This is a genomic window from Pseudomonas sp. RIT-To-2, assembly GCF_029623465.1.
Taxonomy (GTDB): Bacteria; Pseudomonadota; Gammaproteobacteria; order Pseudomonadales; family Pseudomonadaceae; genus Aquipseudomonas; species Aquipseudomonas silvicola.
Genome location: NZ_JAPYKM010000036.1, coordinates 1 through 57671, shown reverse-complemented (window position 1 = coordinate 57671; position 57671 = coordinate 1). Strand labels below are relative to the sequence as shown.

General features: G+C 64.7%; 43 protein-coding genes, 1 tRNA gene and 1 pseudogene (1 of these 45 running past the window's edge). 26 read left to right on the top strand and 19 right to left on the bottom strand.

All coding sequences use genetic code 11. The annotated features are described in order from the left end of the window. Together QBK88_RS25155 and QBK88_RS25150 are read left to right on the top strand one after the other, a co-directional pair. On the top strand, nt 1-161 hold the final stretch of the coding sequence (locus tag QBK88_RS25155; RefSeq protein WP_277964153.1) for a LysR family transcriptional regulator. The gene continues 718 nt to the left of window position 1, outside the view; only the last 161 of its 879 coding nucleotides appear in the window; its start codon lies off the left edge, out of view; it ends in the stop codon at nt 159-161. A gap of 129 nt (nt 162-290) precedes the next feature. Continuing rightward, on the top strand, nt 291-704 hold the full coding sequence (locus QBK88_RS25150) for a PA0061/PA0062 family lipoprotein (RefSeq protein ID WP_277964152.1): 414 nt from the start codon (nt 291-293) through the stop codon (nt 702-704). 113 nt (nt 705-817) lie between these two features. On the opposite strand, the gene QBK88_RS25145 is transcribed toward QBK88_RS25150, so the two are convergent. Further along, nucleotides 818-1606: an SDR family NAD(P)-dependent oxidoreductase gene (locus tag QBK88_RS25145; protein ID WP_277964151.1), complete on the bottom strand. Its 789-nt coding sequence runs from the start codon at nt 1604-1606 to the stop codon at nt 818-820. Nucleotides 1607-1745: 139 nt separating this feature from the next. On the opposite strand from QBK88_RS25145, the gene QBK88_RS25140 reads away from it, so the two are divergent. Next, nucleotides 1746-2297, top strand: coding sequence for a TetR/AcrR family transcriptional regulator (locus QBK88_RS25140; protein ID WP_277964150.1), 552 nt, complete (start codon nt 1746-1748; stop codon nt 2295-2297). 718 nt (nt 2298-3015) lie between these two features. Here QBK88_RS25140 and QBK88_RS25135 read toward each other — a convergent pair. Both QBK88_RS25135 and QBK88_RS25130 read right to left on the bottom strand, forming a co-directional pair. Continuing rightward, nucleotides 3016-3585, bottom strand: coding sequence for a YceI family protein (locus tag QBK88_RS25135; RefSeq protein WP_277964149.1), 570 nt, complete (start codon nt 3583-3585; stop codon nt 3016-3018). A 131-nt stretch (nt 3586-3716) separates the two neighbouring features. Further along, complete coding sequence (locus tag QBK88_RS25130; RefSeq protein WP_277964148.1) at nt 3717-5921, bottom strand: OsmC domain/YcaO domain-containing protein; 2205 nt, start codon at nt 5919-5921, stop codon at nt 3717-3719. A gap of 292 nt (nt 5922-6213) precedes the next feature. Here QBK88_RS25130 and QBK88_RS25125 point away from each other — a divergent pair. Together QBK88_RS25125 and QBK88_RS25120 are read left to right on the top strand one after the other, a co-directional pair. Beyond that, nucleotides 6214-6456 (top strand): annotated as a pseudogene (locus QBK88_RS25125) (hypothetical protein); the annotation flags it as partial. A gap of 62 nt (nt 6457-6518) precedes the next feature. Beyond that, a complete protein-coding gene (locus QBK88_RS25120; RefSeq protein ID WP_277964147.1) occupies nt 6519-6644 on the top strand; it encodes a hypothetical protein in 126 nt (41 codons plus the stop codon). 32 nt (nt 6645-6676) lie between these two features. On the opposite strand, the gene QBK88_RS25115 is transcribed toward QBK88_RS25120, so the two are convergent. Beyond that, nucleotides 6677-7414 (bottom strand): SDR family oxidoreductase, encoded by a 738-nt coding sequence (locus QBK88_RS25115; RefSeq protein WP_277964146.1) that lies wholly within the window; start codon nt 7412-7414, stop codon nt 6677-6679. A gap of 108 nt (nt 7415-7522) precedes the next feature. Here QBK88_RS25115 and QBK88_RS25110 point away from each other — a divergent pair, with 108 nt between their 5' ends. The 8 genes from QBK88_RS25110 (at nt 7523) to QBK88_RS25075 (ending at nt 22800) form a co-directional block, all read left to right on the top strand. Then, nucleotides 7523-8443, top strand: a complete 921-nt coding sequence (locus QBK88_RS25110) for a LysR family transcriptional regulator (protein ID WP_277964145.1) — start codon at nt 7523-7525, stop codon at nt 8441-8443. 224 nt (nt 8444-8667) lie between these two features. Beyond that, nucleotides 8668-9870: a M48 family metalloprotease gene (locus QBK88_RS25105; RefSeq protein WP_277964144.1), complete on the top strand. Its 1203-nt coding sequence runs from the start codon at nt 8668-8670 to the stop codon at nt 9868-9870. Continuing rightward, entirely contained in the window at nt 9858-15275 is a 5418-nt protein-coding gene (locus QBK88_RS25100; protein WP_277964143.1) for an AAA domain-containing protein, read from the top strand. Before QBK88_RS25105 ends, QBK88_RS25100 begins: the two co-directional genes overlap by 13 nt. 88 nt (nt 15276-15363) lie before the next feature. Then, entirely contained in the window at nt 15364-16584 is a 1221-nt protein-coding gene (locus tag QBK88_RS25095) for a multidrug effflux MFS transporter (protein ID WP_277964142.1), read from the top strand. An 89-nt stretch (nt 16585-16673) separates the two neighbouring features. Continuing rightward, nucleotides 16674-19028, top strand: a complete 2355-nt coding sequence (locus QBK88_RS25090; RefSeq protein WP_277964141.1) for an AAA family ATPase — start codon at nt 16674-16676, stop codon at nt 19026-19028. Next, entirely contained in the window at nt 19025-19849 is an 825-nt protein-coding gene (locus tag QBK88_RS25085) for a hypothetical protein (RefSeq protein ID WP_277964140.1), read from the top strand. The genes QBK88_RS25090 and QBK88_RS25085 overlap by 4 nt, the downstream gene beginning before the upstream one ends. 414 nt (nt 19850-20263) lie before the next feature. Beyond that, complete coding sequence (locus QBK88_RS25080) at nt 20264-20644, top strand: RidA family protein (protein ID WP_277964139.1); 381 nt, start codon at nt 20264-20266, stop codon at nt 20642-20644. Between the two features lie 158 nt (nt 20645-20802). Then, complete coding sequence (locus tag QBK88_RS25075; RefSeq protein WP_277964138.1) at nt 20803-22800, top strand: peptidase U32 family protein; 1998 nt, start codon at nt 20803-20805, stop codon at nt 22798-22800. Nucleotides 22801-22861: 61 nt separating this feature from the next. On the opposite strand, the gene QBK88_RS25070 is transcribed toward QBK88_RS25075, so the two are convergent. Beyond that, a complete protein-coding gene (locus QBK88_RS25070) occupies nt 22862-23416 on the bottom strand; it encodes a thioredoxin (RefSeq protein ID WP_277964137.1) in 555 nt (184 codons plus the stop codon). Between the two features lie 248 nt (nt 23417-23664). Between QBK88_RS25070 and QBK88_RS25065 the strand changes: the two genes are divergently transcribed. From QBK88_RS25065 to QBK88_RS25055, 3 genes are all read left to right on the top strand, one after another. Then, nucleotides 23665-24702 (top strand): ABC transporter substrate-binding protein, encoded by a 1038-nt coding sequence (locus QBK88_RS25065; protein WP_277964136.1) that lies wholly within the window; start codon nt 23665-23667, stop codon nt 24700-24702. Nucleotides 24703-25561: 859 nt separating this feature from the next. Beyond that, nucleotides 25562-26260, top strand: coding sequence for a peroxiredoxin-like family protein (locus tag QBK88_RS25060; protein WP_277964135.1), 699 nt, complete (start codon nt 25562-25564; stop codon nt 26258-26260). Between the two features lie 15 nt (nt 26261-26275). After that, on the top strand, nt 26276-27124 hold the full coding sequence (locus tag QBK88_RS25055) for a TauD/TfdA dioxygenase family protein (protein WP_268142012.1): 849 nt from the start codon (nt 26276-26278) through the stop codon (nt 27122-27124). 52 nt (nt 27125-27176) lie between these two features. Here the strand turns inward: QBK88_RS25055 and QBK88_RS25050 are convergent, their stop codons facing one another. From QBK88_RS25050 to QBK88_RS25000, 11 genes are all read right to left on the bottom strand, one after another. Further along, the gene (locus QBK88_RS25050) at nt 27177-29639 is read right to left on the bottom strand and encodes a hypothetical protein (RefSeq protein WP_277964134.1); all 2463 of its coding nucleotides are present in this window, start codon (nt 29637-29639) and stop codon (nt 27177-27179) included. An 81-nt stretch (nt 29640-29720) separates the two neighbouring features. Next, the gene (locus tag QBK88_RS25045; protein WP_277964133.1) at nt 29721-30854 is read right to left on the bottom strand and encodes a GGDEF domain-containing protein; all 1134 of its coding nucleotides are present in this window, start codon (nt 30852-30854) and stop codon (nt 29721-29723) included. Nucleotides 30855-30992: 138 nt separating this feature from the next. Then, nucleotides 30993-31427, bottom strand: coding sequence for a RidA family protein (locus QBK88_RS25040; protein ID WP_277964132.1), 435 nt, complete (start codon nt 31425-31427; stop codon nt 30993-30995). Nucleotides 31428-31463: 36 nt separating this feature from the next. Further along, nucleotides 31464-33041, bottom strand: a complete 1578-nt coding sequence (locus QBK88_RS25035; RefSeq protein WP_277964131.1) for an FAD-dependent oxidoreductase — start codon at nt 33039-33041, stop codon at nt 31464-31466. 13 nt (nt 33042-33054) lie between these two features. Beyond that, nucleotides 33055-33993, bottom strand: coding sequence for an ABC transporter substrate-binding protein (locus tag QBK88_RS25030; protein ID WP_277964130.1), 939 nt, complete (start codon nt 33991-33993; stop codon nt 33055-33057). After that, nucleotides 33990-34775 carry an amino acid ABC transporter ATP-binding protein gene (locus QBK88_RS25025; RefSeq protein WP_268142006.1) on the bottom strand — a complete coding sequence of 262 codons (786 nt, stop codon included), beginning with the start codon at nt 34773-34775 and terminating at the stop codon, nt 33990-33992. Before QBK88_RS25025 ends, QBK88_RS25030 begins: the two co-directional genes overlap by 4 nt. Beyond that, nucleotides 34768-35721: an amino acid ABC transporter permease gene (locus tag QBK88_RS25020; RefSeq protein ID WP_277964129.1), complete on the bottom strand. Its 954-nt coding sequence runs from the start codon at nt 35719-35721 to the stop codon at nt 34768-34770. Before QBK88_RS25020 ends, QBK88_RS25025 begins: the two co-directional genes overlap by 8 nt. A 12-nt stretch (nt 35722-35733) precedes the next feature. Further along, complete coding sequence (locus QBK88_RS25015; protein WP_277964128.1) at nt 35734-38169, bottom strand: TonB-dependent receptor; 2436 nt, start codon at nt 38167-38169, stop codon at nt 35734-35736. 347 nt (nt 38170-38516) lie between these two features. Next, nucleotides 38517-39860, bottom strand: a complete 1344-nt coding sequence (locus QBK88_RS25010) for an LLM class flavin-dependent oxidoreductase (protein WP_277964127.1) — start codon at nt 39858-39860, stop codon at nt 38517-38519. 13 nt (nt 39861-39873) lie between these two features. After that, nucleotides 39874-40674: a class II aldolase/adducin family protein gene (locus QBK88_RS25005; protein WP_277964126.1), complete on the bottom strand. Its 801-nt coding sequence runs from the start codon at nt 40672-40674 to the stop codon at nt 39874-39876. A 112-nt stretch (nt 40675-40786) separates the two neighbouring features. Further along, nucleotides 40787-41692 carry a LysR family transcriptional regulator gene (locus tag QBK88_RS25000; protein ID WP_268141999.1) on the bottom strand — a complete coding sequence of 302 codons (906 nt, stop codon included), beginning with the start codon at nt 41690-41692 and terminating at the stop codon, nt 40787-40789. A 284-nt stretch (nt 41693-41976) separates the two neighbouring features. Between QBK88_RS25000 and QBK88_RS24995 the strand changes: the two genes are divergently transcribed. From QBK88_RS24995 to QBK88_RS24960, 8 genes are all read left to right on the top strand, one after another. Further along, nucleotides 41977-43047, top strand: a complete 1071-nt coding sequence (locus QBK88_RS24995) for an LLM class flavin-dependent oxidoreductase (RefSeq protein WP_277964125.1) — start codon at nt 41977-41979, stop codon at nt 43045-43047. A 15-nt stretch (nt 43048-43062) separates the two neighbouring features. Then, the gene (locus tag QBK88_RS24990) at nt 43063-43671 is read left to right on the top strand and encodes a cysteine dioxygenase (RefSeq protein WP_277964124.1); all 609 of its coding nucleotides are present in this window, start codon (nt 43063-43065) and stop codon (nt 43669-43671) included. Next, nucleotides 43668-45251: a rhodanese-related sulfurtransferase gene (locus tag QBK88_RS24985; protein ID WP_277964123.1), complete on the top strand. Its 1584-nt coding sequence runs from the start codon at nt 43668-43670 to the stop codon at nt 45249-45251. Before QBK88_RS24990 ends, QBK88_RS24985 begins: the two co-directional genes overlap by 4 nt. 284 nt (nt 45252-45535) lie before the next feature. Continuing rightward, complete coding sequence (locus tag QBK88_RS24980; protein WP_277964122.1) at nt 45536-46489, top strand: ABC transporter substrate-binding protein; 954 nt, start codon at nt 45536-45538, stop codon at nt 46487-46489. Between the two features lie 20 nt (nt 46490-46509). Beyond that, nucleotides 46510-47862 (top strand): LLM class flavin-dependent oxidoreductase, encoded by a 1353-nt coding sequence (locus tag QBK88_RS24975; protein WP_277964121.1) that lies wholly within the window; start codon nt 46510-46512, stop codon nt 47860-47862. Beyond that, a complete protein-coding gene (locus QBK88_RS24970; protein WP_277964120.1) occupies nt 47859-49004 on the top strand; it encodes an acyl-CoA dehydrogenase family protein in 1146 nt (381 codons plus the stop codon). The genes QBK88_RS24975 and QBK88_RS24970 overlap by 4 nt, the downstream gene beginning before the upstream one ends. After that, nucleotides 49001-49960 carry a D-isomer specific 2-hydroxyacid dehydrogenase family protein gene (locus QBK88_RS24965; RefSeq protein ID WP_277964119.1) on the top strand — a complete coding sequence of 320 codons (960 nt, stop codon included), beginning with the start codon at nt 49001-49003 and terminating at the stop codon, nt 49958-49960. Before QBK88_RS24970 ends, QBK88_RS24965 begins: the two co-directional genes overlap by 4 nt. A gap of 237 nt (nt 49961-50197) precedes the next feature. Then, on the top strand, nt 50198-52282 hold the full coding sequence (locus tag QBK88_RS24960; protein WP_277964160.1) for a TonB-dependent receptor: 2085 nt from the start codon (nt 50198-50200) through the stop codon (nt 52280-52282). A 20-nt stretch (nt 52283-52302) separates the two neighbouring features. Here the strand turns inward: QBK88_RS24960 and QBK88_RS24955 are convergent. The 3 genes from QBK88_RS24955 to selA form a co-directional block, all read right to left on the bottom strand. Then, a tRNA-Sec gene (locus QBK88_RS24955) sits at nt 52303-52398 on the bottom strand. Nucleotides 52399-52407: 9 nt separating this feature from the next. Further along, nucleotides 52408-54321, bottom strand: coding sequence for a selenocysteine-specific translation elongation factor (selB, locus tag QBK88_RS24950; protein ID WP_277964118.1), 1914 nt, complete (start codon nt 54319-54321; stop codon nt 52408-52410). Continuing rightward, entirely contained in the window at nt 54318-55715 is a 1398-nt protein-coding gene (selA, locus tag QBK88_RS24945) for an L-seryl-tRNA(Sec) selenium transferase (protein ID WP_277964117.1), read from the bottom strand. The genes selB and selA overlap by 4 nt, the downstream gene beginning before the upstream one ends. Nucleotides 55716-55862: 147 nt before the next feature. Between selA and QBK88_RS24940 the strand changes: the two genes are divergently transcribed. Together QBK88_RS24940 and QBK88_RS24935 are read left to right on the top strand one after the other, a co-directional pair. Further along, nucleotides 55863-56696 (top strand): crotonase/enoyl-CoA hydratase family protein, encoded by an 834-nt coding sequence (locus tag QBK88_RS24940; RefSeq protein WP_277964116.1) that lies wholly within the window; start codon nt 55863-55865, stop codon nt 56694-56696. A gap of 17 nt (nt 56697-56713) precedes the next feature. Then, nucleotides 56714-57565, top strand: coding sequence for a class I SAM-dependent methyltransferase (locus QBK88_RS24935; RefSeq protein WP_277964115.1), 852 nt, complete (start codon nt 56714-56716; stop codon nt 57563-57565). The last annotated feature ends 106 nt before the right edge of the window (nt 57566-57671 follow it).

The following is a 57671-nucleotide window of genomic DNA, read 5'->3' as shown; positions in this document are numbered from 1 at the left end:
AGACTCTTGCTGCGCAGGAGGTGGCACAGGGACGGTTGGTGGCCGTGGGCAACGGGCTGCAGAACATCTCCGCGCAGATCCGCGTGTTTCGGCCGCGGATGCCGTTGGGGGATCATGGCGAGCGCTTCTGGACGAGCCTTCAGGACGTACAGACCGCGTAGGCATGGCCCCTGCGGCCGAGTCCAGGGCGCTGCGGTACACCCGGCAAAACGCGTGAAGCGCGACGCGGCCTTGCGGCCACTGCTACGCTCACGTAGTTACCTGCCCACAAAAGAAAAAAGGAAGTGCCCATGCTGAAAACGACGCGCCCAGCCAAAGCCGTTCTTTGCGCCCTGACCCTGTCCCTCGGCGCCTGTGCCACCCCGCCGCCCAACCCCGGGCCGGATTTTTCCGTGGTGCGTTTCAGCCACGACAACCAGGATGAGGTGCTCGGGCAAAAACTGGATGGCAAGACCACGGAAGATGGCAGGACCTTCAAGATCCCGGCCGGCTCGCACGACCTGGTGGTCATCGTCGAGCGACGCGACCCCAATGGTAAAATGCAATTCTGCTACGCCAAGATCGAGTACGCGCAATTCAAGGATGGCGAGGTGTACAACATCCATGAACAGCGCATAGCCGACAAGGTCAGCCTGCAGTTGCGCCGTCACCAGGAAGTGCTGGCGACCAACACGGGTGGGCTGAACTGCTCGCCGGGCAGCTGATACCACGGCAGGATTTCATGCTGTGGGAGCTGGCTTGCCAGCGAGCTTTCAAGCCCTGAACAGCTCACTGGCAGGCCGGTCTCCACAGCCTGATCTTTCGCTCTCGTCCGAGGTCAATCGGCGGTGCGATAACGCTCGGCCGGCTGCGCCTGGCGCAGGTCCGACAACAACAGCCGGCGCGCCCCATCCAGCGCGTCCCAACGCTCGGCGACATGCAGCGGCGGGATGGTCACCCATTCGCGACGGTCGTAACCGACCAGGGCCGCATCCACCAGGTCACCGACCTCCATCACTTCCGGCAGTGCATCGATGTCCATGCCCGAGCGCTCCCAGATCTCGGTACGGGTGGCGGCCGGCAGCACCGCCTGGACGTAGACCCCTTTGGGCCCCAGCTCAAGTTGCAAGCCTTGAGACAGGAACAGCACATAGGCCTTGCTCGCCCCATACACGGACATGTTCAACTCCGGCGCCAAACCCACCACCGAACCAATGTTGACGATAGCGCCCTCGCCCGCCTGGGCCAGCCTTGGAGCGATGGCCGCCGCCAGCCGGGTCAGCGCGGTGATGTTGAGGCCGACCAGGCCATCGATGCTGGCGGCCGTCTGTTGCAGGAAGCCACCGGGCTGGCCTACGCCGGCGTTGTTGATCAGCACACCGATGCGCGTATCTTCCCGCAGACGCTGCTCCACCCTGGCCAGGTCATCGGGTTGGGTGAGGTCGGCCTGAATCACGTCGATGCTGATGGCACCTGCTTCACGCAGTTGCGCGGCGAGCACGTCCAGGCGCGCCTTGTCGCGGGCCACCAATACCAGGTCATGGCCACGTCGGGCGAAACGCTCGGCGTAGGTAGCGCCAATGCCGCTGGAAGCGCCGGTGATCAGAACCGCAGGAAGCTTGCTCATGGGTGTTGCTCCAAATGGACATGGGGGGTAAGGCATGGACTTATGATGATGACCACAATCTAAACCGTCAAGCATTTTGATGTTGAACGACATCAATGTATGATGAACGCATCCTGGCAATAATTTTGTGAGCTTGAACATGAAGGTCAGCAAAGCGCAGGTGCAGGCAAACCGCGCGCATATCGTCGAAACCGCCGCCACCCTGTTCCGCGAACGCGGCTACGACGGGGTCAGCGTGGCCGACCTGATGAATGCGGCCGGCTTCACCCATGGCGGTTTCTACAAACATTTCACGTCCAAGGCGGCCCTGATGACGGAAGCAGCCGCCTGTGGCATCGCGCAGATGGAAGCCCGTACGTCACAGGCCGAACGCAGCGCCCTGGTGTGCCAATACCTGTCGCGGGAGCACCGGGACTCGCCTGGGGATGGCTGCGTAATGGCGGCGCTGTCCGCCGACGCCGGTCGCCAGCCCGACGAGGTAAAGCAGGTATTTGCCGATGGCATCGAACGCCAGTTGGCGGCGGTAGCTGAAGTGGATGGGCCAGAGGCGCGGGCCAGGCGGATCGACGCCATGGCGCAACTGGTGGGTGCCGTGATGCTCTCCAGGGCTTGCCCGGACGACTCGGCGCTAGCGGATGAAATCCTGCAGGCCTGTTGCGCCGCAGCGTTGTCGAGGTTGGCGCCAACCTGACACCCACCGCATCGCCCCGCCCACAGCGGGTCGCGGAGCCTGCCCGAACACGGTCCCCTGCAGGACCGGGTGAAGCTCGGGAAGGCAGCACCGCGTACAACCCTGCCCACCGCGCCGTCCTTTTCCCGAGCTGGCGCCCGGTCCCACACAGGTTCGCGGAGGCTGTTTGGATACGGTACACCTGTGGGACCGGGCGAAGCTCGGGAAGGCAGCACCGCGTAAAACCCTGCCGATCGCGCCGTCCTTTTCCCGAGCTGGCGCCCGGCCCCACACAGGTTCGCGGAGGCTGCTTGGACACGGTCCACCTATGGGACCGGGCGAAGCTCGGGAAGGCAGCACCGCGTACAACCCTGCCCACCGCGCCGTCCTTTTCCCGAGCTGGCGCCCGGTCCCACACGGGTTCGCGGAGGCTGTTTGGACACGGTCCACCTGTGGGACCGGGCGAAGCTCGGGAAGGCAACACCGCGTTCAACCCTGCCCACCGCGCCGTCCTTTTCCCGAGCTGGCGCCCGGTCCTACACGGGTTCGCGGAGGCTGTTTGGATACGGTCCACCTGTGGGACCGGGCGAAGCTCGGGAAGGCAGTACCACGTACAACCCTGCCCACCGCGCCGTCCTTTTCCCGAGCTGGCGCCCGGTCCCACACAGGTTCGCGGAGGCTGTTTGGATACGGTCCACCTGTGGGACCGGGCGAAGCTCGGGAAGGCTGCACCGCGCGCTCAGTGCTGCGGCGCTACCATGCGAAAGCGAATTTCGATGTCATCGGATACCACGGTGTCGGCCCACTCGCCCGCGCCAATGCTGAACGCGCTGCGCTTGACCACCAACTCACCGTCGAAGATGCCGATGCCTCCCTCCGATTTCAGCAGCACCGGCACGCTGACCTCACGGGTGATGCCGCGCAGGGTGAGATTGCCCGTGATCCGGTAGCGTTGCTCACCCAGGTCTTCGACTCGGCTGGACTCGAAGGTAGCCACCGGGTAATTCGCCGTGTCGAACCAGGCTGGGGTTTGCAACTGGCGATTGGCGTCATCACTGCCGGCATCGATGCTGTTGAGCTCGATCGTCAGCGCCGCATGGGCGGTATCGGGGTGGGCCGTGTCAAAATCGAGGGTGCCGACAAAGCGGGCAAAGGTGCCGTACACCCGCGAACCCATCTGGTTGAAGGTGAAGCTCAGGGTGCTGGCGGCCGGGTTGACGGTGGTGTACTCGGCTGCTTGCAGCCGGCCTGAATGGCTGAACAGCGCAGTGCTCAGCAGGACAGTGCCAATCAGCGATCGAAGGCTCATGGAACGCTCCCAGGCCACCCGGGCAGATGGGCAAGGCCGTTCACGCACTATGCCTGGGTCTCTGCCGTACCGCCATGGCCGCCTGTGGGGCCAGCCGAAGCTCGGCCCCACAGGCGACTGCGGCGCTGTCGTCAGCCTGTCAGGCCAGCAGCCCGCGCGCGCGCCGCGTGCAGCTTCTTGTAGCTGTCGATCAAGCGCTGGTGGCGCTCCAACCCTTCCAGCTTCATGCTGGTGGGCGTCAGGCCATGGAAGCGCACGCTACCGTCCACCGAACCCAGTACCGCATCCATGCGCGGGCCACCGAACATGCGGCGGAAGTTGACTTCGTAATCGGCCATGTCCAGGTCGCTGTCCAGCTCCACTTCCAGCGCCACGTTCAAGGCCTGGTAGAACAGGCCTCGCTCCACCGTGTTGTCGTTGTACTGCAGGAACATTTCCACCAGCTCCTTGGCTTCATCGTAATGCTTGAGCGCCAGGTGGATCAGCAGCTTCAACTCCAGGACAGTCAACTGCCCCCACGCGGTGTTGTCGTCGAACGCGATACCGATCAGCGTAGTGATATCGGTGTACTCGTCCAGCTCGCTCTCTTCCAGGCGCTCGACCAACGCCTGCAGCTCATCATCGTCCAGGCTGTGCAGGTTGAGGATGTCTTCACGGAAGAACAGCGCCTTGTTGGTGTTGTCCCAGATCAGGTCGTCGACCGGGTAGATCTCCGAATAGTCCGGCACCAGAATCCGGCAGCCGGTGGCGCCCAACTGATCGTAGACCGCCATGTAGACTTCCTTGCCCAGGCCTTCGAGGATGCCCATCAGCGTCTCGACTTCCTCGGCGTTGGAGTTTTCGCCTTTGCCGGAGAAATCCCACTCCACGAATTCGAAGTTCGACCTGGCGCTGAAGAAACGCCACGACACCACACCGCTGGAATCGATGAAGTGCTCGACGAAGTTGTTCGGCTCCATCAAGGCCTGGCTTTCGAAGGTCGGCTGCGGCAGGTCGTTCAGGCCCTCGAAACTGCGGCCTTGCAGCAGCTCGGTGAGGCTGCGCTCCAGCGCCACTTCAAAGCTTGGGTGGGCGCCGAACGAAGCAAACACACCGCCGGTGCGCGGGTTCATCAGGGTCACGCACATCACGGGGAATTCACCGCCCAGCGATGCATCCTTGACCAGCACCGGAAAGCCCTGCTCTTCCAGGCCCTGGATGCCGGCGAGAATACCGGGGAACTTGGCCAACACCTCCTGGGGCACATCCGGCAGGGTGATCTCGCCCTCGAGGATCTCACGCTTCACCGCGCGCTCGAAAATCTCCGACAGGCACTGCACCTGCGCTTCGGCCAGGGTGTTGCCGGCGCTCATGCCGTTGCTCAGGTACAGGTTCTCGATCAGGTTGGAGGGGAAGTACACCACCTCGCCGTCCGACTGGCGCACGAACGGCAGCGAGCAGATGCCGCGCTCTTCGTTGCCCGAGTTGGTGTCGATCAGGTGCGAGCCACGCAGCTCGCCGTCGGGGTTGTAGATAGCCAGGCAGTACTCGTCGAGAATGTCCTTGGGCAAGGCATCCTTGCGGCCAGGCTTGAACCAGCGCTCGTCGGGGTAGTGCACGAATGGCGCGTTGGCGATGTCCTCGCCCCAGAACTGATCGTTGTAGAAGAAGTTGCAGTTGAGGCGTTCGATGAACTCGCCCAGGGCCGAGGCCAGCGCGCCCTCCTTCGTGGCGCCCTTGCCGTTGGTGAAGCACATCGGCGACTGTGCGTCGCGGATGTGCAACGACCACACGTTGGGGACGATATTGCGCCACGAGGCGATCTCGATCTTCATGCCCAACCCGGCCAGAATGCCCGACAGGTTGGTGATGGTCTGCTCCAGGGGCAGGTCCTTGCCGGCGATGAAGGTGCTGGCCTGGGAATCGGCATTCAGCATCAACAATGCCTGGGCATCGGCGTCGAGGTTTTCAACTTCCTCGATAATGAACTCGGGCCCGGTCTGCACGACTTTCTTCACGGTGCAACGGTCGATGGAACGCAAGATACCCTGACGGTCCTTGGCAGAAATATCCGCCGGCAACTCGACTTGAATCTTGAAAATCTGGTTATAACGATTTTCCGGGTCGACAATATTGTTCTGCGACAAGCGGATATTGTCGGTTGGGATATTGCGGGTCTCGCAGTACAACTTCACGAAGTAAGCCGCGCACAGTGCCGACGATGCCAGGAAGTAATCAAATGGCCCCGGTGCAGAGCCATCGCCTTTATAGCGGATAGGCTGGTCGGCCACCACCGTGAAGTCATCGAACTTGGCTTCAAGCCGGAGGTTGTCGAGAAAGTTGACCTTGATTTCCATGCGGGAATTACCATAACCGAGCGAAACAAAATGGCGCGCATTATCCGGTTTTTCACGCGGGAAGTCTTGCCCTTTCGCGCAGGGCCCAGCCCGTAGCGCGCTCAAGGGCGTGGACGCCTGGCAACGCGGCCCGCCCGGTATGTTCGCCAGGCTCGTTGCATAATTAGCCCACCCCGTCCGTGCTCCCCCTGCAACCTCGCCGTCACCTGCTAGTGTCTATTCGCGGCACCTCAAGCAGTGGAACGCCCGCATTTTCTATAACGGCCTGGAGCCCGTGATGGACAAATCCACGATGTACACTGCGCTCATGTTCGGCGCGGCATTGTGCACTGCCCACTCTGCCCTGGCCGACAATGCCGAAACAGCCAACAAGAGCAACAACCCGCTGAATCTGGCGCCCGGCCTGAATATCCAGGACTATTACACCCCCGAACTTTTCGGCAGTAATAAGCACACTAACGATTCACTCTTGCGTGGCACTTTTCCAGTTGCCCCGGGTGATCTTGTCGGCGGTCCGCAATTACTGCGCGCGACCCCGGCTTTCTACCCGCCGTGGTCAGCCTCAGGCAGTGGTTGGAGCAACCGGGCAACCGTGAGGTGCGCCTGACGCTGGCGCAGTATTATCAGGAACAGGGCCAGGCTGGACAGGCGGCACACTTGTTGGCCGAGCTGAACGGCATCAACCCGGACGACCCGGCCGTTGCCGCGCCGGCCAGGCAATGAGGACCTGGGTGTAGGGCGAGACTCGGCAGGTATCAGGCAAAGCCACCATTGGCCCGCACTACCTGCCCATTCACCCAGCCGCCATCGGGCCCGGCCAGAAACGCCACCACCGCGGCGATATCCTCAGGTTCACCCAGCCGCTCCAATGGCGCCGCACGGCCCAACTGAGCGATCTGCTCTGCGCTCTTGCCTTCCAGGAACAGCTCGGTTCCCACCGGCCCGGGCGCTACGGCATTGACGCTGATGCGGCGGCCACGCAGCTCGTTGGCCAGCACCCGCGCCAGGCCCTCCACACCCGCCTTGGACGCGATATAGGGCCCGTACTGCGGAAATGATTTGGCGATCACGCTGCTGGAGAGGGCAATCACCCGCCCTGCGTCGCGTACGTGCCGCGCCGCCTCGGCCAGCACCAGAAACGCCCCACGCAGGTTGACGTGCAGCATGCGGTCGAAGGCGTCGAGACTGTCGGTGGCGATCGGCGCCATCGCCATCACCCCCGCACTGTGCACTACCACATCGACGCCACCGAACGCCTGCTGGGTGCTGGCGAACAGGCGCTGCACATCATCGGGTTGGCTGACATCCGCCTGCACGGCCACGGCCTGGCCACCACTGGCCTGAATGGCCGCGACTACCTCCTGGGCCTTCGCCGTGTTGCCGGCATAATTGATGACCACCTGGAAACCATCGGCGGCCAGCCGCAAGGCAATGGCGCGGCCAATGCCCCGGGAAGCCCCTGTGACGATAGCGGAACGGGATGACGGGTTCATGCGGTGATCCTCTGATGGGGGTGGGTTCATCATGGCAATTGACGCCTGACGAATAAATGGGCTTTGATGGGTTTGTCTGTTCAATGAACATCAACAATGCGGAGCTCCATGGACCGTTTCGATGCCATGCATCTGTTCACCCGCATCGTCGAGCTCGGCAGCTTCACCGAAGCGGCTGGCGTGCTGGCGCTGCCCCGCGCCACCGCCACACACGCCATTAAGCAACTGGAGCAACGCCTGGGTGCGCGGCTGCTGGACCGCACCACCCGCCAGGTCACCCCCACCCTGGACGGCCTGGCCTTCTATGATCGCTGCAAGCGCTTGCTGGCTGACCTGGAGGACGCCGAGACAGCCCTCAGCACTCAGGTCGGCAACCCCCACGGCACCTTGCGCCTGGATGTTCACGGCGCCCATGCCACGGCGATCATCCTGCCGCGCATCGGCGAGTTTCGGGCACGCTACCCACACATCGAACTGGTGATAAGCAGCGGCGACCGCCTGGTCGACCTGGTCAAGGAAGGCATCGACTGCGTGATTCGCGCCGGCCAGCCGGGGGACTCGTCGCTGGTGGCGAGAAAACTCGCCGATATGCCGCAGATCATCTGCGCCAGCCCGCAGTACCTGCGTGAGCATGGCGAGCCCCGTCACCCGGCCGAGCTGGAGGCGCACGCGGGCATCGGCTTCTTTTCCCGCGGCTACGAGCACCGGTACCCCTTCACCGCTGTGGTCGAAGGGGTTGTCAGCGAATTTCAGGCCAGCGGCTGGGTCACGGTGAGCGATTCAGAATGCTACCTGGCGGCAGCGCTGGCCGGTTGCGGGTTGATTCAGGTGCCACGCTTCCGGCTGGAAGACCACCTCAAGGCCGGCCGCCTGGTGCAGGTACTCCAGCAGTGGCCCTGCCCGGACCTGCCCGTCTCGGCGCTGTACCCCTTCCACCGCCAGCTATCACCGCGGGTCAGGGTATTCATCGACTGGGCGCGGGAACTGTACACCGACCGATTCGGCCCCCTGGCCCCGCTCGCCACGTAACGTCACGCGCCGCTTCTGCCACAACGCGGCCTATGGGACGCGATCAGGGCAGCGTCGGCCGCGAACGTTCGCTGGCAAGCCAGCCCCAGCACTTTCACAAGTATTTTGCCCCTGCAATGGGTATGCTCCGCAGCCATGACCTGCCGCTCGATATCGGGATGCCGGCCCTCCGCGCGTCTTCCAGGCGCGCCCGATGGAACGGTATCCTCAAGGACGTTTGAACGATGACGACACCCGCGCTGGACCTCGCCAGCCTGACCCCACTGCCTTACCACCAGCAGGTGGTCGACTACCTGAAGACCCGCGAGCCCGCCGTGTGGAGCTGGGCATCGTCACTGGTGGTACAGCAGGAACACGCCCAGGACGTTCGCGCGCAACTGCTGCGCGACACCTACCGGCTCAGCCCCGACAGCCACCCGGACGCCTACCACGCCTGCGCCACGGCCCTGCAGCAGTTGCAGATCGAGGCACCGGCCACACTGTACCAGGCCGGCGATGGCGCGATGAATGCCAGCCTGTTCTACCTGGCCGGCGAAGTGCACGTGGTGTTCCACGGCCCGATTCTGCAACGCCTGGACGCCCAGGAGCTGTTGGCGCTGCTGGGCCACGAATTGGCGCATTACCGCCTGTGGTCGGAGCAGGACGGTGACTACCTGACTGCCGACCGTGTGCTCAACCATGCCCTGGCCAATGTCCTGGCACCGCCCAGCCTGGAGCAGACGGCACGCCTGTACAGCCTGCACACGGAGATCTACGCCGACCGCGGCGCGGCACTGGTGGCCGGCGGCCCGGGCCCGGCGATCACCTCACTGGTGAAGGTGCACACGGGCCTGGTTACGGTCGACGCCGCCAGCTACCTGGCCCAGGCGCAGGAGCTGGACGGCAAGGATGCGCCCGTGTCCCAGGGCGTCTCGCACCCGGAAACCTTCTTGCGCTCGCACGCGCTGGACAGTTGGTGGCAACAAGCCCCTGACATGGAAGCCTGGTTGCAGCGGCGCTTGCGCGGCCCACTGGCCCTCGACCGCCTGGACCTGGTCGGGCAAGTTGACCTCACCGCCCTGACCCGGGGTTTCATCGCCGCCTTCGTCAACGCCCCGGCCATGCAGTCCGAAGCCATCGGCCACCAGGTGCGCAGCTTCTTCCCCGACTGGAAGGACACGGAACCGGCCCTGGACCTCAACACCCTGGATATCGAACGCATCGACGCCAGCGTCCACGAATACCTGCATTTCGTCATGCTCGACCTGTGCCTGGTGGACCCCGACCTGCGCGAGGGCGCCTTGCTGCATGCCCTGCGCACGGCGCAGAGAATAGGCAGCGCTGACGCATTCATCACCCGGCTGAAGCAGGACCTCAAGCTGCAGAAACGCGAGCTCGACCCGCTCACCCGTGCCCTCAAGGCGGAGGTCGACACATGGACCCAATGAATCAGGACATCACCTTCGAGCAATTGCTGACCCATCACGACGGCGCTGCCGTGCCCATCGACGATGTACTGTTCCTGATGCTGCCGCTGCTGCGCGAAGTCGCCCGCCTGCACGAACAGGCGCACGTCGCGCGGCTAGGCTACCAGGCTATCGTTCAGGGCCCGGAGCGCAGCCTGGTGTTGCGCGAGGCCCAGGGCCAAGCGCCACGCCTGGCCCTGGAGGCCATCAAGCAGGTGCAACCCAGCCCTGAGTCGGCCCTGAACATCGTCGGCACGGTACGCCTCACCCATGACTCCGAATCAGGCACCGCAGTCACCGACCTGCAGGTGCAGGAAGACCCGCACGCGCCTATCGCCCACCCCGTCTACCTTACGGGGCTGCATACCTGGGAACAGCAGCTGGGGCATCACGATGAAATCACCGACATCTTCCAGCTGGGCTTGCTGCTGGCGGCCCTGGCCTGCGGGCTGGACATCGCCGAGCTGGAAGACCTGAAAACCTTCTCCCGGCACCGCCGCAACCTGTTCCAGCTCAATGGCCGGTTGAACCCGGTGCTGGCCAACGTCATCGTTGAAATGACCGAGCTCAACCGCCACCAACGGGCCACCGACCTTGCCTCGCTGATCCGGCGCCTGGAAACCTGGCGCGACCAGCCCGCCGCGCTGGATGTGGAGTGGGTGCTGTCCCAGGCCCAGGGCCCCGGTTCACGGCGCACGGTGGTGCTGGAACACCTGCGCAACCGTTTGTTCGACCTGTCCCGGCGCAACCGCCTGCTGCATTTCCGCCCCACCCAGGCCACCATCAACCTGACCGTGGCCAGCGTGCCCCTGGTCATGCGCGTGGAAAGCATCCGCCCCGAAGCCCTGTGTACCTGGCAGGCCACCTTCGGCGGTTTCTCCGAGCAGGTACTCAGTGGCAAGCCCGTGGGCCTGCAGCAGTGGCTGCGCTTCGAAGACCAGGCCTGGCTGCAGACGTCGCTGGAACGGCTGATACAGGATACCCGCCGCGACCGCGCCGAGTTCGGTTTCAGCAACCTGCGCCTGGTGGTGGCGTTCATGCGCTGGCACAACCTCAAGGATGACCCGCAGGAGCGCATTGTCACGCCGCTGCTGTGGCTGCCGGTGGAACTGAGCCGCAAGAAAGGCGTGCGCGACCAGTTCGTGCTGCAATGCGATGAAACCGAAGCGCAGTTCAACCCGGTGCTGCGCCACCAGTTGCGCCAGCTTTACGACATTCAGCTACCGGAAACCGTGGACCTGCAGAAAACCTCCCTGGAACAGATTCACCAGGACATCGCCCGGCAGATCAAGCTGACCGAACCCGGGGTGGAGCTGCGCCTGCAAAGCAAGCCGCAGATCGAGATGATTCACCAGAAAGCGGTGCAGCACCTGCACCACTTTCAGCGCCGCCGTGCCCGTCAGCGTGCCACCGGGCCGTCGGTGCGGCCGGATTTCAGCTATGCCCGCGATGACTACCGGCCCCTGGGCCTGCAACTGTTCCGCCAGAAGGTACTGCCCAGCGCATTGCCGCTACGCGGTGCGGTAGGCAGCAAACCCGCGGCCCGCACCCACCAGATGGCCGCCAGTACCACCGAGAACAGCACGTTCAGCCTGCCCCAGGACCTGGGCCACCGCTATGCCTGGGACATCGACCTGACCCAGGTGACCCTGGCCAACTTCAACTACCGCAAGATGTCGCTGGTGCGCGACTACGCGCAACTGATCGACGAGCCGGCGCAGAACCAGGCATTCGACCGGCTGTTCTCCATCGAGCCGCGCGAGGTGGACGTACCAGCGCCCGCCCCCATCGCCCTGGCCGAACAGTGGAACGTGGTGGCCGCGGATGCGACGCAGAACGCCGCCGTGAGCCTGGCCCGCAGCGGCCGCCACTTCATCATCCAGGGGCCGCCAGGTACGGGTAAATCGCAGACCATCACCAACCTGATCGCCGACTACGCGGGCCGCGGCTTGCGCGTGCTGTTCGTGTGCGAAAAGCGCGCGGCGCTGGACGTGGTGTTCCACCGCCTGCAACAGAGTGAACTGGGCGACCTGTGCTGCCTGATCCATGACTCGCAGACAGACAAGAAGGCCTTCGTCAGCGACCTGCGCGAATGCTATGAACGCTGGATCGGCAACGACCCCCAGGCACCGCAATTGCAGGCCCGGCGCGACGCCACACTGGCCACTGCCCGCCAGCAACTGGGCCTGATCGAACAGTTCGAGCAGGCCATGGCCAGCGTTCCCGAGGTGCTGGCCTGCTCCATCCGCGAGTTGGTGCGCTACCTGATCGAGCAGCCTTCAAGTGGGCTGCAACTGCCCCCTGAGGTGCTCGAACGCCTGCCCCGCTGGGACACCTGGCAGGCGCAGCGCGACCTGACCAGCCGGCTGTTCACGACCATGGCCCAACAGTTCGGCCTCGACAGTTTCGCCCTTCACCCCTTCAGCCGCCTGGCTGGCGCAGTCGTGGGCCACGACCATGCCTATGGCCAGGTCAAGGCGTTCCTCGACGAGGCGGGCCCACTGATGGACCGCGTCGAGCAGTTCCTGGAAACGTCCAGCGGCCTGCTGAACAGCGAAACCCGCCTGGTCGATGCCCAGCACCTGACCCATGCGGCGCAACAACTGACCCAAGCCAACCTCGCGGCGCACCTGGACCTGCTGCAGCCCGGTTCTGCTGCCGCCAAGGCCTTGCAGGCTGAACAGGCCACTCTGCATACCCTGGCCGTGCAGGTACACGGCGCCAGCGAAGCCAACCGCCACTGGCGCGACAAACTCGATGCCCAGGACACCCAGGCCGCCCAAGCCCTGGTGCAGCGCCTGGGGCAGTCGCCGCTGCGCTGGCTGCAGCCGGCCTGGTGGCGCCTGCGCGGGGAGTTGCAGCGGCGCTACGACTTCAGCCAGCACGCCATCGACCCGGGCTACGCTAGCGTGCTGGCGGCCCTGGCCGCCGAGCACAGCGCCCAGGCGCACCTGCAGGCCGAGAAAGCACGCCTGCAGGGCCACTACGGCATCGACGATGTCGAACGGCTGGTGCACGGCCTGGACGCCCTGCTGCAGCAACTGGCCGAGTCGCCCCTGCTGCGCCAGTGGCTGGAGCGCTTGCACACCCAGCCCCAGGCGTTGGCCGAAGCCCGTGAAGAAGCCAGTCTGCACAGTGTCGTGGAACGCCTGGCGGTTCAGGTGCAGCATGGCTGCGCCTTCGCTCCGACGTTGACCCTGGGGGAACTGGCCGAATACCTGCGCGACCTGCAGGAAGCATTGGATGAGTTGCCCGATACCCTGCCGCTGCTGGCCGAGCTGCACGGCGCCGATCCCGCCTGCCTGTGGGTGGTGCAACACCAGCCGCTGCCACAACGGACGCTGGACGGGCTGATCGCCGGCGAAAACCTCGCTCGCCTGTACCGTGCCAACCCATCCGTGGCGCGCTTCGACGGCCAAGCCTTGAGCGCCGCGAGCCGCCAGGTCAGCCAGGCCGAAGCCAGCCTGCTGACCCACAACGCCCGCGTGCTCAATGCCACCGTGCACCAGCGCTTCCTCGACCATGTGAAACACTCGGCGCTGTCCGTGAGCCAACTGGATGCGGACGCCCGGGAGTTCAAGAAACAGTACGCCAAGGGGCGCCGCGAGCTTGAACACGAGCTGGGCAAGACCATGCGCTACCGAGCGATCCGCGAGCTGGCCAGCGGCGACAGCGGCCTGGTCATCAACGACCTCAAGCCTATCTGGCTGATGAGCCCGCTGTCGGTGTCGGACACCCTGCCCCTGACCGCCGACCTGTTTGACGTGGTGATCTTCGACGAGGCCAGCCAGATCCCCAGCGAAGAAGCCGTGCCGGCTCTGAGCCGGGCACAGCAGGTGGTCGTGGTGGGCGACGAGATGCAGTTGCCCCCTACCCGCTTCTTCTCCGGGGCTGGTGAGCAGGACGAGCATGAACTGATTGCCGTGGAGGACGGCGAACAGGTCGCTATCAACCTGGACGCCGACAGCCTGTTGAGCCAGGCCGCCCGCAACCTGCCGGCCACCTTGCTGGCCTGGCACTACCGCAGCCGTCACGAAGCGCTGATCAGCTTCTCCAACGCGGCCTTCTACGAGGGCCGCCTGATCACCATTCCCGACCGCCGCATCGAACAACCCGGCCAGCTTGCGGCCCCCCTGGACGCCAGCGATGAAGCCGTGGCCCAGGGCGCTGATGCGCTGCTGGCCAGCCCCATCAGTTACCTGAAAATGGCCGATGGCGTATACGTGAGCCGCAGCAACGTCGCCGAAGCGCGCTACATCGCGCAACTGGTGCGTGAACTGCTGCAACGCGAGACGGGCCTGAGCCTGGGTATCGTGGCGTTTTCCGAGGCCCAGCAAGGGGAAATCGAGCAAGCCCTGGAAAACCTGGCCAGCAGCGACTCGGCGTTCGCCACTCGCCTGGAGCAGGAGTACGTGCGCGAGGACGCCGGGCAGTTCAACGGGCTGTTCGTCAAGAACCTGGAAAACGTGCAGGGCGACGAGCGCGACGTGATCATCCTCAGCATCTGCTATGCCCCCGGGCCCAACGGCAAGATGCTGATGAACTTCGGCCCCATCAACCAGCGCGGTGGCGAAAAGCGCCTGAACGTGATTTTCAGCCGCGCGCGCAAGCGCATGGCGGTGGTCTCCAGCATCGACGCCGAAGCCATCACCAATACCCATAACGAGGGGGCCGCGGCGTTACGGGCCTTCCTGCAGTTTGCCCAGGCCAGCGCAGTGGGCGACGCGGCACGGTCCCAAGGCATCCTGGCCAACCTCAACCAGGGGGCCAAGCAGTCGTTCGCCGTGACACTGCCGCGCGACAGCCTGCGTGCTGCCCTGGCCGCCGCCCTGCGCCAGCGTGGCCATCAGGTGGCCGAATACGTGGGCCGTTCGCAGTTTCGCTGCGATCTGGCCATTGCCGACGAGGGCGGCGCGCAGTTCAACCTGGGCATCCTGCTCGATGGCGACACTGACGCCATGGCCAACGTGCGCGAACGCTACATCTTCCGCCCGACGGTGCTGCGCAGCTTCGGCTGGAAAATCATCGATGTGCTCAGCCATGACTGGCTGCACGACCGTGAAACGGTGCTCAACCGCATCGAAGCGGCGCTGCGCGGCGAGGAGCCGCTCGCGCAGGAACCCGAGGCCGACGTGGAGCCGCCGGCGCCCCCGCCTGCCGCGGCGAAGGCCGATCCGGCCCTGCGCGAATTCACCTTCGGTGAGGGCAGCGCCAACAAGTTCTGGCGCATCGGCACCGCTGACGCCGACGTGGTCGTGCATTTTGGCCGAATCGGTACCAAGGGGCAGACATTGATCAAGACCATGGACAGCCCGGAACGCGCGCTGCGCGAGGTGGAAAAACTGGTCGCGGAGAAGCTGCGCAAGGGCTACCAGCCAACGCCTTGATACCCCTTGGGTCAGCCTGTTGAACGGAGGGGGCCGCGGGCCCTCTCCTGCACACCTTTCCTTCACTCATTGCCACGAGCCAGTGCCCATGCCCCACTCCACCACCCCCTGGCGCTACATCCTGCTGCTGGGCGCCTGCACCGCACTGCCGCCGCTGTCCATCGACATGGCCCTGCCCGCCATCAGCCAACTGGGCGGCGCGCTGCACAGCACGTCAGCCGCGGCGGCGCAGAGTATCAGCCTGTTCATCCTCGGTTTCGTCCTGGGCCCACTGCTTTTCGGGCCGTTGTCGGACCGCATCGGCAGGCGGCCGATCCTGCTGGTGGGGCTGGCGTTGTTCACGCTGGCGGGACTGGCCTGCACCCTGGCGCCGAACATGCCGGTGCTGCTAGTGAGCCGCCTGTTGCAGGGCGCCGCCGCCGGGGCGGCAGCGGCCATGCCGGTCGCTATCGTGCGCGATGCCTTCAGCGGACAGCAGGGCCGCGCGTTGCAAAGCTCGCTGGTGGCCATCAACAACGTCGCGCCACTGCTGGCGCCCCTGCTGGGCGCGGCTATCCTGGCGTTCAGTGACTGGCGGGCGATCTACGCCGCCCTGGTGCTGGCCGGGTTGGCGTTGCTGGTGGCCGCCAGGGGCATCCTGCACGAGTCCCACCCGCCGCAGGCCCGGCGCCAGCAAGCGCTGATCGCCACTTACCGGCAGGTACTGGGCAACCGCCGTTTCACCCTGTGCGCATTGATTCTGGCGCTGAATTTCGCCGGCATGTTCGCCTACATCACGGCCTCGCCGCTAGTGTTCATGGAAGGCCTGGGCATGAGCAGCCAAGGCTTTGCCGTGCTGTTCGCGGTCACTGCCCTGGGCACCCTGGGCGGCTCGTGGCTCAACAACCGGCTGGTGCACGCCGGCTGGAGCGAAACGCGGCTGATCGGCATCAGCCTGTTGGCAAGCCTGGGCAGCAGCCTGGGCCTGGTGCTCCTGGCCACCTTCGGCACCGCGCCGTTACTGGGGCTGGCGGCCCTGGTGGTAGTGAGCAACCTGTGCACCGGCCTGGTCATGCCCAATGCCACCCACCTGTCCCTGGAACAACTGGCCCACACCGCCGGCGCCGGCGCGGCCCTGCTGCGGGCCATCCAGATGGCCGGGGGCGCCCTGGCGAGCCTGCTGGTCGGGCACTTCTATGACGGCCACTCCGCCCATGCGATGGCCTGGGTGATGCTGGGTTGCGCGGCGCTGGCGCTGCTGTGCTTTGCCGGCGGGATACGGGCCCTGGCCGGCGCGCCACCACCTGCCCACAGTGCCGGCGCGCCGTAGCGAAGCAGGGAGAACCTGATAGCCGAGAAGTCAAAACGCCACTATCCTGTCGGCCGTTTTCGAATACTCAGGCTTTCAAAGGACTCGACATGCTTGATGCAGCAGAACAGCTCGACGAAATGCAGCGGTTGGACGAGCGCAATATCCACGCAAACCGTTTTTTTCAAGCGCTTCGGCAGGATTCCGTACGCGGCGACTTTCCAGAAAAGTACTTTCCGTCGGTGCTACTTTATTTTGTCGCACGTCTGATCCTGGATGCGCCGAAGGCCCCGAGGAACGACGCGGAACGCGTGTTCATTCGCACTGATATAGCCTCGCTGATTGATCGCATGGTCGTTTTGATCAAGCACTGCAGCGATGACGCCACCTACAGCGCGGAGCTGGCTGCCGCGCTGAACGTTGATTTCGTCACACGACTTTTCGATCAGTTCGATTACCTCGAACCTGCGGTAGCCCGCCAACATGGCTTCGCCCGACGCGTGTTCGATGTCATGCTGCGACGTATTCTCAGTGAACAGCACAACATCAGCCTTTATCACGCTCATGTCGTCGCTTCACTAGTTGTCAGCCTGAGCAAGGTCAATGCCACCATCATTGAGGCGTTTCCTTGTAGCGGGGCCATGCAAGTCACCGCCAAAGTCCTGAAAAAGGATGTCGCCACTTATCACTGGGAACAATACGGTTACCCCTACGCCCATCAGGATCTGATTCGGTTGCGGTTGGAGCTGCGTGGTCTTTCGCACGATGCGATGCCGGTTGAGCATGATGAGTTCGAGGCGCAGGATATGACAGTCATTGATGGTGGTCAGCGCTCAAAGCCCGAGAGGTTCCCCACGGTTGAAACCCTGAGGGACCTGATAAAACGTGACGACCTGAGCGGTCTCACCCTTATTGTCCTGGACCGGGAAGACGATCGGAACCTGCCCGATGATGTGCGCGACTTCATTGCCCGCCATGATCTTCTGGAGGCCGTGATCGACCTACCAAGCCTGGATCGGTGGGAAAACCAGACAGCTTTCACCGCCTGGCTGCTCAATACTCGCAAAACCAATCCGAACGAAACGCTTCTCATCGATGCCACTCACCTGACCGACGCGAGTAATTTCGAGGCCACGTGGTTCGCGGCGGCAGTGGTTGAGCGATGGCGCTTACCCAACCACAAGATCAGCTCCAAACTGTTCAAGCAAGTGCTGAATAGCAGTCTCGAGGGCTTGTTTCTCAACTACCTGGAAGGAGACTACAAAGACATCCGCGGCGTATGCAAAAGTGCCAGGACTACAGCACTCTTGAGATCCCGACGCCTGACCGCACAGGAATTCGTTGGGCAAGAAGGCTTGAAAAGCGCCCCAAAACGCCTCAAGTCCGATGCGCTATCGGAGGTCCTGAGGCCTGAAACAGGACCAACCTGCTCCTATGTCATCGGTAACAACGGAGCCGGAAAAAGCCTGTTACTCAGGAGCCTCATTGATGAATTGAGCCAACAACGCATTACCTCCGTTGGCATCGCTTTCGGTCCGAGGGATAGGTTTCCAACAGAAGACAGGGATGATTGCTTCTTCATCTACGAAGGTGCACGCACGCTCGTTGATCCAAGAATATTCCTCGCGGACCTCTGCCAGCGGCTTTTCGATATTTATCAATCACAGCCGAATCTGCAGATGTTGACTCGAGTCATCGAGATGTTGAGCGTCCACCATCCACGCCTCCTCATGCCTATCAAAGAAGTCCGGAGTGCATTGACCCAGTTAGATCAGGCAATTGCCACTCATGATCTGGCGTACGACAGCAGCCGCTTCTCCACTCAGGGGTATGAGCCTGGGGTGGTAGGCAAAGGCGAGACAGAAATGACGCCCTTCAGCGACCTGAGCTCCGGTGAGCAGCAGATTCTCTCTCTGATGATCAGAGTCTGCGCCACGGCCGATCGGCACAAGGTTTTCCTGATCGACGAACCGGAAATCAGCCTGCATGTACGCTGGCAACAGCAGCTCCCCGGGTTGCTATCGATCATCGCCAAGGAGTTCGAGTGCTCGTTCGTCGTCGCTACGCATTCGCCCATCATCGTCGCCAATGCAAGCGATGAGATCAGCCACTGCTTCCTGGCAAAAGACCAGCGGCTGACTCCCATTGCCCCCCATCAACGTCACTCCGTGGAGTCGATCCTGCTGGATGGGTTCGATACCTACCCCCCTGATACCGGGGAAATCAACGAGCGTTGCGCGGTACTGGTCTCACGGGCCATCCGCGCCACCAACCAACCAGGCCGCGTGGACCCGGCCTTGCACAAAGCGCTCGACAAGTCGCTGGACGATTTGAAGAAGAAAATGAAACAGAGCCCTGGTGGAAAGGATTCCCAACACTTCACCCAGGACATCAAGTTGATCGAGCAGGCCAAGGCCGCCATCAACGAACTGTTCGAGCGTGCAACGACGAGAACACGGCGATGAAGGGCTGCCTGGATGAAATCGAGCAACAAAGACAATGTGCGCAGTACCAGCTTCAGGCCCATGAAGTAGAAGGTAACAACGATGAGACACTGCGTTTTCTGCGCGACCTGTACGCCAGGTCACGGCGCGGGGAGGATGTCTGGGACGAGCTGTCGAACTACCAGAAATCGCGTAAAAGCGGCGTTACAGGCCCCCTGATCAAGAACGCGTTTCGCCGGTTCGTCGGCGCTCTGCAAGGCAACCGCTGCTGCTATTGCCGCCGCTGGTTGCTGAATATCGCCCATGCCAAACCGATCGAACATGTTCTGCCGCGCAACAGCTACCCGCAGTTTTCATTGCAGTTCTGGAACCTGGCGGTCGCTTGCTTCGACTGCAACCAGTTGAAGAAAGAAGCTGTCTGGGGCTCGTTTCTCCCTGACCTGCCCGAATACCCCTGCGCCACTGCATTCACCGAATTCTTTCACCCCCGTTTTCACCCTTATGCAGACCACGTCAGCTTCGAGCGCCGGGAGACCAACCATGTCAGCCATGTGACCTACACCGGCCATACCCCTCAGGGCGAACATTTGTGCAGCGAGTTGCTGTACATCATCGCCGCCCGCGAAAATCTTTACCGCAACAACCCGTCATTGGCTGAAGCCGTGGCGACGCTTCAGGACTTCCAGGAGCAGCACCCGGAGGGGGATTTACCGGCGTTGGAAGCGTTTCGCAGCAGTTTGAACGACTCGCTGCAATGCCAGCTTGATGACAGCGGTCTGGATGAATGGCCTTTGAAGGGGCCAGAGCCTGAGACGCGACCCTCCAGACGCCACGCGCGCTGACGGCAGGAAGCGGCCTCCATCACTGAACGTGATAACCGTAATCTGCTTATTCGATTACGTTTTGGCGGGCAGCTTTTTTACACTGCCCGCTCCTTCCCCTGCGCGGTCCACTGACATGAATGTCCACCTCACCCTTGCCGCTATCCTGGTGTTGTTCTTTTCCGTGGCACTGGTCCACGCCTAGGCACTGCGTGTGCGAGCTACCTTGCCAGCGACCCGTTGCGCCTGAAAAGCTCGGTGGCGAGCCAGGTCTCATAGAAGGCCGGCGCTCCGGGCGGGGTACCTGACGCTGCGTGGCGGCTGTGACGTGGCCAGGTCCGCTGCGGGCCTGCGCTTATCCGGCTGCCGGGCTTGGCACCGCCCGCCCGTTGCGGCTATGGTGCCGATCCTCGATACGCCAACCCGGAGTGCCCCATGGCCAACAGCGACCTGACCTTCCTGCCCGACCCTGACCCCGAGTCCATTTCTTCGGACGTGGCCAGTTTCAACGGCATCCTGGTCTCCACCCAGATCCCCACCCACGCCGACGGCAGCCTTGAGCTGGGCGGTATCGTCGAGCAGAGCGAGTGCACCCTGCAGGCGCTGAAAGTGGCCCTTGAGCGGGCCGGCAGTTCCCTGGACCGGGTGATGCACCTGACCATCTACCTGACCGACATGGCCGACCGCGCGGCGTTCAACCAGGTGTACCAGCGCTTCTTCGCCAAACCCTGGCCCGTGCGCGCGGCAGTGGGCGTGGCGTCGCTGGCGGTGGAAGGCATGCGCGTTGAAGTGACCGCGATGGCGGCCAAAGGCTGAACGAGCCGCGGACCTGGGTGCGGTGGGCCTGGTGTTGCGCAGCGCCTACGACGCGGCCAGGTCCGCTGCTACGGGCCGCCTGGCAGGCTTTGGGTGCCTGCCGGGCCAATGCCCGCTACAATGCACGCCTTGACCGTGATCACCCAGACCAGAAAAACATGTCCCTACCCAAGCACCACCTGGAATTGCTCAGCCCTGCCCGTGATGTGGAGATCGCCCGCGAGGCCATCCTGCACGGTGCCGATGCCATCTACATTGGCGGCCCAAGCTTTGGCGCACGGCACAACGCCTGCAACGAAGTGGCCGATATCGCCAGGCTGGTGGAGTTCGCCCGCCGCTACCACGCGCGCGTGTTCACCACCATCAATACCATCCTGCACGATGATGAGCTGGAGCCGGCGCGCAAACTGATCCATCAGTTGTACGACGCCGGGGTAGATGCGCTGATCGTCCAGGACCTGGGGGTAATGGAACTCGACATTCCGCCCATCGAGCTGCACGCCAGCACCCAGACCGACATCCGCACCCTGGACCGGGCCAAGTTCCTCGACCAGGCCGGCTTTTCGCAGCTGGTACTGGCGCGCGAGCTGAACCTGCAGGAAATCCGCGCCATCGCCGACGAGACCGACGCGGCCATCGAGTTCTTCATTCACGGTGCCCTGTGCGTCGCATTTTCCGGGCAGTGCAACATTTCCCACGCCCAGAACGGCCGCAGCGCCAACCGCGGCGACTGCTCCCAGGCGTGCCGCCTGCCCTACACGCTCAAGGATGACCAGGGCCGCGTGGTCGCCTTTGAAAAGCATCTGCTGTCGATGAAAGACAACAACCAGAGCGCCAACCTGCGCGCTCTGGTCGAGGCCGGCGTGCGTTCCTTCAAGATCGAAGGCCGCTACAAGGACATGGGCTATGTGAAGAACATCACGGCCTACTACCGCCAGCGCCTGGACGACATCCTCGAAGGGCGCCCGGACCTGGCCCGCGCGTCCAGCGGCCGCACCGCGCACTTCTTCGTGCCCGACCCGGACAAGACCTTCCACCGCGGCAGCACCGACTACTTCGTCACCGACCGCAAGGTGGATATCGGCGCCTTTGACACCCCGACCTTCACCGGGCTGGCCGTGGGCGTGGTGGAGAAGGTTGGCAAGCGTGACCTGCAGGTGGTCACCCATGAGCCGTTGACCAACGGTGACGGCCTCAACGTGCTGATCAAGCGCGAAGTGGTGGGTTTCCGCGCCAACATCGCCGAGCCAAAGGGCGAGTTCGAAGAAGAAGGCGAAAAGCGCTACCGCTACCGCGTGGAACCCAACGAGATGCCGGCCGACCTGTACAAGGCGCGCCCCAACCATCCGTTGAACCGCAACCTGGACCACAACTGGCAGCAAGCCCTGCAGAAGACCTCCGCCGAGCGTCGTATTGGCCTGGCGTGGAAGGCCCAGTTGCGCGAGCACCGGCTGGAATTGACCGCCACCAGCGAGGAAGGCATCAGCGCCAGCGTCGCGCTGGATGGCCCGTTCGGCGTGGCCAACAAGCCTGAGCAGGCACTGGATCAACTGCACGACCTGCTTGGCCAACTGGGCACCACCCCGTACCACGCCACCGACATCAAGCTGGACGCGCCTCAGGCCTACTTCATTCCCAATTCGCAACTCAAGGCCCTGCGCCGCGAAGTGATCGAAGCCCTGACCGCCGCCCGCGTCGCCGCCCACCCACGCGGTGGCCGCAAGCCCGAGACGGATCCGGCACCGCTGTACCCTGATTCGCACCTGTCGTTCCTGGCCAACGTCTACAACCAGAAAGCCCGCGACTTCTACCACCGTCATGGGGTGAAACTGATCGACGCCGCCTACGAGGCCCATGAAGAAGCGGGCGAAGTACCGGTGATGATCACCAAGCACTGCCTGCGTTTCTCCTTCAACCTGTGCCCCAAGCAGGCCAAGGGCGTGACCGGCGTACGCACCAAGGTCGCGCCGATGCAACTGATTCACGGCGATGAAGTGCTGACCCTGAAGTTCGACTGCAAGCCGTGCGAGATGCACGTCATCGGCAAGATGAAGGGCCACATCCTCGACCTGGCGCCGCCAGGCAGCAAGAAGAGCGTGGTGGGGCATATCACCCCCGAGGACCTGCTCAAGACCATTCCCCGCGCCCCGCACTGAGGCCTCGACCGCGGTGTAGCAGTGGCCGCCAGGCCGCTGCCACAGGCCCTGGGTCTGGACTTCAGGCCAGGTGCCTGGCCCAGTCCGCGACTGAGTCGCCGCTGCTGATGCTTCCCTGCACCAGACCGTCGACCATGAAGGTGGGCGAAACGTGGATGCCGTTCTGACGCGCATACTTGCAATGCCATTTTACTTCCCGGTCCAGGTCGGGAATGGCAAACGCGTGCGCGAGGAGGACGCCGCTGTACTGCTCGATGCGGGCGATGATGTCATTGGGCGTGGCATTCAGGTTGGGGCCGCCGGCATGGTGGCTGAACTCGAATTCCTCACGGTGACGGGCCACGGCGTCCAGCACCGCCTTGGCGGCGTGCTTGCCTTCAGGCAAGGTCGAAGCGGCCAGGATGCAGCGTACGATCACCCCCGAGAACAGATGCCAGGGCTGGGATTGCAGGCGAACCTTGATGGTCACGCGGTCCTCGCCAACCAGATTCAGCAACTCGTCGAGCTTGTTGAACGCCTTGACCGAGAACGGGCACGTGGGTTCGAGGAACACCTCGAACATGCGCGGACCGTGGCCCCAGGTCAGCGGGTCGGCGTGCCAGGTAGGCTTTTCCATGGGTTTCTCCTTGAAGTGGGCTGACGATTATAAGCAGGTACGGCCGCTGTTGAGTCGGACTCGGGGTCACCACGCGTACCGGTTGCACCCCGCGCTTTTGGCCCGGTACATGGCATGGTTGGCCGCTTCGGTCGGAAATACAGGGCAATTGGGAGGTATTAGCTTATCTCCATATGTTATTTAAACTAAGTTCATTATACCTATATTGTCTGTCCCATCCTTTCGATGACAGTCAGGCAGAACAGTCGATGAACGCTTTCAAACCTCCTTTCGCACGCTTGAGCAAACTCACCACTGCCCTGGGGCTGGGCCTGTCGCTGTTGGCGGGTAGCCTGGTGGCACCGGCCACTGCCCAGGCCGAAGGCCAGTTGCGCATCGCCGAACAGTTCGGCGTGGTGTACTTGCTGCTCAATGTGGTTCGCGACCAGCACCTGGTCGAGAAGTACGGCCAGAAGGAAGGCCTGGACATCAAGGTGGACTGGACCCAGTTGTCGGGCGGGTCGGCGGTCAACGATGCCCTGCTGGCAGGCTCGGTGGACATCGCCGGCGCCGGGGTGGGCCCGCTGCTGACCGTCTGGGACCGTACCTACGGCCGTCAGAACGTCAAGGCCGTGGCTTCCCTGGGCAACTTCCCCTACTTGCTGGTGACCAACAACCCGCAGGTCAAGACCATCGCCGACTTCACCGCCAAGGACCGTATCGCCGTACCGGCGGTGGGGGTGTCGGTGCAATCGCGCTACCTGCAATACGCGTCGGCCAAACTGTGGGGGGACAAGGACTACGCACGTCTGGACCCCTACTCCATCAACCTGCCGCACCCGGACGCGGCCGCGAGCATCGGCTCGGGCGGCACCGAGGTGACCGGGCACTTCTCCAACCCGCCTTTCCAGGAACAGGAAGTGGCCAAGCCCGGCGTGCATGTGGTGCTGGACACTTACGACCTGCTGGGCCCCAACTCGCCGACGCTGCTGTTTGCCACGGAGAAATTCCGCAACGAAAACCCCAAGACCTACCACGCCTTCATGGAAGCCCTGGCCGAGGCCGCGGACTATATCCAGAAAGACAAACCGGGCGCCGCCGACACCTACATTCGCGTGACCCACGCCAAGATCGATCGCACCGAGTTGCTGAAAATCATCGACAACCCGCGGTTCGAATTCACCATCAACCCGAAGAATACCTACCCGCTGGCCGAGTTCATGTACCGGGTGGGCGCCATCAAGCACAAACCGGCCTCGTGGCAGGATTACTTCTTCGTGGATGAGAAGCCGCTGCAAGGCAGTTGATCGAGCCGTGACGCCATGTACCCGGGCCGGGCCGGGCGCCCCGCGGTCTTCAGGTAGTAAGCAGTGGCCCCTTCCCGAGCTTCGCCCGGTCCCACAGGGAACCCCCAACCACCGCGGCCAACCCTGTGAGACCGGGCGCCAGCTCGGGAAGCAGGCGCCGCGATCTTCAGGCAGTACGCGGTGAGCCCCTTCCCGAGCTTCGCCCGGTCCCACAGGAAACCCCCAACCACCGCAGCCAACCCTGTGGGACCGGGCGCCAGCTCGGGAAGCAGGCACCACGGTCTTCAGGCAGTAAGCAGTGGCCCCTTCCCGAGCTTCGCCCGGTCCTACAGGAAACCCCCAACCACCGCGGCCAAACCAGTAGGACCGGGCGCCAGCTCGGGAAGCAGGCACCACGGTCTTCAGGCAGTAAGCAGTGGCCCCTTCCCGAGCTTCGCCCGGTCCCACAGGGAACCCCCAACCACCCCGGCCAACCCTGTGAGACCGGGCGCCAGCTCGGGAAGCAGGCGCCGCAGTCCTCTGGTAGTACGCGGTGGCCCCTTCCCGAGCTTCGCCCGGTTCCACAGGGAACCCCCAACTGCCGCAGCCAACCCTGTGGGACCGGGCGCCAGCTCGGGAAGCAGGCGCCGCAGTCCTCTGGTAGTACGCGGTGGCCCCTTCCCGAGCTTCGCCCGGTCCTGCAGGCTGCGGGAAGCATCGATTACTGCATAACAATAAATTAAATGATCAAGTATTTGCATATTAACTTATAACGAAACAAACCTTCCCACCTCCTCGTTTACCCTCTAACGTCCGTTTCACAGTCCGACCCTACGCTGCGGAGGCCCACTGTCCCCATCTTCCGACGCGAGGGTTGCCCATGAGCACCGCTGTACCCCCTTCCCTGAACCAACAACTGGCCGACCTGCACGCCGAACGCGTGCGTACCTGGGACCCGGCCGCCCTGCAGGTCAATATCAACCAGCGTGCGCGCCTGGTGGCCGAGGCCGCTGGCCGAGCGTTTGTCCAGGCAGGCGACCCGGTGGCGCCTTTCGCCCTGCACAGGGTTGAAGGCGGCGAACTGAGCCTCGACAGCCTGACCCGCGTGGGCCCGGCCGTGCTGGTGTTCTTCCGCTTCGCCGGCTGCCCGGCCTGCAACATCGCCATTCCTTACTACGAGCGCCACCTGCAGCCAGCACTGCAGGCCCGCGGCGTGCCGCTGGTGGCGGTCAGCCCGCAGGTGCCGGAGCGCCTGGTGGAAATCAAGACCCGCCACGGCCTGACCCTGCAGGTCGCCAGTGACCGGAACAACCAGCTGGCCCGGCGCCTGGGTATTCTCTACAGCTTCGACGACGCTTCACGTCAGGCGGCCGAGGCCAAGGGGTCGCATATCGGTACCGTGACCGGCACGGGCACCTGGGAGCTGCCACAGCCAACGGTGGTGGTGATCGGCAGCGACCACCGCGTGCACTTCGCCCAGGTCAGCCCCGACTGGCTGGTGCGCACCGAAGCGCAGCCGATCATTGCCGCGGTCGACGCCCTGCTCGCCCGTGCCACCCCCAGCCCCGCCATTGCCTGAACAGGAGTCGTCGCCATGGGCGCGGAACACGCTATCGACCTCGAACAATCCCTTGTCGTCACCCCACTGGAGCCTACCCTGGGCGCCGAGATCAGCGGCATCGACCTGAGCCGGCCGCTGACCGCGGCCCAGCGCGACCAGGTTCACGCGCTGCTGCTCAAGCACAAGGTCATCTTCTTCCGGGACCAGCACATCACCAGTGCCCAGCAGGTGGCCTTTGCCCGCCAGTTTGGCGAGCTGTACGTGCACCCCACCACCGAAAAGCAGGACGCCAACCTGCCCGAAGCGCACCTGATCCTGGCCGAGGATGCACGCCTGAGCTATGGCGACGCGCGCAAGGGCCGCTGGCATACCGACACCAGTTGGATGCTCAAACCCACCTACGGCGCCGTGCTGCGGGCGGTGAGCCTGCCGGCGGTGGGCGGTGACACCGTGTGGGCCGACAGCGGCCTGGTGTACCGCGGGTTGCCACCCGAGGTGCGCGAACGCATCGACAACGCCTTCGTCACCCACAACTTCAAGTCGTCCCTGGACCGCGTGGGCTACCCCTACCCGATCCTCGCCCACCCCCTAGTGCGCACACACCCCGAGACGGGCGAGGACGCGCTGTTCATCAACTTCTCCATGTCACCGCAAATCATTGGCTGGTCCCAGGAAGACAGCCAGGCCCTGGTGGCACTGCTGTTGCGCGAGTACAGCAACCCCGAGTACCACGTGCGGTTCAAATGGACCGAGGGCGCCATCGCTTTCTGGGACAACCGCGCCCTCTTGCATTACCCGGTGTACAACTACGGCGACTTTGCGCGCGTGATGGAGCGCGTGCTGATCGCCGACGATGATATCCCCCACCGCCTGCGCCGCTGACGTGCGCGCAGCCGGTCTGGCCTCATACCGGGAATGCTGGCGCCGTGGCCTGCTAGGCAGGACTGTCGAAGGCCACGCGCATTTCCAGTGTCAGGTCGCTGCCATCGCGTAATGCTTGCAGCCGTGCCAGGGGAATGACATGGCTGACGCCGTTGAGCGACGTGACAGGCCGGTCACTCGCCAGTTCGATCGTCGTTGCCGAACCGTCGCTGAGGTTGCCCTGGGCACGCAGCCAGTAACGCTGGCCCAGGGTGATCAGCGGCCAGGCGACGACCGTGGCCGTGGCATCGCCGTTCAGGTTCGACACGTTCAGGTCAGCCCCCTGGGCCTGGGTGATCGCCGGCGTCGGCAGCGCGCTTTGGGGCATGCCCGATACCTGCAACCGCAGCGCGGGGGAAGTACCGATCGACTGGCCATTGCGGAACACGACACACACCACCTCGACCGTCGAGTCCAGGCTGGTGGCGATGACCGCGCTGGGCACATTGACGAGCGCCGTGCCGCTGATGGTCACCGGCCCGGAAAGGTTCGCCGCAGGCGTGCCGTCCAGGTAGCGCCATACCACCGACACCGTGTCGCCCACAGCCAGCCGAGAGTCGGTCAGCACCACCGTGGCAGTATTGGCGGTATTGGAAGTGTTCGGCCGGATCGGGCTCAGGGGGTTGGCCTGCCCGCCGGTGGCGTCGATGACGATGGGGGCAGGCCAGGGTTGCTGCCCCGCCTCGCCGATGGTCAGGGTAAGAAACCGCGAACTGCCGATGATCACCCCATTACGCCGTGCGTCGTACCATATGTCCACGGCCCCGTTGGCGTTGCCGGTGACATAGGGCACCTTGGCGATCTGCACCAACAGGTCACCGGTGCTCGGGAAGGATGCAGTGGGATTGATGCTTGCATCCGGCCGGCCGTGCCAGTGCACGGTGATACTGTCACCGGGCAGCAGGACGGTGTTGGCCCTGACCACTACGTTCACGGTATTGCCCACCTGGCCGGGGTCAACCTGGCCTCCCGGGAAATGCGGATCGGTTTCCGGCGCTGGCAGGGTATTGACCTGGCCACTGACCGCCAGCACCAATACGTCAGAAGGGTATTCCTGCCCCAGGGAGGCTACTCGATAGCTGACCCGTAACGAACCGCCCACCAGCGCCGTGGCATATGCTTTTTCGACCTGGAAACTGATCGGCAGCCCGATCTGCGAGGCTTGCTCGATAGGCCGCGTCCATGTCTGGTAAACGCTACCACCACTGGCGGTGATGCCCTCCCACACCAGGGTCACGCCCTGCCCGACCGCCATGAAGCCATAGGCTGGCACGACCACTTCCTGGTGGCTGCCAGTGATCAAGTCAGGGTTATAGGTGGTGCCCGTGACCCCGGTCAGGCGTGGCACGGCCAATTCCACCGGCTGGCCGACAAGGCCTACCGTGACACGCCGCGAGCGGCTCGGCACACCGGCTTTGACGCCATCGTAGTACACCGTCGCCGTGCTGCCCACCAGCGCGGCCGCTTGGCTGTTGGGCACGTACAGCGTGACCCGGGTAGCCGCCTGGGTGATGCTGAAGGGTAGCTTGAAAAGCACCGCCGGCCCGACAACTGGCTGGCCCGTCCAGGTCAGCGTACCGGCGGACGGCACGTCCAGGTTGCCATTGACCGGCACCTGGATGGCCACGTCGCGGCCCCCGAGCGCGTCCATATCCAGTACATCGTTGTCATCGGCATCACGCACCGCAGGCGCCAGCAAGGCGTTGGCCCCTTCCACGTCAATATGCTGGGCAACGCTGAACAGTGACCAGTTGCTGACCGTGTCACGGATATCGTAGGTGACGGCCAGGTTGATGCCGGGGTTATCGCGGATGATGTCGGCACTGATCACCAGGCTCAGGGGCCCGCCACTGGCTTCGGCGGCGGACACCTGTTTGGTGACCGGCACACCGCTCCAGTACACCGTGATCAGGTCGTCGGCCGTGATGTGCTCGTAACGGGGGATTCCGACCACCAGAGCCCCCTGGTCAGCCGGCATTGACGAGGGAATGCCGGTGACGGGCCGCAGGCGTTCGTTGATGTACGGCGTACTGGAGTCGGGGTCAGGGTTGCCGGGCACCGTACGCTTGACCAGAAAAGGGGCATGCTGATGGGACGCGCGCTCGCCACCGCCCACCAGGCCGGTAAGGTGATAGTGCACTTGGGCGATACCGTCGGGAATGTCCCCCGGGAAAACCCGAAAACTGATCTGGGAGAGCTCTTGGTCGCCGCGACTGATCGTTTCGCTGGCCACTACCAGGTCGTTCCAATAAAGGTCCAGGCGGTCACCGACGCCCCAGTCCAATTGCACGACGACCTGCACGAGCACCGCCGTTCTGGGGTCACGCAGGTCGCTATTGTTCAAACCACCATGCACCAGCACGCTGGGAATGATAGCCGGTGACAAGGTCGGCAGCAGGCCATCGTGGCGTTTCGGATTGACACGTCGTTGCTCGTTTAGCGTGACGCGGCGCAACGCCTGGCTGAGGGTGGTCATGGGCTTAAACCTCCAAGTGAGAGGTCCGAGTCTAGAAGCGGGCCGCAGGGCTGTAACCTGTCAGATCTGACAGGCCGGCCTTCAGACCGCCTCGGCCACCACCACCTGATTGCGGCCCTGGGCCTTGGCGCGGTAGAGGGCCTGGTCGGCGTTGTTGATCAGCTTGTGCAGGTCCTGGGCATCGGTGTCGGCCTGGGCCAGCCCCAGGCTGGCGGTCACGTGCCGCACCGGTTCGAGCTCCAGGCGGGCGATGGTACGCAGCAACTGCGCGGCGATGGCTTCGGCCATCTCCAGGGAGGTATTGGGCAGCAGCACGGCGAACTCCTCGCCGCCCAGACGCCCGTGAATGTCCGCGGCGCGCAACGACGTGCTGATCACCCGGCCGATCTGGCGCAGTACCTCGTCGCCCACGGGGTGGCCGAAGGTATCGTTGATGAACTTGAAATGGTCCATGTCCAGCATCAGCGCACACACCGGCATCTGGTTGCGCTGGCAGTACTTGAACGTCTGCTGGGCATGCTCGAAAAATGCGCGGCGGTTTTTCAGGCCGGTGAGTTCGTCGGTCTGGGCTGCATAGGTGGACAGCGTATGGGCGCGTTCGATTTCATGGGTCAGGCGATAGGCTTTTTCCAGCGCCTCGGACAGTTTGTGGGTGGCCTGGAAGACGAACGAGGCGAACACCACCACCGCCAGGGCGATGCCAACCTGCAGCGTGCTGGGCTGAAACAGCAGCCACACCGTGCACGGCGCCAGCACCAGGCCGATGGACACCACGGTCATGTGCCGGTAGGCCGAGTAACAGGACACCGCGCTGACCGACATGCCCACGGCAAACAGCATCACGAGGGCCTGGGCCAGCAGGTCGTCGGCGGGAATCACCGCCAGGGCGCCCACGCCCCAGATCGTGGCTGAAGACACCAGGGTGAGCCAGTAGGGACGTTCCCAGCGCGCGGGGGTGCGCTCGGCGAGGGGGCTGCGAAAATAGCGAAGGAACACACTGCCGCGCACCAGCATGGAGACCGCCAGCACGGCCAGCCAGCACGCCGCCACGTTGTGATCGAAGCGGTCCCAGCCCAGCCAGACCAGCATCACAGCGGCCAGGTAGCTGCCGAACAACGCCGACATCGATTGGCGGAACAACTGTTGCAGCTGGTCGGTACGAACCTGTTCGGCGATCTGTAGATCCTGTTGCTGCTGCCGTCCCCGATGATCCATGCAGTCCGCCTGATCCTGAGTGCTGCGACGAAAAACCGATTGTCGCACCCAGGGGCATGGCAGACAACCGGCGCGAAGGGGTAGCGGCCGTCAGGCCGCACCCCAGGCGCCGCGTGGCATCAGGCACCCACGTTTCAGTCAGCCGCGGCGTACGGCGATGCCGTCGATTTCCACCAGCGCGCCCGGCAACGGCAGGCCGGCGACCTGAATGGCGGTGCGCGCCGGCTTGTTGGGCTGCTCGGTAGTACCGAAGAACGGCAGGTAGCCGGCCTGCAGCCCGGCGAAGTCCAGACGGCCTTCCAGCTCCGGAACGCCCACCAGAAATACCCGCAACTGCACGATATCGCCCAACCCGAGGCCCTGGTCCTCCAGCACCTTTTTCAGTTTGCGCAACACCGACTCGGTCTGGGTACGGGTATCGCCGTAGGCCGCCGAAGTGCCCTGGGGCGCCTGAGGGTCGGCGACATCGGGCAAGGCGCCGCTGAGGAAGACCAACTCGGCACTGGCCGGTACGCTGACGGTCTGGGAAATGGGGGAAGTGGCAGGGCCGGTACGCAGAATGTCGTGGCTCATGGTGGATACTCTCTTTATCTGAAAAGTGGAATGAATTCAGGACGCCAAGGCCGTTTGCCGTTGGCGGATCACATGCTCGGCCAGTTGCCCGACCACCCGGCGCGCCGAGTTGGCGGCCGATTCCTGCCAGATGCCGATGCCGTTCTGGCCCAGGCCATCACTGGCCAGGTACACGCGGCCCTGGGGCTCTTCCAGCAGGGCATGGGCATCGGCGGGGAAATGCTCGCGTTGCAGCCACGGGCCTTCGCTGTACGCCACTTGCTCCCAGGACACGGCCAAGGGGTGGCGCAGGCTGGCCGAATGGCCGGGGTGCAGCAGCTCCACGGCTTCGGCTGAAGCCGCATACTGGGCGTCGAACGCCTGGCGGCCAAACGCCGCGGCGCCCTCGCCCGTCACGTAACCGGCCACCAGCAGGCCCTCGGGGCTGTTGAGTTCGTTGCTGGGGTACCACAGCAGGCGCGCCGGATGTTCAAGCCACGACAGGCCGCCGTAGATGCGGTACTCACGCTCCCAGAAGCGCGGTGCCTGCCACGCTACCTTGGTGGCCTGGTCATTGCGGGTGGTGTGCAGGGCTGCCTTGAAGGGCTCGCTGAAGTCGGTATCCAGGCGTGCCAGCAGGGGCAAGGGAATGGTCGAGATCAGGTAGTCGGCCCGCGCCACCTGAGGGTCGCCACCCACGCCATCATCAAAGGTGACGCTGACGCCCTCCTCGTTCTGGCGTACCTGGCGCACCACCGCGCCCAGTTGCAGCTCGTCACGCAGGCGTTGCTCGAAGGCGTGAGTGATACGGTCCATGCCCCCCACGGGCTGCAGCATGGTGGCGGAAAACTCCGGGTACTCGGTGTGCAACAAGGCTCCCCACAGTTCAGGGTGCAGCAAACGGTCCAGTGACACCGGGGCAGCAAACGCCGGCAACGAGCCCGGTGCCGGCTTGGCCACGCCGTGCCCAGCGCGCACACTGCCCTCATAGACCAGCTCCTGGGACAGGTCGCCATAACCCTGCAGGAAGGTCAGCAGCCGCGTGCGTTCCTCGGCCGACAGTTGATCATCCAGTGCATCACGGTTGACCGCGGTGGCCAGCAACCCGGCCAGGTGCCCGCGGGTGTCGTTGAGGGCCTGGCGCACACTGAATGCCGGCTGTTCCAGGTCGGGGCGCAACTGGGCGCTGTGGCTGGTGTTGACCAGCACTTCCAGGGGCACGCCCAGCTCACTGCAGTAATCGAGGATGGTCCGGTGCTGGCTGGGCAACCGCGCGGGGCCGGCGTTGAAGTACAGGCCGGGGGCGAACTCGGCGGTTTGCTGGCGGCCGTCCAGGTACTCGACCCGGTCGCCATTGCGCAGGGTCCAGTTACGACCGCCGGTGCGCTTGCGTGCTTCCAGCACCCGTACCCGGAAGCCGGCGCGCTTGAGTTCGTGGGCGGCCACCAGGCCGGCAATGCCCGCCCCGAGGATCAGTACGCTGGCGCCCTGCCCGGCCTGGGGCCCATAGTCCAGTGTCTGGTGCTGCAGGTGGGTGGAAGGGCCCAGGCCCAAGGCTGCCAGTGCGGCCTGGGCGGCTTTTTCGCCGCCTACCGCACTGATGCTGGCCAGGGCTTCGCGTCGTGTCAGTGCCATGGTGGTGCTCCTTTCAGTCCGGCAGGCCCGGTGGGTTGATCTGCGAATGGTCGATGCGCTCGGCGTCCAGGCCCCAGCGCTGCAGCACGGCAGCGTACTGGCCACCGGCGATGGCGCCTTCCAGCGCGGTGTGGATCGGCTGCACCAGGCCGTTGCCCTTGCGCAGCGTCACGGCAATGTCGGCCTGCAGCGGCCAACCGCCGTTGACCAGGCCCACCTCCCGCAGGTTGCCGCGCGTGGCCTTGATGTAGGCCAATATCGAGTTGGGGGCGAAGATGGCGTCCACGCGCCCTGATTGCACGGCCAGGGTGGCGGCGGCCTGGTCATCGAAATACATCAGCGTGGCCGGCTCCAGCCCTGCCTTCTCATTCGCCTCGTTCCAGGCCAGCAAGACCTTCTCCTGGTTGGTACCCGAGCCGACGATAATTTTCAGGCCGGCCACGTCCTTGGCTTCCTTGATCGAGGTCAGGCGGCTGCTGTCCTTCACGTAAAAGCCCAATACGTCCTGGCGGTAGGTGGCGAAGTCAAAGCGCTTCTTGCGCGACTCGGTGACCGTGACGTTGCTCAGCACCGCGTCGTATTTGCCGGAGCTGACGCCCAGGGGCCAGTCCTCCCAACTGGTCTGCACCACCTTGAGCTCCAGGCCCAGGCTGTCGGCGATCAACCGGGCGGTGTCGGCCTCGCTGCCGATGGTGGTCTTGTCGTCACTGGCCAGCAGGGCCAGGGGCGGGCCCGAGGCGCCGGCCACCGCCACGGTGAACTTGCCGGGTTCGGCGAACTTGAAGCCGGCAGGAATCTGGGCAATGGCCGCCGGGTTGCGGGGCGCGTCGATGTGCGCTCGGTTGGGGCTGAGGTCGAACACCGGCGGGGCCTCGGCGGCCAGGGCCGGTAGCGCGAACGCGGTGCCGACCGCAAGGGCCAGCAAGGCAAGGGGGCGTGTCATGGCAGTCATTCCTTTAACAGAGGGGCGGTCAGCACCTTGCCCAGGAAGGCAGCGGTGCGTGGGTGGCGCGGGTGGTGGAAAATCACTTCAGGGGGGCCTTGTTCCACCAGCTTGCCGTCGCAGAGGAACACCACATGGTCGGCCACTTCCCGGGCAAAACCGATTTCGTGAGTGACCACCACCAGGGTGGTGCCGGTGGCGGCCAACTGGCGAATGACGTCGAGCACCTCGCCCACCAGCTCCGGGTCCAGGGCCGAGGTGGGTTCGTCGAACAGCAGCACTTTGGGCCGCAGGGCCAGGGCCCGGGCAATGGCCACCCGTTGCTGCTGGCCACCGGACAATTGCCGGGGGTAGGCGTCGGCCTTCTCTTGCAAGCCCACCTTGGCCAGCAGCGCCAGGGCACGCTCACGGGCTTCGCCACGGCTCCACAGTTTGTGCGCCAGCGGCGCTTCGGTGATGTTCTCCAGCACCGTGAGGTGGCCGAAGAGGTTGAAGTTCTGGAACACGAAGCCCACGTCCAGGCGGCGCTTGAGCACCTCGCGTTCCTTGAGCTCGTGCAACTGGTTGCCCTTGCGCCGATAGCCCACGTATTCACCGTCGATGGTGATGTGCCCGGCGTCGATTTTCTCCAGGTGGTTGATGGTGCGCAGCAGGGTCGACTTGCCCGAGCCGGATGGCCCGAGGATCACCGTCACCTGCCCCGGGTCGACCGTCAGGTCTATATTGTCCAGCACCCACTGGTTGCCAAAGCGCTTGCTCACGCCCTGGATTTCGATGCGCCCTTCAGCCATGGGTCTTCTCCTTCAGCCAGCCACGCAAGCGTTGCAGCGGCGTGGGCGGTAGATTGCGCAGCGCCCCTCGGGCGAAATACCGTTCGATGTAGTACTGCACGCTGGTCAGCACGGTGGTGATCAGCAGGTACCAGACGGTGGCCACGATCAGCAGCGGAATCACCGCCTGGGTGCGGTTGTAGATAACCTGCACGGTGTAGAACAGCTCCGGCAGGGCCAGCACGTAGACAATGGAACTGCCCTTGACCAGGCCGATCACTTCGTTGAATGCCGTGGGCACGATAGAGCGCAGCGCCTGGGGCAGAATGATGCGAAAGATCCGCCGGCGTGCCGGCAGGCCCAGGGCCGCGGCGGCTTCGTGCTGGCCGTTGTCCACGCTCAGCACGCCGCCGCGGATGATTTCAGCGGTGTAGGCGGCCTGCAGCATGCCCAGGCCCAGCACTGCCACGGTGAACTGGCTGAGCACGTCCACCGTTGACCACTGGTAGCCGATGTCGGTGAACGGCACGCCCAGCCAGAGGTGGTCGTACAGATAGCCGAAGTTGTAGAGAATGATCAGCACCAGCAGGGCCGGCATGGAGCGGAAGAACCAGATATAGCCCCAGGCCAGCGACGCCAGCAGCGGCGACCGCGACAGCCGCGCCAGCGCCAGCGCAGTCCCCAGCACGGCGCTGATCAGGGTCGCCAGCAACGTCAGCAGCAAGGTCTTGCCCAGCCCCTTGAGCACCGCCGGGGCCAGGAACCACTGGGCGAATACCCCCCATTCCCAGCGCGGGTTGGTGGCCAGGGAATGGACGATGCCCACCAGCACGGCAGCAGCGAACAGCGTGCCCACCCAGCGCCCCGGGTGGCGGGCCGGCACGATCTGCAGCGCGGCCGGCGGCACCGGTTTCGCTGCGGGCGCAGCGTCGTTGCGGTATTGAACGGCTTCGGAGACGATCGGCATGGCAGGTTCCTCTTAGAAGGCGTAGGTCAGGCGGGTGTAGTAGTAGCCACCGGTGAAGCCGTAGGGCGAATACACACCGTAGCCGCTGACCATGGTGGAAGACGGCACCCCTTGTTTTTTCGGGTACACGTCAAACAGGTTCTTGGCGCCCACCGCCAGGCTGAGGTCCTTGGTCAGGTGGTACCCCACGTCCAGGTCGGTGATCCACTGGGCTTTCCACACCCGGTCCAGGGAGCGGTCGCTGGCGTCGTTCACTTCCTTCCACGAGCCGTAGCGCGTCAGGCCGAGGTTGACGTCGAACTTGCCGATGCTCCAGTCGCCCCCCAGGATCAGCTTGGTCTTGGGCTGCACGCTGGTCAGCAGGTTGCGCGCCTTGCGGTCCATCAACTCGTATTCGGTGCCCCCGATGGTGGTGCTGCCGGTGGAGCTGAGGATCTCGGTCTCGTTCCAGTTGAACGCCGCGGTGTATTTCAGCGAGCCCCAGTTGCCCAGGTCCTGGCTGTAGTTGCCCACCAGGTCCAGGCCTTTGGTGCGGGTGTCAGCGCCGTTGAGGAAGTACTGGCCACCGGAGGTGGAGCTGATGCCGTTGGCCTGCAGCACCTGGGTGACTTCGTCGCCCAGCAGCGTGCCGGTCAGGGTGATGCGGTCGCGGATGTTGACCACGTAGGCATCGGCGGTGAAGCTCAGGCGGTCGGCTGGGGTCCAGGTCAGGCCCAGGCTGAAGTTGGTGGAGCGCTCAGGCTTGAGCGAACTGGCCCCCAACGCCTTGGCCGCGGCCGAGTCCACCGGCAGCACGCCGTAGTTGATCGATTGATACACGCCGTCGACCACGCCATAGGTGGTGGAACGCGCACTGAAGATGCTGTTGGCCAGCGACGGGGCACGGAAGCCGTTGCTGACCGTGCCGCGAATCGCCAGTTGCGGGGTGAACTCGTAGCGGGTGGTGATCTTGCCGCTGCGGGTGCTGCCCACGCCTTCGTTGTAGTGCTCGTAGCGCAGCGCCGTGCCCAGGTACCACTGGGGCAGCGGGTTGATGCCGAAGTCGACGTAGCTGGCGACGCTGTTGCGACTGGCGCTGGCCTCGTCCGCCGGCGAAATGCCGTTGGTGACCTGGGCGCCAGACGAGGCGCAATTGCCCGGCGCCACGCAGTAACCGCCATCGGCATAGGACGCATAGTCGCCCTTCTTCACTTCATAGCTGTCGCGTCGGTGCTCCAGGCCCCAGGACACGTCCAGCGGTTTGCTCAGGCCGATGTCGTAGTTGCGCTTGAAGTCCAGGTTGGTGGTCAGCTCATCCGACACCCAGGTGCCGTTGGTGAAGCTGTTTGGCGTGGCTTCGCCCAGGGAGGGGTTCTGGTTGTGGAACGTGCCCTGCTCCGCCTCGTTGCGCCCGTAGGTGGTGGACAGGTCCCAGTCCCATGCGCCTGCCAGGCCCTTGGCGCCGAAGGCGGCCTGGTAGTCGTCCTCGGTGATGGTCCAGGTGGGCGTGTAGCCGGCCGGGTAGCCGTTGGGGCCGGTGGTGATGGTGTTGGTGATGGTGGGCAGGCGGAAGTTCTGGCCCTGCTCGGCCTCGCGGTGCGACACGGTGCCGAAGGAGTACAGGCTCAAGGTATCGTTGAGCGGCAACTCGGCGTTGTAGGCCAGGTTGTACAGGTCGATCTTCGGCGTACCGTAGCCACCGTAAGTGGACTTGCCGGCCTTGTCGTAAGCCTGGGCGTAGGTGTAGCCGTTGGCGCTGGCCTTGTTGTCATCGTTCTGGTTGCGGGCATCCAGGGACAGGTGGACGATGCCGCCGTCACCGATCTCGAAGCCCTTGTCGATGCTCTGCTGCACAGTCTGTTTCTTGCCGTCGTAGCCCTGGCCGACGTTGGTCACCGAGGTGCCGCTTGAATCGGCCTTGAGGATCACGTTGATCACCCCGGCGATAGCGTCCGAACCGTACTGGGCGGCGGCGCCATCACGCAGCACTTCGACGTGGTCGATGGCGCCGATGGGGATCATGTCCAGGTCCACCGGCGCGGCGCCGGTGTTGATGCCATTGATGTTCAGGGTGGCGGCGGTATGACGGCGCTTGCCGTTGACCAGCACCAGCACTTCGGCAGCGTTGAGGCCGCGCAGGTTCGGCGCGCGGGCCATGCCGCTGGCATCCCAGCCAGTCTTTTCCGGCAGGGTCAGCGAGGGAATGGCCGCGCTCAGGGCTTCCATGAGGCCGGGCTTGCCGGTGGCCTGCAGTTGCTTGGCACTGACCACGTCGATCGGCACCGGGCTGCTGGTGACGGTACGTTGCTCGGCACCGCGGTTGCCGGTGACCACCACGGTGTCCAGGGCGCTGTCCTCAGCGTGGGCAACGGTGGCGAAAAGGATACCGGTGACGGCCACGGCCAGCGGGCTGAGGCTCAAGGTGGGGGTGAAAGGATTGCGTCCACTGCGTTGGCTGACGAATTCCATACCTGGGGGTGACTCCCGTCCAACACCTGCGAGGCGGGTACCCGTCCGGGGTACCGATAGGCTGCAGGCCTGTTCTGATGGATACCATCCGGGGGTGGGGGTAGGTGGTCTGAAGGCTAAGGTATGGGAATAAGTGAGCGCTGTATAATTCTATTTAGACATAAAACTATATGATTTTATTTTATTGTTTTTTGTATGTTAGATCAGCTATTTGAATGTCTTGGCATGCCTGAAACGAACGCGGCGCCTGGTTCCCGAGCTTCGCCCAGTCCCACAGAGGCATCTGTACCTGCTCTGTGGGACTGGGCGAAGCGCGGGAACCAGGCGCCGCGGTAGGGCAGCCCGGCTCAGGCTGAAATTTTCAGCCCTGCATCAATGCCACGGGCCAGGGTATGGCGGTTCTCCACCACCGGCAGCCCCAGGTGCCCACGCAAGGTGTCATGGATGTACTCCTCGCGGAACAACCCCTTGGCCTGCAACAACGGCAGCACCCGCTCGGTGAACGCCTTGAACTCGCTGGGCGCGGTCACACGGATATTGAAGCCATCGGAAGCCCCCTCCACGAACCACCGCTCGATCTCGTCTGCCACCGTCTGCGGCGAGCCGACAAAGTGCGAGAACGGCGTGGCGAACCGCAGGGCCGCCTGGCGCAAGGTGAGCTTCTGCTCGCGCGCCACCTGTTTGATGTGCTCGGCGTGCCCCCGGTAGCCGTTGCTGCCCAGGTCACCCAGTTCCGGGAACGGCGCGTCCAGCGGGTACTGCTTGAAGTCGTGGTAGTTGAATGGCCGGCCCAGGTGCACCAGGGCTTTGTCCAGGTCGAGTTCACCGTGCAGTTGCCGCTCGATGGCCCGCGCTTCTTCATCGGTGTCGGCGATGATTGGCGCGATGCCGGGCAGGATCACCACATGCTCGGGGTTGCGCCCGGCCTGAGCGGTGCGCCGCTTCACGTCACGGTAATAGGCCTGGGCGTCTTCGAAGTTGTCGACCCCGGCGAAGATCCCCTCGGCGAAATCCGCTGCCAGCGCCCTGCCCGACTCGGAAATGCCGGCCTGAAAAATCACCGGCTGGCCTTGCCTGGACCGTGCGATGTTCAGCGGCCCGGTCACCGAGAAGAATTCGCCCTTGTGGTCCAGACGGTGCTGGCGGCTGGGGTCCAGGAACTGCTTGTGCTGTTTGTCGCGCGGGAAGGCATCGTCCTCGTAGGAGTCCCACAGCCCCTGGACAACCTCCAGGTGCTCGCGGGCCTTGCGATAACGCTCGGTATGGTCGATGTGTTCCTCACGCCCGAAGTTGCCGGCGGCCCCTTCAAGCCCGGTGGTCACCACGTTCCACCCCGCGCGCCCCTGGCTGATCAGGTCCAGGGAGGCGAACTGGCGCGCCACGTTGAAGGGCTCGGTGTACGAGGTGGTCAGGGTCGCCACCAGGCCGATCTTCGAGGTCGCCCCGGCGATGGCCGACAGCAGGGTCAACGGCTCCAGCCGGTTGAGATAATGCGGCGCCGAATCCGGGGTGATGTAGGGGCTGTCGACGATGAACACCAGGTCGAATTTGGCGGCCTCGGCCTGGCGCGCCTGTTCGCGGTACCACTCGATGTTGACGCTGGCATCCCCCGGAATCTCGGGGCTCAGCCAGTCGGCCTGGCCGGTGCCCACGCCCGTGAGGATGGCACCCAGTTTCAGTTGTCGGCTCATGCTGCTTCCCTGCTCAGAGTTTATAGTCGGTGTCGGTACGTTCCAGCTGACGGATCAGTGCGTTCCAGTGCCGCGCCACGCCTGGGCCGTCCCCCGCCGCGAAGGCCTTGGCCTGCTGCTCTACCTTTTCAACCACTTCGCGCGGCGGGAAAACCAGTTCAGCGTTGCCCGCGCCCTGGGCGGCGACCTGGATGGCGCAGGCGCGCTCCAGACCGTGCAGTTGCTGGAAGGCATGCTCGACGCTGACGCCACCGGTCAACAGCCCGTGGTTGCGCAGGATCATCACACTCTTGTCGCCCAGGTCGGCCACCAGGCGCTCGCGCTCGTCCAGGTCCAGCGCTACGCCTTCGTAACCGTGGTAAGCCACACGGCCCGAGAAGCCGATGGAGTGCTGGGAGATCGGCAGCAGGCCGTCTTTCTGTGCGGACACGGCGATGCCATCGCGGGTATGGGTATGCAGCACGGCCTTCAAGTCCGGGCGTGCGCCATGAATGGCGCTGTGAATCACGTAACCGGCGTAGTTGATGCCAAGGCCGGTGGGGTCATCGACGATGGTGCCGTCCAGGTCGACCTTGACCAGGTTCGACGCGTTGATCTCATCGAAGAGCAGGCCGAAGGCGTTGATCAGGAAGTGTTCGTCGGGGCCAGGCACGCGGGCGGAGAAGTGGGTGTAGATGTGGTCGGTCCAGCGGTGCAGCGCGGCTAGGCGGTAGGCGGCGGCGAGCTTGACGCGCACTTCCCACTCTTCGGGGCTGACGCGGTCGCGCACGCTGGAGGTCTGGGTGTGTAGCGGTAAGGATGTGACGCTGCTCATGGGCACTGCTCCCTGTGGGGCCTAGGACTGTCGTGCACGCAGCCTAAGCGCCTCGGGGAGCATTTAAAAATCACATTTTATTCTAAGCTAATTATCATAAATTTTTATGTTTTCAGGCCGCGTCCCTGGCTTTCTTGAGCGACCGAGCCACCAGGTCACCGAAAGACTCTACCGGCCCCTGCAGGTTGCCCAGGAAGCGCGGGAAGATCAGCCACAGGTCCATCACCGGCTTGAAGTCCTTGAGCGGCACGGCCGCCAGCAGTTCACGATGGGCGCTGCGGTCGAGCAGGTCGCGCGGCACCAGGCCCAGCCCCATGCCCTCGGCCACCAGGCCCAGTTGCAGTTCGGTGCCGAAGGTTTCCAGGTTGATCTTCAACCCCAGGCCCTGGTCCGACAGGGTACGCTGCAGGCCCGCGCGAAAGCCACAGCCGTCGGGGTTGAGGATCCAGCCGCTGTCATAGATATCGGCCAGTTTGCCGGGGCGCTTGGGCAGCTTGTCCTTGGCGCAGACCACCACCAGCTCCATCTTGCCAATGGACTCGCCAATGATGTTGTCCGGGAAGATCTTGCCAGCCGGGAACAGCGCGGCAGCCGCGTCCAGTTCGCCCTTCTCGATCTTGCCCACCAGGTGGCTGCCCCAGCCGGTGGCCACTTGGGCACGCAGCGCAGGGTATTGCTGGCGCAAGTGCTTGAGGGCATCGAGCAGCACCACATCGCCGATGGTCTGCGGCACACCCAGGCGCAGCACACCCGTGGGCGGCGCATCGCTGGCCACCAGCTCGCGCAGCGCATCCATCTCGCGCAGGATGGTGCGGCACTGCTCATACACCTGGTGGCCGATCAGGGTGGGCTTGAGGGGTTTGGTGTTGCGGTCGAACAACTCCACGCCCAGCGCCTGCTCGAAATTCTGCACCCGCCGGGTGATGGCTGGCTGCGTCAACTGCAAGGACTCGGCCGCATGGCTGATCGACTGGCAACGGATTACCGCGACAAAGGCATCGATATCATCAATTTTCATTCGGGCCGCACATGTTTGGGGGGTGACAAAATGTGGGAAAAGCATAGTACTAAAGGTGGGGGGTTGGCTAGGTGGGGATGCGCAGACTGGTCGCAGCAGGCGCGGCGCCAACATAATATGCATTGTGGTAATAGTTAATTACTTTTAAATTCCATTAATTAATAATTACCTTAGAACAAAATCGAATTTCACAACCGCCTTACCCTGCCTTTATGTTCTTCATCAACGACCGACCCCTCACCCGGCGGAGGCCCTTGATCAGCTCTACCCATAAAGGAAGCACCATGAGCATCGAATTCATCGGCTACATCGGCGGCCATCACGCCTCGGAAATTCACCCTGCGACCGGCCCCGTGCTGCAGCCTGAGCATATTGAGAAGGTCGCCCGCGCCCACGAAGAAGCGGGCTTTGACCGTGCCCTGGTGGCCTTCCACTCCAACAGCCCGGACAGCACCCTGATCGCCAGCCACGCCGCCAGCGTGACGAAAAACCTGAAGTTCCTGATCGCCCACCGCCCCGGCTTTGCCGCCCCTACCCTTGCCGCTCGTCAGTTCGCCACCCTGGATGTATTGAACGGCGGGCGCACGGCGGTGCATATCATCACAGGCGGTGACGACAAGGAGCTGCGCGCCGATGGCAGTTTCATCGGCAAAGACGAGCGCTATGCCCGCACCGATGAATACCTGAGCGTGCTGCGCCAGGAATGGACCGCCGACCAGCCGTTCGACTTCAAGGGTGAGTATTATCAATTCGAAGGCGCCCACTCGGCAGTGAAGAGTGCCCAGCCGATTCCGCTGTACTTCGGCGGCTCGTCGGCGGCGGCCATCGCGGTGGCAGGCAAGCACGCGGACGTGTATGCGCTGTGGGGCGAAACCTATGAGCAGGTCAAGGAAGTGGTCACCCAGGTGCGCGCCGAAGCCGCCAAGCATGGCCGCACCGTGCGCTTCAGTCTGTCCTTGCGGCCGATTCTGGCCGAAACCGAGGAAAAGGCCTGGGCCCGCGCCGACAGCATCCTTGCACGCGCCACCGCCCTGGCCGAACAACGCGGGTTCGTGCGCCGCGAGCCACCGAACGAAGGTTCACGCCGCCTGCTGGCCGCCGCCGCCAAGGGCTCGCGCCTGGACAAACGGCTGTGGACCGGCATCGCTGGCCTGCTGGGCGCCCAGGGCAACTCCACCTCGCTGGTGGGCACCCCGGAACAAGTGGCCGAAGCCCTGCTCGACTACTACGACCTGGGTATCACCACCTTCCTGATCCGTGGCTTCGACCCGCTGGACGACGCCATCGACTACGGCCGCAAGCTGATCCCGCTGACCCGTCAGCTGGTCGCGCAACGCCAGGCCCAGGTCGCCTGATACCAAGGAGCAATGATGTCCCAGGTTCGTCACCCCGAACGCCTGCGCGCCTTTATCGGCGCACTGGCGGAACTGCTCGACAGCGACCCGCGCGAAGGCGACAAGCTGCACCGTGGCGGCCAACTGCTGCAACAACTGGTGAGCTTCGATGACTGGCTGCCGGATGAATACGCTCAGCCCGACCCCGAGCGCTACCAGCAATTTCTACTGCACGCTGACTCGCGGCAACGCTTCTCCATTGTCAGCTTTGTCTGGGGCCCAGGCCAGCAGACTCCCATCCACGACCACCGGGTATGGGGCCTGATCGGCATGCTGCGCGGGGCCGAGTACTCGCAGAACTACGTGCGCGGCGACAATAACGCGCTGGTACCCGACGGCCCTCGCATCCGCCTGGAGCCTGGGCACGTCGAAGCGGTATCACCCCGTATCGGCGATATTCACCAGGTCAGCAATGCCTTCGCCGACCAGGTGTCGATCAGCATCCATGTGTATGGCGCCAATATCGGTGCCGTGCACCGTGCGGTGTACCAGCCCGATGGCAGCGAAAAGCTGTTCATCTCCGGCTATTCCAACACCACGCTACCCAACATCTGGGACCTTTCCAAAGAGAACCGCAGCCTATGAGCCACCCCCTGACCCGCTCTTTTGCCGACATTCGCCAGGCGCTGCTGGAACGCCGGGAAGTCGCCCTGGTGGACGTGCGCGAGGAAGCGCCGTTCGCCCAGGCGCACCCGCTGTTCGCGGCCAACATCCCGCTGTCGAAGCTGGAGGTCGAGGTCTACCCGCGCATCCCGCGCCTGGACACCGCCATCACCGTGTATGACGACGGTGAAGGGCTGGCGCAACGGGCCGTGGAACGCCTGGTGCAATTGGGTTACACCGACGTCGCTTTGCTGCAGGGTGGCCTGCAGGGCTGGCGCGACGCCGGTGGCGAGTTGTTCATCGACGTCAACGTGCCGAGCAAGGCCTTTGGCGAATTGGTAGAGCACGAGCGCCACACCCCCTCCCTGCCTGCCGAGGAAGTCAAAGCGCTGCTGGACAGCAAGGCTGACGTGGTGGTGCTGGACGCCCGCCGCTTCGACGAATACCAGACCATGAGCATTCCCACCGGCATCAGCGTACCCGGCGCCGAACTGGTGCTGCGCGCCCGGGAACTGGCGCCAGACCCGGCCACCCGCATCATCGTCAACTGCGCCGGGCGCACCCGCAGCATCATCGGCACCCAGTCGCTGGTCAACGCCGGGCTGCCCAACCCCATCGCGGCCCTGCGCAACGGCACGATCGGCTGGCTGCTGGCCGGGCAGACGCTTGACCATGGCCAGTCACGGCAATTTGCCCAGACCGGTGAAGACACGCGCGCACAGGCCAGCAACGACGCCCGCGCCGTCGCCGACAAGGCCGGCGTAGGCCGCGCCACACTCAAGAACTGGCAGCAGTGGCAGGCTGAGAACGGGCGTACCACTTACCTGTTCGACGTGCGCACACCCCAGGAGTACGAGGCCGGGCACCTGCCGGCAGCGCGCTCCACACCCGGTGGCCAGCTGGTGCAGGAAACCGACCATTACGCCAGTGTGCGTGGCGCACGTATCGTGCTGGTGGACGACGATGGCGTACGCGCCAACATGAGCGCGTCGTGGCTGGCGCAACTGGGCTGGGAAGTGCATGTACTGGACGACGCCAGCGCGGCCGATTTCAGCGAAACCGGCGCGTGGAAGCCTGCCGTGCCAGCGGTCGCGCCCTTCGAGACCATCAGCCCGCAGACCTTGCAGCAATGGCTGGCCGAAGGCAGCACGCAACTGCTGGATTTCACCACCAGCGCCAACCACGTCAAGCAGCACATTCCCGGCGCCTGGTGGGCGCTGCGTGCGGACCTGGCCAACGTGGTGAAGAACGTCCCGGCCGCCGAGCGCTATGTGCTCACCTGCGGCAGCAGCCTGCTGGCGCGCTTTGCCGTGGCGCAGGTGGAAGCGCTGACCGGCAAGCCGGTGTTCGTGTTGCAGGACGGTACTGCAAGCTGGCTGAAGGCTGGTCTGCCGACTGAAAGTGGTGAGAACCGCCTGGCCTCCCCGCGTACCGACCGCTACCGCCGGCCTTACGAGGGCACTGATGCGCCGCGTGAAGCCATGCAAGCATACCTGGACTGGGAGTTTGGCCTGGTGGAACAGCTGGGCCGGGACGGCACCCATGGGTTCTTCGTGATCTGATCGGGGCGCTGACCGATTCACCCCTGTGGGACCGGGCGAAGCTCGGGAAGGCCGCACCGCGGATTGACTGAAACACCGCGGTGCCTGATTCCCGAGCTTCGCCCGGTCCCACAGAGACTATCAGCATATTTGTGCATATTGGATAAGTTCAAAATCACTTTATTTTATAATTAGTATAGATCCAAAAAGAATTTCACAGCCATTTCTTATAGTCATATTCTCATACCCAGACCGACCCCACACCAGGCGGAGGCCCTCCCCCACTTCATCACCGGAGCGCCTCGATGCCGATCTCCCGTCTGTTATCCGCCGCCTTGCTGTGCCTGGCCGCCGCTGGCGTCCACGCCGCCGACCTGCAACCCCTGAAAGTCGCCAACCAGAAATCCACCATCAAGACCCTGCTGCAGGTGTCCGGCGAACTCGCCCATGTGCCCTACACCATCGATTTTTCCGAATTTCCTGCCGCCGCGCCCCTGGGCGAGGCGCTGAACGCCGGTGCCGTGGATGTCGGCGCGTTGGGCGATGCCCCTTATGTGTTCGCCCTGGGCGCCGGCGCCCCCCTGAAGGTGGTCAGCATCACCCACCTGGAAGGCCGCTACACCACCGCCCTGCTGGTGCCCAAGGACTCCCCCATCCACCAGGCCAGCGACCTCAAGGGCAAGCGTATCGTCACCACCAAGGGTTCCATCGGCCACCTGCTCGCCATCAAGGCACTGCAACAGGCAGGGCTGAAGAGCAGCGATGTCAGCTTTGCCTTCCTGATGCCCAGCGAATCGCGGGTGGTGCTGGAAAACGGCAGCGTCGACGCCTGGTCCACCTGGGACCCCTACACCACCGTGGCCACCGCCAGCGGGCAGGAGCGCGTACTGGTCAGCGGCGAGACGCTGCTGAGCAACCACCTGTACCTGGCGGCCACCGCCAAGGCCATCGAGGGCAAGCGGCCGCAACTGGAAGATTTCGTCGCCCGCGTCGACCGCGCCTGGCAGTGGGCCAACGCCCATCCCAAGGAGTACGCCACGGCCATGGCCAAGGTCACCGGCCTGCCGGTGGAGATCCAGCTGGCGGCGGCGCAGAACACTCATATGCAGCGCGTCGCCATCGATGACCAGGTCGTGCGCGGCCTGCAGCAGACCGCCGACCTGTACCGCAGCGAAGGCATCCTCACGCGCCCCGTGGACGTGTCCCAGGGCTTTGACCCCAGCTTCAACGCCAGCACCCCCATCGCCCGCGCCCAGTGAATGATCAAAGGAGTATGACCATGACCCAGAAACGCCAACTCAAACTCGGTGCCATGATCCACGGTGTCGGCCATGGCTGGGGCGAATGGCGCCACCCCAAGGCGCTGCCCAACGCCAGCACCAGCCTGGCGTTCTACCAGCAACAGGCACGCCTGGCCGAAGATGCGAAACTGGACTTCGCCTTCATCGCCGACAGCCTGCATATTCACGAGAAATCCAGCCCCCACTACCTCAACCGCTTCGAGCCGCTGACCATCCTCTCGGCCCTGGCCGCCACCACCCGCAACATTGGCCTGGTGGCCACTGTGACCGTCAGCTACACCGAGCCCTTCCAGGTAGCCCGGCAGTTCGCCTCCCTGGACCTGTTGAGCGGCGGCCGCGCCGGTTGGAACGTGGTCACCTCGTGGCTCAGCGGCACCGCCGACAATTTTGGCAAGCCCGAACACCCGGCCCACGCCACCCGCTACCGCATCGCCCGGGAACACGTGAACGTGGTCAAGGGCCTGTGGGACAGCTGGGAGGACGATGCTTTCACCTACGACAAACAGTCCGGCGAATTCTTCGACCCGGCCAAGCTCCACACCCTGGGCCACAAAGGCGAATTCTTCTCGGTCAAGGGCCCGCTGAACATCGCCCGCTCGCCCCAGGGCCAACCACCGATCTTTCAGGCCGGCACCTCCGAGGACGGCCGCGACTTTGCCGCAGGCAATGCTGACGCCATTTTCGTCCACGGCGAGAACTTCGAGCAGGCCAGTGCCTACTATCAGGACCTCAAGCGCCGCGCCGCCGAGGCCGGCCGCGACCCGCTGAAACTGGCGATATTGCCCGGCATCCGGCCCATCGTCGGCAAGGATGAAGCCGAAGTGGAAAGCCGTTACCAGCAGGCCGTGGACCTGGTCAGCATCGAGGACGCCATCGTCGCCCTGGGCCGCTCGTTCGATGACCACGACTTCACTCGATACCCACTGGACGCGCCCTTCCCCGACGTTGGCCACCTGGGCGCGAACAGCCACAAGGGCAGCAGCGAGCGCATCGTCGAACTGGCCCGTGAGCGCAACCTGACCTTGCGTGAAACCGCCTTGTATTTCTCCCGGCCCAAACGCGATTTCGTCGGCACTGCCGAGCAGGTCGCCGACCAGATCGAACATTGGTTCAAGGCCGGCGCCGCCGATGGTTTCATCGTCAACTCGGTACTGCCCGATGGCTTGCAGTACTTCACCGAGCTGGTGGTACCGGTACTGGTGCAGCGCGGCCTGTTCCGCGATGAATACACCGGCACCACCCTGCGCGAGCACCTGGGCCTGGACGTGCCGGTCAACCGCTACGCCGCGCCGGCCGCTGCCAAAGCCCCCGCCGAGGAAGCGCTGGCATGACTGAATTCAGCTTCCGCTCACTGCTGCCCAAACTGACGGCGCAGCTGGCCGCCAGCGCCGAGCACCATGACCGTACGGGCGAGTTCCCCGCCGACAATTTCGCCCTGCTGCACCGCCATGGCTTGCTGGCTTACACCGTGCCCAAGGCCCTGGGCGGCGGCGGCGCTACCCTGCCCCAGGCCCGGGACGTGATCGCCGCCGTGGCCCGGGGTGAACCCTCCACCGCATTGATCCTGGTGATGCAGTATCTGCAGCACTCGCGGCTGGTGGACAGTAGCTGGCCAGAGCATTTGCGCGCGCGGGTCAGCGAAGACGCCGTGCGCGACGGTGCCCTGATCAATGCCCTGCGCGTGGAACCCGACCTGGGCACCCCGGCCCGCGGCGGTCTGCCCGCTACCACGGCGCGGCGTACCGCCGAGGGCTGGCGCCTGAGTGGCACCAAGATCTATTCCACCGGCAGCCATGGCCTGACCTGGTACAGCGTGTGGGCGCGCAGCGATGACGCCGACCCGCTGGTGGGTGCCTGGCTGGTGCACAAGGACAGCCCCGGCATCCGCATTGTCGACGCCTGGGACCACTTGGGCATGCGCGCTACCTGCAGCCACGAAGTGACCTTCGACGACGTGCTGGTGCCCTTGGACCAGGCCGTCAGCGTCAGCCCGGCCAGCGCCCCGCGTGGCGAACTGGACCCCCAGGGCCTGCTGTGGATGTCGGTGCTGCTGTCGTCGGTGTACGACGGCGTCGCCCAGGCGGCGCGCGATTGGCTGGTGCAGTGGCTGACCGAGCGCACGCCATCCAATCTGGGCGCGCCGCTGTCGAGCCTGCCGCGCTTCCAGGAAACCGTGGGGCAGATCGATACCTTGCTGTTCAACAACCGCAGCCTGCTCGACGCCGCCGCCCAAGGCCTGACACCGCCCCAGCACGCCGCGCAGATCAAGTACCTGGTCACCGACAACGCCATTCGCGCCGTGGAACTGGCGATTCAGGCCTCGGGCAACCCCGGCCTGTCACGCCATAACCCGCTGCAACGGCACTACCGGGACGTGCTCTGCAGCCGCGTGCATACACCGCAGAACGACGCCATTTTCACCGGGGTCGGCAAGGCCGCCTTTGCCGCTTTCACCCCAGGAGCACAGCCATGAGTGAACTGGTGATCGCCAGCCAGCTGGACGCGACATTCAACAACGCCCTGCGCGCGCGCCTGGCCAGGACCCACCCCGGCGCCACGGTAGTCGAGGTTGCCGCAGGCGTGCCCAGCGACCTGCCGCCCGAGGCCACCGTGCTTATGGGCCGGCCTATCAACGTGCGGGGCTACCAGGCCCCGGACACCCCACCGCCAGGCTGGCCCTATGGCCTGCGCTGGATTCAGCTGGCGTCGTCGGGTATCGATTTCTACCCGGCGTGGCTGTTCGATGGGCTGCCGGTGACCACCGCCCGTGGCAGTGCCAGCGACCCTATCGCCGAGTTTGCCCTGGCGGCGATCTTCGCCCACAACAAACACCTGCCCGACATCTGGGTGCAGAACACCGATTGGCAGTTCACCGCCCTCACCCCGGTCAAGGGCCAGACCCTGGGCATTCTGGGCTTCGGTTCCATTGGCACCAGCCTGGCCACCAAGGCCAGGGCCCTGGGCCTGCGCGTGATTGCCCTGCGCCAGAGCGACACCCCCCTGGGGGTGGAGGGCGTGGAGACAGCGCGCGACATTCACCACCTGTTCGCCGAGTCGGACCACCTGGTGCTGGCTGCGCCGCTGACGCCCGGCACTCGGCACCTAGTCAACGCCCAGGTGCTGGCCAGTGCCAAACCGGGCCTGCACCTGATCAATATCGCCCGCGGCGGGCTGGTGGACCAGGACGCGCTGCTGAACGCCCTGGACCATGGCCCGCTGGGCTTCGCCTCGCTGGACGTCACCGAACCCGAGCCGCTGCCTGAAGGGCATCGCTTGTACAGCCACCCCAAGGTACGCCTGTCGCCACACACTTCGGCGATTTCCACCAAGGGTGGCGAAGCCATCGCCGATATCCTGCTGGATAACCTGGAGCGTTTCCTCGCCGGCCAACCCTTGCACAACCTGGCCGACCGCACCCGCGGCTATTGAGCCACACCAGATTGCCTACCCCCCCTGTGGGACCGGGCGAAGCTCGGGAAGGGGGCACCGCGAAATCACTTGAATAAGCGGCGCTCTTTTCCCGAGCTTCGCCCGGTCCCACAGGGTTCGGCCACACCGTCTCGATTCAACCCGACCCCGCCAGGAGGAGGCCCCCAACCCCCACGACAACCGAGAAACGCCATGCCAACACCGCGCTTTGCGTACCACCCGCTCACCCTCGCGATCATGTTCACCGCCAGCCCCGGGGCCTGGGCCGATGAGGCCGCAGGCCCGGCGCTGCCTACCGTCACGGTGACCGCCGAACACAAGAGCGAAGACCTGCAGAAAACCCCACTGGCGATTTCCGCCTTCGACGAAAAGACCCTGGAAGACAAACAGATCCGCAACGTGCGCGACCTGTCCGGCCAGGTTCCCAACCTGACCCTCAGCCACCAGTCCATCTCCTACAGCGCCCAGACGTACGGCATCCGCGGCATCGGCGAAACCGACCCGATCCAGGAATCGGCGGTGGCGGTGTATGCCGATGACCTGTACATCCCCCGGGCTATCTCCTCGATGCTGGATTTCAACGACGTCGAGCGCGTGGAAGTGCTGCGCGGTCCACAGGGCACCCTGTACGGGCGCAACAGCAGCGCGGGGGCGATCCGTGTCATCACCCGCGACCCCGATCAGCAGACCCGCGGGTTTTTCGAGCTGGGCGGCGGCAATTATGACGCGCGCAACGCACGCCTGCTGATCAGCGGCCCACTGGTGGACAACGCGCTGTTCGGCAGCTTCTCGGCCATTGACCTGAACCGCGGCGGCACCGTGTCGGACCCTACCCGGGGCAAGCACGTCAACAACATCGACATTCAGTCATACCGGGGCAAGCTGCGCTTCAAGCCCGACGACTCGCCCTGGGACGTGCAACTGACCCTGGCCGGCACCTTCGACCGCGGCGATACCACCAGCTACAGCCCCTTCGATGCCAATGGCCGCTTCGACAAGTTCAAGAGCTATTCCAGCCTGGACCCCAAGAACAAGCTCGACCAGGGCAGTGCCGTGCTACGGGCCCTCTACAGCTTCAACGACCAGTTGAGTTTCAAGTCGGTGACCGCCTACTCGGCCTTCCACCAGCCCGTGGACTACGACAACTCTGGCCAGGCGGCGCTGATTCAGCAGAACCTGATTCTGTACAAGCAGAAATACGCCACGCAGGACTTCCAGATCAACGGCAACTATGACCGGTTCAACTTCACGGCCGGCGCCTTCCTGTACCACGAACAGTTCGACGCCGACCGCGACAACCTCACCTACTCCGTCGCCCGAGGCCGGGTGATCGGCCAGGGCCAGTACAGCACCACCACCACCGACAGCTACGCGCTGTACGGCCAGGGCAGCTACAAGCTGACGCCACAACTGTCGCTGACCGCCGGCCTGCGCTTCACCCGTGAACACAAGAACTTCGATTACACCAACTACGTCATCAACACCAACCGGCAGATCACCGGGCTGAACTTCACCGCCGATGCCAGCAAGTCGTGGCAAAGCACCAGCCCTAAAGTGGGGCTGGAATACGCCTGGACCGAGCACCTGAACCAGTACGCCTACGTGGCCAAGGGTTTCAAGGCCGGCGGCTACGACAACCGCGCCCCCACTGCGGCGGCGGCCGAGACGGCGTTTTCGCCCGAGGACGTGACCACCTACGAGACGGGCGTGAAAGGTGATTTCTTCGACCAGCGCCTGCGCGCCAACGTCGCGCTGTTCTACAACGACTACCAGGACCTGCAGACCAATGCCTACGACCCGGCGCTGGGCGTGAGCCTGCGCACCAACGTGGGCAAGGCGCATACCTATGGTGTGGAAGTGGAAACCCTGACGGCACTGACCCGCGACCTGCAGCTGACTGCCAATGTCGGCTTTCTGCAAAGCCGCTACGACGACTTCCAGAACGCGGCGGGCGCCGGTGTGGACGCGGACGGCAAGCACCTGGTGTTCTCACCCAAATGGAACGCCAGCCTGGGCCTGAACTACACCGTGCCCATCGGCCTGCCGGGTACCGTCCTGGTAGGTACCGACGCGCAGTTCCAGACCAGGTCCTATGCCAATGCCCTGAACGACGACGTTCAGGAAATCCCCAAGCAGACCTTCTGGAACGCCAACACCCGCTACATCAGCGCCGACGGCCACTGGACCACCACCCTGGCGGTGAAGAACCTGCTGGACCGCGCCTACCCGCAGTCCGTGGGGTATGTGCCGTCCAGCGGCGCGGCGTACTACTCGGTCAACGACCCTCGCACCGTACTGCTGAGCGTGCGGTACGACCTGTAGCCCGTCGCAGGGCCGGCAATTGGCGGAAGGCAGCCGGAGTCGAACCTGCCCGGGAACGGATGCCGTCCCCAACCGGGTTTGAAGCCCGGCCGCGCCACCGGGCGCGATTGCCTTCCTTGTCACGTTCAACCGTCTTGCGCCAGGGGGTTGTCCGGGCGCAAACGGCGGTGGTCGCCCAGCCTGCGGGTCAGGCCGATGCGGTCGAAAAACTCGAGAATCTGGATGCTGCGCTTGCGGCCCAGCCCCAGCCTGTCCCGAAACGCCACCACCTGGATATCGGTGCTGGCGGCGCTCAGTTGCCTCAGCATAGCCGCCATTCTGCGCAATGCCTCATCACTGTAGAACAAGTCCCGCACGACCTGGTGCACCTGGCCCAGGCGCGCGAGCTTGCGCAACAGCAGGCGCACCTCGGCATCGGCTCGGCCAGTGGTGGCAGCCAGGTCCCGCACCCAGGGCGGGTCGAAACCGCCTTCGGCCAACAGGGGGCGCACCAACTGCCACAGGCTTTCATCCTGCGCACTCAACTGTGGCTGGTGATCTGGCAGGTGCAGCCATGGCCCGCTGGCCGCCACCGCGCCTTCGGCCAGCACCTCATCCACCAGGCTGACAAACGCCGGGCGCTCCAGCGGCAATGCGGCGAAGCGGCGCAAGCGGTCGCGGTCGGGGCCCATCTGGTCGGCTTCCAGTTCGTGAAAGCGCTCCAGGTGGGCCAGCAGCGCTACCTTCAGCGACTGCCAGCGGTGTTCATTGAACAGCAAGGGGCCTTGGCGCGTGGCGACCACCCGCACCGCAGGCGGCAGGCGCCAGGTGTCGCGCAAGCGGTTGAACTGGCGCTCCAGGCGCTGCGGGTCCAGGCCCAGGCCGTTGTTGGTCAGCAACAACGGCATCGCCCCTTCCAGGCTCAGGCCGCTGTCCAGCACCTGCAACTGAGCCAACCGGGCGGCACTGCGACGCTGACGCGAGGGAGCGAACGGGTCCAGTACCTTGCCGCCACCCAGGGTACGCTGGGCACTCTGGTCGCGCAGCACCAGGCGGTCACCACGCACCGCCTGCACCGGGGCATTGAGCAGCAACTGCGCGAACATGCTCTCGCCGGGGGCTACCGACGGGCCTTCCAGCAAGGCCACCCGCGCAGTCACATCCTGGGTGCCCAGGTGCACGTGGACCGGGCTGAAATGCTCGAACGGCCGGGCTTCACTGGCCAGCAGGCGCAGCTCGATGTCCACCCGGCGGGTGGGGGCATGCAGCCAATCCGGCACCAGCCAGTCGCCCCGATGGATGTGCTCCACCGCCAGGCGCTCGCCAGCCAGGTTCAGCGCCACCCGTTGCCCGGCCTGGGCCACCTCCACCGTCTGGTTTTGCGCATGCAGGCCGCGCACCCGCACAGGCCGGCCTTCGGCGCCCAGCAACAGGTGGTCACCCACCTGCACGCGGCCAGACAATGCGGTGCCCGTGACCACCACCCCGGCCCCGGCGATGCTGAAGGCGCGGTCGATACCCAGGCGAAAACCGCCGCTGTCACGCTGCTGGCGCACTTCGCGCTGAATCATCACCAGGGTCTTGAGCAAGGTATCGATACCCGCCCCGGTCACGCTCGACACGGCGATCTGCCGCGCGGCGCCATAAGGCCCTGCCGCCAGCAACTGCGCCACGTGCCCCTGCACGTCGCGCACCCTTTCAGGCGCTACCCGGTCACACTTGCTGATCACCACCAGCAACTGGGGGATGCCCAGCAGCTCGACGATGGCCAAGTGCTCGCGGGTCTGGGGCATGACGCCGTCGTCGGCGGCTACTACCAGCAACACCAGGTCGATGCCCTGGGCGCCGGCCAGCATGTTATGGATGAAACGCTCGTGGCCCGGCACGTCGATAAACCCGGTGGGCGCGGCGTCGCGTTCGAGCACCGCGTACTGGTAGCCCAGGTCTATGGTGATGCCGCGCTCACGCTCTTCGCGACGACGGTCGCCGCTTTGGCCAGTCAGCGCGGTGAGCAGCGCGGTCTTGCCGTGGTCGATGTGGCCGGCTGTACCGATGATCACTCGCATGCCTCCAGGGCCAGGCGCGGCAGTTGCGCGACGAAGGCCGGCTCGTCGTCCAACTGGCGCAGGTCCAGCCACAGCGCGTCATCGTCGATACGCCCAAGCACTGGAATGGGTAAACGCCGCAAGGCGCGCTCCAGCGCCAGCAACTGACGCCCACGCAGGCGCTTGCTGACGTGCGGGCGCAGGCACAAGGCGCCGCTGGGCAGGCGCGCTACCGGCTGGCTGCCGCTGCCGATCATGCCCAGCGCCGCTTGTACCGACACCGCCCAGCCCTGCCCCAGTGCCTGGGCCATGGGGCCCAGCAGCCGCTCGGCCTGGGCCAGGATATCGGGCCCAGGACGGGTCAGCAGGCGCAGGCTGGGCAGGCGCTCGGCCAGGCGGTCGGGGTCGCGGTACAGGCCCAGCACCGCTTCCAGCGCGGCCAGGGTTAGCTTGTCCACGCGCAACGCACGCTTGAGGGGGTTCTTCTTGATCTTCGCGATCAGTTCCTTACGCCCCACGATCAACCCGGCCTGGGGGCCGCCCAGCAACTTGTCGCCGCTGAAGGTCACTACATCCGCACCGTCGGCCAGGGCCTGGCGCACGGTCGGTTCGGCGGGCAGGCCCCAGCGTGTCAGGTCCAGCAGGCTACCGCTGCCCAGGTCCTCCAGCAACGGCACGCCGTGCTGATGGGCGAGGGTCGCCAGTTCGGCGGTGGGCACCTGGGCGGTGAAACCCTCGATGCTGTAGTTGCTGCGGTGCACGCGCATCAGCAAGCCGGTGCGCGGGCTGATGGCCGCTTCGTAGTCACGGGCGTGGGTGCGGTTGGTGGTACCGACCTCGTGCAGCCTCACCCCGGCGCGGGCCATGATGTCAGGGATGCGGAAGGCGCCACCGATCTCGATCAACTCGCCGCGCGAGATAATGCCTTCCTTGCGCGCGCCCAGGCTGTTGAGGGTCAGCAGCACGGCGGCAGCATTGTTGTTCACCACCGTGACCGCCTCGGCGCCGGTCAGCTCACGGATCAGCCCCTCGATCAGATCGTCGCGGTCACCGCGCTTGCCGGTGGCCAGGTCGAACTCCAGGTTCAGGGGGTAGCGGGCGGCGGTCTGCACGGCTTCCACGGCCTCTTCGGGCAGCAAGGCGCGGCCCAGGTTGGTGTGCAACACCGTACCCGTGAGGTTGAACACCCGGCGTACGCGGCGCTGGTGTTGAACGGCCAGGCGTTCGCTGAGGCGGCCCAGTAGCACCTCGGCACCGTGCTCGGCGGCATCCAGCCCCTGGGCCTGGCGCAGGTCATCGAGCAACTGGCGCAGCGCCGCCAACGTGGCCGGGCGGCCAAAACGGGCGATCAACGGGTGGCACGCGGGGTGGCGCAACAGACTATCAACGGAAGGCAAACGTGACGGCATCGGGGGTCTCCTTGGCAACACCTACACAGCGTAGTCGCTGCTGAAGGGGTGCTGGCGCCACTGTCAGATGTACCAGTTTCGCTGGCCGGCCGGTTGCCCTGTAATAGGGGCAAGCGGCGACTGCCAACAGTTTTCGAGGGGACGGCCTTGGACTACGAGACGATATACGATGCGACGCGCCGGCTACTATGGGGGTTCCTCACCCCGAAGGCCGAACCCAGCTTTACGCTGGGGCTGTTGAACGCACTGGGTCGCCATGACCTTGCGTTGCACCGGGACGAACACCTGGGCCTGCGCACCGCCCGTGATGAGCCCATCGCCTACTACGTATGGGCGTCGCGGCACCGCGAGGTCTTCGGCCTGGGCGGCGACCTGGCCCACTTCATCGCCTGTATCGAACAGCATGACCGCGCAGCGCTGTTGCAGTACGCCACCCTGTGCATCGACAACGTCGACCGGCGCCTCAGGCACTTCGAAGCCCAGGGGCTGGTCACCCTCAGCCTGGTGCAGGGTGCCGCCCTGGGCGGCGGCTTCGAAGCCGCGCTGGCCAGCGATGTCATCATCGCCGAAGCGCACGCCACGTTCGGGTTTCCGGAAATTCGTTTCAACCTGTTCCCCGGCATGGGCGGGTACAGCCTGCTGTGCCGACGCATCGGCATGCGCCAGACCGAGGACATGATGACGTCGGGCAGGGTCTATTCGGCAGCGGACTGCAAAAGCATGGGGATCATCGATCGGGTGGTGCCCACCGGCACCGGGCAGGACGCGGTGCATGCGTACGTGACGGGCGCCGAGCAACGCCATAACGGCCTTGCGGCGATCTACGCGGCCCGCCGCAGGGCGTTGCCGGTCTCACATCACGAGCTCATGGCCATCACCACCCAGTGGGTCGAAGCGGCGCTCAGGCTCTGCGCCGGCGACCTGCAACACATGCGCCGGCTGGTCCAGGCGCAATCCGGCCATCGTGGCGAGCGCCATTGAGCCAGGGGGAACCGCACATGGTGGATTACGTGTTTGGCCACGGCAACGACGAGTTGCAACGTTTGCAACACCAGGCACGCGTGCTCGAGCCGGTGAGCCTCCGACTGTTCGGCGAGATGGGGCTCAAGCCGGGTATGCGGGTGCTCGACCTGGGCTGCGGCGCGGGCGACCTGACGATGCTGGCAGCCCGGCAGGTGGGCCGGCGCGGCTCGGTGGAGGGCATAGACGAGAACCCTGAAGCCGTTCTGCTGGCGACCCGCAGGGCAGCGCAGGGAAAGCTGAAGAATGTCCGCTTCCACACCTGCACGATCGACGCCTTCAGCACGCAGGCCCCGTACGACGCGGTCATCGGCCGGTACATCCTGCTTCACCAGCACGACCCGGTTGCTTTCCTGCGCAAGATGGCGGAGCTGACCAGGCCGGGCGGCCTGCTCGGCCTGCATGAGCTGCTATTGCTGAAACCCCTGGCCCAATCCTTTCCGACGGTGCCGGCCTGGGACCGGATCGGAGAATGGGTACTGGGGGCGTTGGGCGCCGCCACGCCCAGCCCGGGTGCAGCGACCCGGTTGGTGCAGCATTTCGCCGAAGCGGGGCTGCCACGGCCCGAATTATTCTGTGAATGCCTGATAGGCGGCGGCGAACATTCGCCACTGTATCGCTGGGCAGTTGAAGGCGCAGGCGGGGTGCTACCGCATCTGGTGCGCCTGGGCATTGTAAAACCGGGCGAAGTTGACTTGAGCACCTTGGCCGAACAGCTTCGCCGTGAAGCGTCGCAGGCCAATGCACAGCTGCTCGGCCCGTTGCAGGTAGGCGCCTGGGCGCGCATGGGTGCACCTACAGGCTGCGTCGGCCTTGGGGTGGGAGCGTAGCTTGCTAGCGAAAATGGCAACGCGGTGTACCTGATGGACCGCGTTGTGCCCTTCGCCAGCAAGCTGTGCTCCCACAGCCTGTGACAGTGTTGGCAAGTATCTGCAG

Coding starts and splice junctions, on each gene's coding strand:
- QBK88_RS25150 (WP_277964152.1), top strand. CDS start 291: ATGCTGAAAACGACGCGCCCAGCCAAAGCCGTTCTTTGCGCCCTGACC.
- QBK88_RS25145 (WP_277964151.1), bottom strand. CDS start 1,606: ATGAGCAAGCTTCCTGCGGTTCTGATCACCGGCGCTTCCAGCGGCATT.
- QBK88_RS25140 (WP_277964150.1), top strand. CDS start 1,746: ATGAAGGTCAGCAAAGCGCAGGTGCAGGCAAACCGCGCGCATATCGTC.
- QBK88_RS25135 (WP_277964149.1), bottom strand. CDS start 3,585: ATGAGCCTTCGATCGCTGATTGGCACTGTCCTGCTGAGCACTGCGCTG.
- QBK88_RS25130 (WP_277964148.1), bottom strand. CDS start 5,921: ATGGAAATCAAGGTCAACTTTCTCGACAACCTCCGGCTTGAAGCCAAG.
- QBK88_RS25115 (WP_277964146.1), bottom strand. CDS start 7,414: ATGAACCCGTCATCCCGTTCCGCTATCGTCACAGGGGCTTCCCGGGGC.
- QBK88_RS25110 (WP_277964145.1), top strand. CDS start 7,523: ATGGACCGTTTCGATGCCATGCATCTGTTCACCCGCATCGTCGAGCTC.
- QBK88_RS25105 (WP_277964144.1), top strand. CDS start 8,668: ATGACGACACCCGCGCTGGACCTCGCCAGCCTGACCCCACTGCCTTAC.
- QBK88_RS25100 (WP_277964143.1), top strand. CDS start 9,858: ATGGACCCAATGAATCAGGACATCACCTTCGAGCAATTGCTGACCCAT.
- QBK88_RS25095 (WP_277964142.1), top strand. CDS start 15,364: ATGCCCCACTCCACCACCCCCTGGCGCTACATCCTGCTGCTGGGCGCC.
- QBK88_RS25090 (WP_277964141.1), top strand. CDS start 16,674: ATGCTTGATGCAGCAGAACAGCTCGACGAAATGCAGCGGTTGGACGAG.
- QBK88_RS25085 (WP_277964140.1), top strand. CDS start 19,025: ATGAAGGGCTGCCTGGATGAAATCGAGCAACAAAGACAATGTGCGCAG.
- QBK88_RS25080 (WP_277964139.1), top strand. CDS start 20,264: ATGGCCAACAGCGACCTGACCTTCCTGCCCGACCCTGACCCCGAGTCC.
- QBK88_RS25075 (WP_277964138.1), top strand. CDS start 20,803: ATGTCCCTACCCAAGCACCACCTGGAATTGCTCAGCCCTGCCCGTGAT.
- QBK88_RS25070 (WP_277964137.1), bottom strand. CDS start 23,416: ATGGAAAAGCCTACCTGGCACGCCGACCCGCTGACCTGGGGCCACGGT.
- QBK88_RS25065 (WP_277964136.1), top strand. CDS start 23,665: ATGAACGCTTTCAAACCTCCTTTCGCACGCTTGAGCAAACTCACCACT.
- QBK88_RS25060 (WP_277964135.1), top strand. CDS start 25,562: ATGAGCACCGCTGTACCCCCTTCCCTGAACCAACAACTGGCCGACCTG.
- QBK88_RS25055 (WP_268142012.1), top strand. CDS start 26,276: ATGGGCGCGGAACACGCTATCGACCTCGAACAATCCCTTGTCGTCACC.
- QBK88_RS25050 (WP_277964134.1), bottom strand. CDS start 29,639: ATGACCACCCTCAGCCAGGCGTTGCGCCGCGTCACGCTAAACGAGCAA.
- QBK88_RS25045 (WP_277964133.1), bottom strand. CDS start 30,854: ATGGATCATCGGGGACGGCAGCAGCAACAGGATCTACAGATCGCCGAA.
- QBK88_RS25040 (WP_277964132.1), bottom strand. CDS start 31,427: ATGAGCCACGACATTCTGCGTACCGGCCCTGCCACTTCCCCCATTTCC.
- QBK88_RS25035 (WP_277964131.1), bottom strand. CDS start 33,041: ATGGCACTGACACGACGCGAAGCCCTGGCCAGCATCAGTGCGGTAGGC.
- QBK88_RS25030 (WP_277964130.1), bottom strand. CDS start 33,993: ATGACTGCCATGACACGCCCCCTTGCCTTGCTGGCCCTTGCGGTCGGC.
- QBK88_RS25025 (WP_268142006.1), bottom strand. CDS start 34,775: ATGGCTGAAGGGCGCATCGAAATCCAGGGCGTGAGCAAGCGCTTTGGC.
- QBK88_RS25020 (WP_277964129.1), bottom strand. CDS start 35,721: ATGCCGATCGTCTCCGAAGCCGTTCAATACCGCAACGACGCTGCGCCC.
- QBK88_RS25015 (WP_277964128.1), bottom strand. CDS start 38,169: ATGGAATTCGTCAGCCAACGCAGTGGACGCAATCCTTTCACCCCCACC.
- QBK88_RS25010 (WP_277964127.1), bottom strand. CDS start 39,860: ATGAGCCGACAACTGAAACTGGGTGCCATCCTCACGGGCGTGGGCACC.
- QBK88_RS25005 (WP_277964126.1), bottom strand. CDS start 40,674: ATGAGCAGCGTCACATCCTTACCGCTACACACCCAGACCTCCAGCGTG.
- QBK88_RS25000 (WP_268141999.1), bottom strand. CDS start 41,692: ATGAAAATTGATGATATCGATGCCTTTGTCGCGGTAATCCGTTGCCAG.
- QBK88_RS24995 (WP_277964125.1), top strand. CDS start 41,977: ATGAGCATCGAATTCATCGGCTACATCGGCGGCCATCACGCCTCGGAA.
- QBK88_RS24990 (WP_277964124.1), top strand. CDS start 43,063: ATGTCCCAGGTTCGTCACCCCGAACGCCTGCGCGCCTTTATCGGCGCA.
- QBK88_RS24985 (WP_277964123.1), top strand. CDS start 43,668: ATGAGCCACCCCCTGACCCGCTCTTTTGCCGACATTCGCCAGGCGCTG.
- QBK88_RS24980 (WP_277964122.1), top strand. CDS start 45,536: ATGCCGATCTCCCGTCTGTTATCCGCCGCCTTGCTGTGCCTGGCCGCC.
- QBK88_RS24975 (WP_277964121.1), top strand. CDS start 46,510: ATGACCCAGAAACGCCAACTCAAACTCGGTGCCATGATCCACGGTGTC.
- QBK88_RS24970 (WP_277964120.1), top strand. CDS start 47,859: ATGACTGAATTCAGCTTCCGCTCACTGCTGCCCAAACTGACGGCGCAG.
- QBK88_RS24965 (WP_277964119.1), top strand. CDS start 49,001: ATGAGTGAACTGGTGATCGCCAGCCAGCTGGACGCGACATTCAACAAC.
- QBK88_RS24960 (WP_277964160.1), top strand. CDS start 50,198: ATGTTCACCGCCAGCCCCGGGGCCTGGGCCGATGAGGCCGCAGGCCCG.
- selA (WP_277964117.1), bottom strand. CDS start 55,715: ATGCCGTCACGTTTGCCTTCCGTTGATAGTCTGTTGCGCCACCCCGCG.
- QBK88_RS24935 (WP_277964115.1), top strand. CDS start 56,714: ATGGTGGATTACGTGTTTGGCCACGGCAACGACGAGTTGCAACGTTTG.